Here is a 52,045-nt window from a genome sequence, read left to right as displayed (position 1 = left end):
ACGCCGCCAGCGTTCGTCCTGAGCCAGGATCAAACTCTCCATCAATGCTTGAAAGAGATGGCCGGGCCGCCAAGCCCAACCAATCCTGGCAAGACAGATCCTCGTAAGATCGTCTATCATTGCCAAAGGAATTTCCCTACCATCACCAGAACAAACAAGCCCTGGCCATGGACGGGGGTTAAAAAATATGGCACTGACTATTCGGTACGCTGTTGAGTTCTCAAGGAGCAGATGCTTCCGGTTCCCGCCCTTCGGCGTTCCCCGGAGCTTCTTTAAGTTACCTGGTGTTTCCCGCCGGTGTCAAACCGCTGTTTCTGCGATTCTTCCTTCGGCTTTTGCCTCATCCGTTTCGGCCTTTCGGCCCCGGCTGTGGCGACTCGGTTAAGTTACCGAGCTTTTCGGCTGGTGTCAAATCGCTGTTTTCTGCGATTCATTCCTGTGCCGGGGTGCCTCATCCGTTTCGGCCTTTCGGCCCCGGCTGTGGCGACTCGGTCAAGTTACCGAGCTTTTCGGGTTTGTGTCAAATCACTCCGGCGTTTGCCGGTGACTGCCACTTTCCTAACCTTACCGCACTGTCTGGGAGCCACTTGCCTCGGGGGGTCTGTGCCCCCTCGGAGGATCCTGGGCCCGCGGACGTCGAGGCCGTTAAGCCCCGGTTGCTGCGGTGAGACGGAACTATACACGACCGATCCGGGGGGTGGACGCGCCCCCACCTGACATGCATTCGTGGCCTGGCGCAGGCCCGTTGTGCGACGCTCTCGCCCGGTCCGTCGGGGAGCCGGACGAGGACAATCCATCCCCGGCTCGCGGGCCCCGCTCGGGTCGGGGCGTTTCCGTCGGCGACCGTGCGGTCGTCCCGAGACCCCCGTACGGCGGCAGAGCGGCCCGGGCTGAACAAAGCGGACAGCAACGAGGAAGTTCGCAGCCGTGGAAGTACTCGGCCGCGAAGGGCCCGGCCGCGAAGAGCGTCCGAGGCGGGTGGAGCGCCGCGGAGTCGACGCGGATCACAGCGGCCGGCGTCGGTCGCCCGTCAGCTCCGTCCGGTCCGCGGCCCAGCGGGCCCAGGCCGCAAGTGCCTCGTAGAGCCGCGCGCCGCCTTCGATCGCGATGCGCTGCGATCTCTGCTGTGGGGTGTCGGTGCCCTCGGCCCGGTCCGCGGCATCCGCGTATGCCCGGTACCGGCCGGCAGCGGCGGCGAAGAAGTCGGCTTCGCGCATCAGATGGTCGTTGAGGTCCGCTGGCTCCATCAGCCAGAAGAAGAAGGAGCGGAGGAGGGACTGGAGCCGGGTGGTGTGGTCCACCTCGGACGAGTCCCGCAACCAGCGCCTGATCTCCGTCAGGCCCGACTCGGTGATGCGGTAGGCCTTTCGGCCGCGCGGACCCTCGCTGTCGATCTCGATCAGGCCGTCGCTGGCGAGGCGGCTCAGTTCGCCGTAGATCTGTGGGTGACCGGCGGGCCACACCGCCCCGAGTACCTGCTCGAACCGGCGGGTCAGGTCGTAGCCACTGGCCGGACCTTCGGCCAGCAGGCCCAGCAACCCGTGACGCAGTGACACGTAGACACCTTCCGCCGCAGTTTAACTACGCAGAGTAGCCGAAGGAGGCGGGGGCCTGGAACGCCGACGGCCGGGTGTGGGTCTCCTGGTTCCGAGACCCACACCCGGCCGTCATGCCGTGCGAGGTGGCCGCGGCCGGTTCCGGCGACCGGCGCCGGGACCGACGGCGGATCAGCCCGCCTTGTGCTTCTGGATCTGGTCGGTGAGCTGCGGGACGACGTTGAACAGGTCGCCGACGATGCCGTAGTCCGCGAACTCGAAGATCGGGGCCTCGGGGTCCTTGTTGACGGCCACGATGGTCTTCGAGGTCTGCATCCCGGCCCGGTGCTGGATCGCACCGGAGATGCCGACAGCGATGTAGAGCTGCGGCGACACGGTCTTGCCGGTCTGGCCGACCTGGTTCTGGTGCGGGTACCAGCCGGCGTCGGTCGCCGCACGCGACGCGCCGACAGCGGCGCCGAGCGTGTCGGCGAGCTTCTCGACCAGGGCGAAGTGCTCCGCTGCGCCGAGACCCCGCCCACCGGAGACGACGACCTGGGCCTCGGTGAGGTCCGGGCGCCCGGACTTGGCCTCCACCACCCTGTCCACGATCTTCGCGCCCTTCGCGGCGTCGGAGATCGTGATGTCGACCGGGGTCTCCGTCGGCGTCGACGGAGCGGCCTCGGGCGCGGTGGAGTTCGGGCGGACGACGACGACCGGGGTGCCCTTGGTCACCTTCGAGCTGACGATCGTCGAACCGCCGAAGATGCCCTGGGTGGCCGTGAGGTCCGCGGTGAGCGCGGTGGCGTCCCAGATCAGACCCGAGTCCGTCCGGGCCGCGGTGCGCGCCGCGATCTCGCGGGAGTCCGGCGTCGCCGCGGCGAGCACGGCGACCGGCGAGGTGTCGGCCACCAGCTTGGAGAGGACCTCGGCGGCGGGAGCGGCCACGTGGTCGGCGATGTCCTCGGACTCGACCAGGTAGACCTTGGCCGCGCCGTACTGGGCGAGGTAGTCCTTCGCCTTGGCGTAGGTGCCCGGGCCGCCCAGGAAGACCGCCGAGGGCTCGCCCAGAGTGCGGGCCAGGGTCAGCAGCTCGGCCGTGACCTTCTTCGGCTCACCGTCGGTGTGCTCGACGAGAACAAGTACTTCAGCCATCGAACAACCTTCCTAGATGAGCTTCTGGGCGGCGAGGTACGAAGCGACCTTGGCGCCGCCGTCACCCTCGTCCTTGACGATGGTGCCGCTCTGCCGCGGCGGGGCCGGCTGGGCCTCGAGGACGGTGGAGGCCGCGGCGGGCAGGCCGACCGACCCGGCGTCCAGGCCGGCATCCGCGGCCGAGAGCTTCGTCAGCGGCTTCTTCTTCGCCGCCATGATGCCCTTGAACGAGGGGTAGCGCGGCTGGTTGATCTTCTCGACCACGCCGACGACCGCGGGCAGGGACGCCTCGACAAGGGCGTACCCGTTATCCGCGAGACGCTCGACCGAGACCTTGCCGGCGCCCGGGTCGACCGTGACCTTGCGGGCCTGGGTGAGCTGCGGGAGACCGAGCCGCTCCGCGAGGAGCGCGCCCATGACGCCGCCCCGGGCGTCGGAGGCCTCCGAGGAGGTGATGACGATGTCGGGCGAGAGGGTGGAGATCACCTTCGCGAGGGCGGCGGACGTGGAGAGCGCGTCGGAACCGTGCAGCGACTCGTCGCTGAGGTGGACGGCCTTGTCCGCGCCCATCGAGAGCGCCTTGCGGATCGTCTCGACGGCCTTGTCCGGACCCATCGTGACGACCGTCACCTCGCCGCCGTGGGCTTCCTTGATCTTGAGGGCCTCTTCAACCCCGTACTCGTCCATCTCGTTCATGACGTTGTCGACGCTCTTGCGGTCGACCGTCTTGTCCGAGGCGTCGAGCTTCTTCTCCGCCCAGGTATCGGGAACCTGCTTGACGGTAACCACGATGTTCACGCCTTGGGGCCTCCGTAGCCAGCAATATCGATGTCGGTCCTCCCCGCATCGTCGCATCTGACGCGCCGACGTGCCCGATGATCGCGACCGTGACGCAAGCCGCAGTCGGGCTGCTCACCGGTGGCGAGGCCAACCTCAGGACGACATCCGCGGACATCTGCCGAACGGACGCTCAACCGTCCGTACCGTCCGTACCGCCCGAGCGGGCAGCACGCCGCCCGTCCCGGGTCTTCCACGAGGCCCGTGACACGACCCCTACCGCCTGACACCACTCGTGACCTGGGTTCGCCTGTCGGGCGCCTGGGCACGGAACACACAAGGGTCCCGGGTCCCACCATGGCCGTGCATTGTGGCCTACTACTGCACACCCCTCTTCTAAATGCGTGACCAATCGGCTACTTTCTGCCTCGCGGGGCAGTTGCGCACCTGGTAGGGCCGCTGCCGGCCACACGGACCGGACGGGGGACGCATGGTCAACGGGGGACGCATGGTCACAGACGAGTTCTCGGGCAGTGTCCGCGCCACGGGCCCACCGGGATCCCGATCGGCACCCGCACAGCTCCTGCCGCTCCCGTCGATCGCGGTGGCGCGGTCGACAGGAGCTCCAACGTCGCCGGCCCCGACGCCGTCCGCGCCACCGGCGAGAGCCCAGGCCCGCGGCGTCACCCCCGGGCTCTTCGCCCGCCTCCTCGCCGAGGCAGGCGTCTCCGACACCCGCTTCGCCCGCCAGGTCAACAACCGCGCCAAGGTGCAGCGTCGCATCGAGCTCGGCCTCGCGAGAACCACGGTCGGCCACTGGCGGCGCGGGATGAAGCCTCGCGACCCGATGGTCGCGGAACTCGCCGCCGCCGAACTCTCCGCCCTGGTCGGCTACCCGGTGCCGCCGGCCGACCTCGGCTGGCGGGGCGAGTCCTACGAACGTGATGATCTCGGCCTTGCCGTCGCCGACGTCCCGGACGACACCCTGAGGACCCTGGCCGGACTGTCGGGACGGGACATGCGGCGACGTGACGTGCTTCATGACGGTGCGGCCTTCGCCGCGGCCGCGTTCGCCGACCCCGTGCTCTCCAGTCTCACCGGCGTGATCCGCCGCATTGCCTCGGACGTCCCGGCGTCTCCGGCCGGCGGCACGATGATCCGGGATATGACAGCGACCTTCCGCCGGCTGGACGCCCGGTTCGGCAGCGGCGAGATCCGGCCTCAGGTCGTCGCCTTCCTGCACGACCGGACGCGGGCCGCGGTCGACGGTCCGGCGGACACCGACACCTTCAGCGCGCTCGCCGAGCTGGCCCAGTTCAGCGGCTGGCTCGCGCAGGACACCAGCCGGCAGGCGCTGGCCCAGCGCTACTACATCCAGGCCCTGACGCTCGCCGAGCACGCCGACGACGTGATGATGGCCGGCCGGGTCCTGTCGGCCATGAGCGACCAGGCAGCGGCGCTGGGGCACCCCCGGCACAGCCTCGCGCTCGCCCGGGCGGCCATCGACCGCGCGGCCCGGCAGTCCGCACCCCCCGTTCAGGCGATGCTGCAGGACAGGCTGGCCTGGGCACTGGCCCGCAACGGTGACGAGTCGGGATGCCTGCGCGCGCTGGCGGAGCTGGAGCGGGTGATTGCCCGCGAGCCGGGTGACGCGCCGTCCTGGGCCGGGCACTACAACCCCGGTGACGTGGCCGAGTGCCAGGGCCACTGCTTCATGCTGCTGGGCCGGGCGGTCATCGCCGAGCAGCGGCTGCTGGAGGCCCGCGACCTGCAGGGCCCGGCCCGGGCCCGCACCCGGGCCTATGCGGAGGCGGACCTCGCGCTCTCCTACCTGCGGCGGTCGCGGCCCGATCTGGACGCGGCGCTCGAGGCCGGGTACCGGGCGGTCGAGCTCGCCGGTTCGGTGTCGTCCACCCGGATCACGAACAAGCTGGCCGAACTGGACGGGGCCATGGCCGGCTTCTCGACGGTTGTCGCCGCGCGGGAGTGGCGCACACGGGCCACCGGCGTCGTGGCCCGCTCACGGGACCAGAAGGACCCCTCGGCCGTCTGACCCTGACCACCGTGCACGCTTGTCCGGTGAGCCTCGCAAAGGACGCCGGCCGGCGGTTCGCCCGCCGCGCACCGAGATCTGGCAATGGCGTGCCCGGCAGCAGCGACCCGACCAGCCGCGGCGGGGACCCGACAGGCACGGACGGCCCGCGCGGCGGAGGTGACTCGGTCGGAGGTGACTCGGTCGGAGGTGACTCGGCCGGCGGTGGCGGCGGGGGCCCACACGGCGGGGATGACCGGTCGGGTGGGAGAGGCCCGCGCGGCGGAGGTGACGGGCCAGGCGACCCAGGGGCCGTTGGAGGGGCCGGGCCCGTTCCGGCGCTGCCGCCCGTCGGGTCGTCCGGTCCGTTCGGGCGAGAGACGGACGGCGCGTGGCCGACCCACCCGGGCCGGACCCTGCTCGTGCTTGCCGCCTGGATCACGACAGCCGGTCTCGCGCTCATCGCCGCCGGGCGGCTGGTCCACCTGGACGATGCGGTCGCCTGGCCGGCATCGGCGGCGAACGCCCTCACTCCGCTGCTCTACCTGCCGGTGTACGCGGCGCTGGCGATCGGGTTCGCGCTGCGACGCGGCCGGCTCATGATCCTGTGCGTCCTGGTCGCGGCGGCGCACCTGGTCTGGACGGCACCCGAGGTGATCCCCGGCGACCCGGACGAGGCCGGGCAGGGCTCCGCCCGGCTCCGGGTGATGACCGCGAACCTGCTGTACCGCAACGCGGAGGCGGGACAGCTGGGCCAGCAGATCCGCCAGGCCAGCCCGGATGTGATCGTCCTGGTCGAGGTCTCGCCGCTGACGCTGGCGAAGGTCCGGGAGTCGGGTGCGCTGGAGGGGTACCGCTACTCCGAGGCCCGGCCGGAGGAGGGCGCGTTCGGTGCGGCGGTGTTCTCCCGCTTCCCCCTCTCGGACGCCGCGGCGCCCGAGGTCGCCGGGTCCATGTCGCTGCGGGCGACGGTGCGGGTGGACGAGCGCAGGTCGTTCGTCGTCTACGCGGTGCACACGATCTCGCCCACCTCCGGTGACTACGCCCGCCGGTGGCGCGACCAGCTCGACCAGCTGCAGGAGGAGGTCCGGGCGGCTCGGCTGCCGGTGGTGCTCGCCGGGGACTTCAACGCCACCCGGGACCACCGGCCGATGCGCCGGCTGATCTCGGCGGGCGTCCGGGACGCCCATGACGTCGTCGGCGCCGGGTGGACGCCGACCTGGAACGCCGACATGGTCATGTTCCCACCGGTACTGCGGATCGACCACGTGCTGGCCTCACCGGCGTTCGCGATCACCAGCTACCGGGTGGGCACCGAGTTCGGCAGTGACCACAGGCCCGTGACCGTCGATCTCGCCCTGCGCTGACCAAGGGGAGCTGTGGCCGAGGAGCCCCGGCCCCGGCCCCGGCCGCGCCGGGCCGGGCCGAGGACAGGGCCGAGGACAGGGCCGAGGCCGGGGACGGCTAACGCCCGACGAACTCGGCCTTGCCCGGTCCGCGCTCCAGGAACGACTCCATGCCGCGGCGCCGGTCCTCGGTGCCGAACAGGCCGGTGAACAGGGCGCTCTCCAGCCGGAGCGCTTCGGAGATGGCGAGCTCTGAGCCGTCGTCGATCGCCTGCTTCGCCGCGGCGAGTGCCACCGCCGGACCGTTGACGAACGTCCCGGCCAGGCTGAGCGCCGCCGCGTACACCTCCCCCGCGGGCACCACCCTGTCGGCGAGGCCGATCGCCTCCGCCTCGGGCGCGCGCACCTGGCGGCCGGAGAAGACGAGCTCCTTCGCCCGGCTCGGGCCGACGAGACGGGGCAGGCGCTGGGTGCCGCCGGCGCCGGGGATGACACCGAGGGTGATCTCGGGCAGGCCGACCCTGGCGTTCTCGGCGAGCACCCGGAAATCCGCGCACAGCGCGAGCTCCAGGCCGCCGCCGAGAGCGAAGCCGGTGACGGCCGCGACCACCGGCTTGGGGATCCGGGCGATGAGCTCGAAGGTCGAGGTCAGGTCGCGGACCCAGGCGGCGATGCCGGCGGTGTCCAGGCCGGCCATCTCCTTGATGTCGGCGCCGGCGGCGAAGACCTTCTCCCCGCCGTAGATGACGAGGGCGCGGATGTCGGTCCGGCTGGTGGCCTCCAGCACCGCGGCCCGCAGTTCGACGGTGAGTTCTGCGTTGAGGGCGTTCATGGGCGGGCGATCAAGCCTGACCGTCCCGACTCCGTCCGAGACCTCAAGCCGCACGACCGCCATCACAGACCTCCGCATCACCGCGAACGGGTGGGACACCCTCACCCACCAGGCAGTCCCTGGCGGGCCCTCGCCAACCCTAGACGAGCGCACGTGCACGTTCAGGAGTCCGATCCCGGGGCCCGGGGCCTCCGGCGCCGACCACCCGGCCGACCGGAAGTGATGCAGATCACCTGACGGGGCGCAAGAGTCGTTTCCGGGACCGCCGCGCGGCTGAGGGCTAGCGTCGAAGCCATGATCCGCCCCGGTTCGGCCCAGCCACTCGGCGTCCACTGGGACGGCGCCGGGGTCAACATCGCCGTCGCGGCCCCGCACGCCCAGGCCGTGGACTTCTGCCTCTTCGACGACGCGGGCGGCGGGGGTGCGGCGCCAGGGGAGACGCGCTTCCGGCTCCCCGAACGGGACGGTGACGTCTGGCACGGCTACCTGCCCGGGGTCCGACCGGGCCAGGTGTACGGGCTACGGGCCCATGGCCTGTACGCCCCGGAGCGGGGCTACCGGTACAACCCGGCCAAGCTCCTGCTGGACCCCTACGCCCGTCAGGTCACCGGCGGGTTCGTGCCCCATCCGGCCGTGCACGGATACACCTACGGCGACCCCTACGGGCTGGGCCCCGACGACCGCGACTCGGCGCCGTACGTGCCCCGGGGAGTCGTCACCGGACCGCCCGCGGGGCCCGATCCGACCCTGAACCGGCCGGCGACACCGTGGACCGACACCGTCGTGTACGAGGCGCACGTCCGCGGTCTCACCCGGCTGCATCCCGCGGTGCCCGAACCGCTGCGGGGGACCTACGCGGGCCTGGCCCACCCGGCGGTCGTCGAGCACCTGTGCCGCCTCGGAGTCACCGCCGTCGAGCTGCTGCCGGTCCACGCGCACATCTCGGAGACGACCCTGCTGGAGCAGGGGCTCACCAACTACTGGGGTTACAACACCCTGAGCTTCTTCGCCCCCCACCCGGGCTACGCGGCCACCGACGACCCGATCGCGGAGTTCCGCGCGATGGTCAGCGCGCTGCACGACGCCGGGCTGGAGGTGCTGCTCGACGTCGTCTACAACCACACGGCCGAGGGCAGCGAACGCGGGCCGACGCTGAGCCTGCGCGGCCTGGACAACCTGGCGTACTACCGCGTCGAGCCGAACGACCCGCGGCGCTACCGGGACGTGACCGGCTGCGGGAACACGGTCGACGCGACGTCCCCGCACGCGGTGCGGCTCATCTGCGACTCGCTGCGCTACTGGGTGTCCGAGATGGGGGTGGACGGGTTCCGCTTCGACCTCGCCACCGCGCTGGCCCGCGCGCCGGAGGGGTACGACCCGGCGGCGCCGCTGCTCACCGCGATCCACGCCGACCCGCACCTGAGCTCCGTGAAGCTGATCGCCGAGCCGTGGGACCTGGGCTGGGGCGGCTACCAGGTCGGCGGCTTCCCGGCGCCGTGGGCGGAGTGGAACGGCCGGTTCCGCGACACGCTGCGGGACATCTTCAGCGGCCGAACCGGCAGCGTCGCCGACCTCGGATACCGGATCACCGGCTCCTCCGACCTCTACCAGCACAGTGGCCGCCGGCCCTGGGCCTCGGTCAACTTCGTCACGGCGCACGACGGATTCCCGCTGGCCGACCTGGTCTCCTACCAGGAGAAGCACAACGAGGCGAACCTGGAGGGCAACCGGGACGGGGAGTCGGAGAACCGGTCGTCGAACCACGGTGTCGAGGGCCCCACCGAGGATCCGGAGATCCTCACCGCGCGCCGGCGGTCCCGCCGGGCGCTGGTCGCCACGCTCCTGCTCTCGGCCGGGGTCCCGATGCTGGTCGCCGGCGACGAGCTGGGACGTTCGCAGGGCGGCAACAACAACGCCTACTGCCAGGACAACGCCGTCTCGTGGCTGGCCTGGCCCGCCATCCCGGCGGCGGACGCACCGGCGGCGGACGCACCGGCGGCGGATCCGGCCGGGCCGGATCCGGCGCTGATCCCGCTGATCAGCGGGCTGAACCGGATGCGGCGGACGTTCCCGGTGCTGCGGCGGGAGCGGTTCCTCCGCGGCGGCGCGGCGACCGTGGACGCGCTGCCCGACATCACCTGGTTCCGCGCCAACGGCACGGTGATGTCGCCGGCGGACTGGAACGCGCCGCAGGTGGCGACCCTCGTCGCCCACCTCGCCGGCACCGCGATCGAGTGGACGGACCCGGCGGGCGAGCCGATCCGCGGCGAAAGCCTGCTGATCGTCATCCATCCGGACAGCGCCGACCGGCCGGTCACTCTGCCCGGGCAGCCGTGGGCCGCAGGCTACGACCTGCTGCTCGACACCGCCGAGGACGACCTTGCCGGCTTCCCGGAGACGGTCACCGCTCCCCGGCGGAGGCTGTCCGCCGGGGAGACGCTGCCGGTCCGGGGCCGCGGGGTCGTCGTTCTGCGGGCGGTTCCCTGACGGATCCTGACGGATCGGGTCAGGGGTTCGTGACCAGGCCGAGCTCGGCCGAGCTGGCCGTCAGTGGATGGCGCGGCAGGACGCGCACGGTGTACCCGAACGGGCCGGTGCGCCCCAGGGGAATGGTGCCCTCGAAGCGGTGGCCGTGGCCGCCCTCGCCCTCCCCCACCTCGCTCAGCGAAAGCGTGGCGGACGTGAGGATGCGGTCGGTCTCGTCCACCCGGCCGTAGGAGGCGATCACGTCGACGTCGGCGAGGTCGAGCCCGCCGAGGTCGACAGTCGCCCGGACGACCAGCGACTGGCCCACCTGGGGGGTGTCCCCGAGCCCCGCCGAGTCGACGTTGAGCACCCGCACACCGGACCAGGCGGCCCGCACCCGCTGCTTCCAGGCGGCGAGGTCACGGGCTCCCGCGAGGTCGTCCTCGGTCGCCCGACGCGCCGACACCCCGGCCGGGACGTAGTAGCGCTCGACGTACTCGCGAACCATCCGGGTGGCCAGCACCTGCGGGCCCAGCGTCGACAGGGTGTGCCGGACCATCGCCGTCCACCGGGGCGGGTGCGCCGACGGCTGCGCCCGGTCGTAGAAGTGCGCCGTCACCGTGTTCTCGAGCAGGTCGTACAGCGCGGCGGACTCGATGTCGTCACGGCGGTCGGGGTCCTCCACACCGTCGGCGGTCGGGATCGCCCAGCCGTTCTGGCCGTCGAACATCTCGTCCCACCAGCCGTCCCGGATGGACAGGTTGAGGCAGCCGTTGAGCGCGGCCTTCATCCCGGACGTGCCGCAGGCCTCCAGGGGGCGCAGCGGGTTGTTCAGCCAGACGTCACAGCCTGCGTAGAGGAAACGGGCCATGCCGATGTCGTAGTCGGGCAGGAAGACGATCCGGTGCCGCACCGCCGGGTTGTCGGCGAACTGCACGATCTGCTGGACGAGCAGCTTGCCGCCGTCGTCGGCCGGGTGTGCCTTGCCCGCGATGACCATCTGCACCGGACGGTCGGCGTGCAGCAGCAGGCGCTTGAGCCGCTCGGAGTCACGCAGCATCAGCGTCAGCCGCTTGTAGGACGGCACCCGGCGGGCGAAACCGATGGTGAGCACGTCCGGGTCGAAGACCGACTCCACCCAGTCGAGCTCGCCGGGGGCGGCCCCGCGCTGCAGCCAGGAGGCGCGCACCCGGCGCCGGATCTCGGCGACGAGCTGCTCCCGCAGCTCGCGGCGGGTGGCCCAGATGGCCTCCTCGGGCACCCGGTCGAACTGGGCGAAACCGGCGTCGCCGCTGAGCAGCCCCGGCCCGGTCTGGCGGTCCGCGAGCTCGACTATGGACCGGGCGACCCAGGTCGGCGCGTGCACGCCGTTGGTCACCGAGCCGATCGGCACCTCGCTGTGGTCGAACCCGGGCCACAGCGCGGCGAACATCTCCCTGCTGACGATGCCGTGCAGGCCGCTCACGCCGTTGGAGCGCTGCGCGAGACGCAGGCCCATGTGGGCCATGTTGAAGACGTTCGGGTCGGGCTCGTCGCCGAGTTCGAGCACCCGCTCGACCGGGACACCCGGCCAGCTGTTGTCGCCGCCGAAGTGCCGGGCCACCAGGTCCTTGGGGAACCGGTCGATGCCGGCGGGCACCGGGGTGTGCGTGGTGAAGAGCGTTCCGGCGCGGGCGGCCTCCAGCGCCTCGTCGAAGCTCAGCCCGGTCTCGGTGAGCTCACGGATGCGCTCCAGGCCGAGGAAGCCGGCGTGCCCCTCGTTGGTGTGGTACACCTCCGGCGCCGGGTTGCCGGTGACCGCCGCATAGGCCCGCAGCGCCCGCACCCCGCCGATGCCGAGCAGCATCTCCTGGAGCAGGCGATGGTCCGTCCCGCCGCCGTAGAGGCGGTCGGTGACGCTGCGCTCGGACGACTGGTTGTCCTCGACGTCGGAGTCGAGCAGCAGCAGCGGAACCCGCCCGACCTGGGCCTTCCAGATCTGCGCGTGCAGGGTGCGGCCCTCGGGGAGGCCGACGGCGACCTTCACCGGGGAGCCGTCGGCGTCGGTGAGCTGGGTGAGCGGCAGGCCGTGCGGGTCGATCCCGGGGTAGCGCTCCTGCTGCCACCCGTCCCGGGACAGTGACTGGACGAAGTAGCCCGCCCGGTAGAGCAGACCGACGCCGACGATCGGGACACCCAGGTCGCTCGCGGTCTTCAGGTGGTCGCCGGCCAGGATGCCCAGACCGCCCGAGTACTGCGGAAGCACCTCGGTGATGCCGAACTCGGGCGAGAAGTAGGCGATGGCGCGCGGAGCGTCCGCGATCGCCTGCTTCTGGTACCAGCGGTCGGTGGTCAGGTACTCCTGAAGGTCGTCGGCCGCGTCGGAAAGACGGCGCAGGAACTTCCGGTCCGTCGAGAGCGCCACGAGGCGATCGTGGTCGACCTCGCCGAGCAGGCGGACCGGATCTCCCTTGCAGGCCCGCCACAGCTCCGGATCGACGGACTCGAACAGGTCGAGCGTCTCCGGGTGCCACGACCAGCGGAGGTTCAGAACCAGTTCGCCCAGAGCCGCGAGCTGCTCCGGGAGCTGGGCACGGACAGTGAATCTGCGCAGCGCTCTCACGAGACGGGAAGCCTAAACAGGGCGCATGAACTCGCGACACCCGGGTTCGGCGCGTCGGTAAAGGAGGAGGAACAACTTCGCCGTAATCCGGCCGGAACGACTACTCGTCCGGAGCCGAGGCCACCTTCGCCGCCAGTGCGGACATCACACCGGGATCACGCAGGGTCGTGACGTCACCGAGCTCGCGGCCCTCCGCGACGTCCCGCAGCAACCGTCGCATGATCTTGCCGGAACGGGTCTTGGGCAGGTCGTCGGCCCAGATCACCCGGCGGGGCCGGGCCAGCTTGCCGATCCGGTGGGCCACGTGCTCGCGCAGCTGCTCGACCATGGCGTCGTCGCCGGCCTGCTTCCCGCGAAGCGTCACGAAGGCCACGATCGCCTGGCCGGTGTCCTCGTCCGCCTGCGCCACCACGGCCGCCTCGGCGACCGCCTCGTGCGAGACGATCGCCGACTCGACCTCCGCGGTCGACAACCGGTGCCCCGACACGTTGATGACGTCGTCGATCCGGCCGATGATCCAGAAGTAGCCGTCCGCGTCGAGCCGGGCCGCGTCACCGACCACGTAGGTCCGCGGGCCGAAGCGGGAGAAGTAGGTCTCGACGAAGCGCTCGTCGTCGCGGTACAGCGTGCGCAGCATCGACGGCCACGGGCTGGTGATCACCAGGATGCCGGTGCCCTCGGTCAGCGGCTCGCCGGCCTCCGACACCAGGGCCGGGGTGATCCCGGGCAGCGGCCTGGTCGCCGACCCGGGCTTGGTCGCGGTCACCCCGGGGATCGGCGAGATCATGATCGAGCCGGTCTCCGTCTGCCACCAGGTGTCGACGATCGGGCAGCGCCCGCCGCCGATCACCTGGTGGTACCACAGCCAGGCCTTCGGGTTGATCGGCTCGCCGACGGAGCCGAGCAGCCGCAACGACGAGAGGTCGTGCCGGCCCGGGTACTCGGCTCCCCACTTGATGCAGGCCCGGATCGCGGTCGGCGCGGTGTAGAAGATCGTGACCCGGTACTCGGCGATCAGCCGCCACCACACGTCGTGGTCCGGGTAGTCCGGAGCGCCCTCGTACATCACGCTGGTCACGCCGTTCGAGAGCGGCCCGTAGACGATGTAGGAGTGCCCGGTGATCCAGCCGACGTCGGCGGAGCACCAGTAGACGTCGGTCGCGGGGTCGATGTCGAAGACCGCGCGGTGGGTGTAGGTCGCGCCGAGCAGGTAGCCGCCGGTGGTGTGCAGGATGCCCTTCGGCTTCGCCGTCGACCCCGAGCTGTACAGGATGAACAGCGGGTGCTCGGCGCCGACCGGCAGCGGCGGGCAGACCGGATCCGCCGCGGCGAGCAGGTCGTGGTACCAGACGTCGCGCCCCGCGGTCATCGCCGTCTCCGCCCCGCCCACCGGGCCGGTGGAGCGGACGACCACGATGTGCTCCAGCTTCGGCAGGTCGCCGAGCTCGGCGTCCACAGCGGCCTTCACCGCCGCCGTGCGCCCCTTGCGGCGGGCTCCGTCGACGGTGATGAGCACCTTGGCGTCGGAGACCTCCATCCGCTCCCGCACCGCCGACGGGGCGAACCCGCCGAAGACCACGTTGTGCACCGCGCCGATCCGGGCGCAGGCCAGCATGGCGACCGCGACCTCGGGGATCATCGGCAGGAAGATCCCCACCACGTCGCCGGGGACCACGCCGAGCGCGCGCAGGCCGTTCGCCAGCCGCTGGGTGTCGGCGAGCAGCTCGGCGTAGGTGACAGCGCGGCGCTCGCCCTCCTCGCCGTGCCAGTGGTAGGCGACCCGCTCCCCCAGCCCGGCCGCGACATGGCGGTCGAGGCAGTTGGCGGAGACGTTGAGCTCCCCGTCGTCGAACCAGCGGTAGAACGGCGGGTTCGTGTCGTCGAGGACGCGGGTGAAGGGCTTGTCCCAGACCAGCAGCTCGCGGGCCCGCGCGGCCCAGAAGGCCAGTGGGTCGGCCGCGGCGTCGGCGGTGGCGGTCGCGTCCGCCGCGGCCGGCTGGCGCGGGACGAAACCGGCCGGCGGCTCGAAGCGCTCGACGCCCAGCAGTCGCGTCAGCTCAGCCTCCAGCTCGCCGCCCTCGGCGCCGGCGTCGGCGGCACCCTCGGCGCCGGCGTCGGCGGCACCACCTGTGTTCATGCCGGTCACGGTCACGCGTTCCTCCTGCGGCGGCGAAGGTTCCGAACGGCGGACGGTCCTGCGGCGCGGTGACCGAAGCGCATGGTCACCTACGGTTTCACCGGTGTATCACGAAGCACCGACGTCCTCCCAGAACCCGCTGGTCCGCCGACGGGACCAGCCCGGACGGGACGGGAGCGCGCGAGGACTAGGCGCCGGTCGTGGTCGCCCAGGTGTGCAGGAGGTCCAGGAGCTCCTCGGCGGCGAGCAGGCCGGTGGCGGTGGTGACCGTCAGGTGGGGTGCGTGCCAGTCCTGGTCGTGCAGCTCCCCGTGGGCCGGGCGGACGGCGAGGTCCGCGGCGGCGAGCATCGGCACGTCCAGGACGGAGTCACCCGCGGCGAGCACCCGGCCGGCCCCGGCACGGCGGGCCACCTCGGCCACCGCCGCCTGTTTGGTGAGCGCCGCCGGGACGAGGTACACCTTGCGGCCCTGCGCGGACAGCGACCAGCCCACCCCGGCCACCTCGGCGGCGACGGCGGACAGGTCGGGGATCGCCTCCCGGCTGTGGGCGACCAGGTAGACGAACAGGTCGTCGGCGGTGCGCACCAGCCGGGCCCAGCCCTCGGCGGCGAGCCGGGCGGCGAGGTCCTGCATCTGCGCCAGCGGTGCGCAGGCGCCGGCCAGCCGGGCGGCGACCTGTTCCGCCCACGCCGGGTCGGGCTCGCCGTCGACCAGCAGGTGCCCGCCGTTGGCGGCGACCGCGAACGCCGGACGCACGCCCAGGTCGATCCGCCGGTACTGGGCGAGGGTGCGGGTGGTGACGGGGACGAAGACCGCCGCCTCGTGCAGCCGGGCCAGCACGCCGAGGCCGCGGGTGGTCAGGTAGGCGGACGGGGCGCCGTCGATCAGCTCGACCACGGTGACCGCCGGCTCCGCGGCTCCCTCGGCGAGGCGGAACGACGTCCGGGAGAAGATCAGGGTCTGGTCCAGGTCGCAGGCCAGCATGACCCGCCCGCGCACCGGCGGGACGGAGCCGCCGGGCGCCGGGGACTCCGCCGGGGAGGACACCGCCGGGGAGGACACCGCCGAGGTCACGGTGCGACCGGGCGCCAGCGCGCCGCGGGGGTGTGGAACACCGGCGCGCCCTCCGCCTCCGACCGCACCGGCCGGACGAGGCCGACGCAGGAGAACGGCAGGCCCTCCATCTCCTCCACCGGCACCCCCCGCGCCTCGGCGAGCGCGAGCACGTGCGCGAGCTCGTCGACCCGGTCGGGCGCGACCAGGATCCGCCAGGGCACCCGGCGCAGCAGCACCCGGGTCGCCTCCCCCACCCCGGGCTTGACCATGATCACATCGGGGATGTCGAACCGGGCGGCGATGCGCTCGACGGCGGCCCAGCCCTCCCAGGTCGGGGTGCGGTCGGCGGCCCACAGCCGGGGCCACTCACGGTCGACCTCGTCGGCCACCTCGTCGAAGCGGCTGACGATCGTGTCGACGAAGTGCCGGGAGAGATCGTGCTCGGTGAGTTCGCCGTAGAACTTGGCGCCGTGGAAGTCGTCCGGGCCGATGTGCTCGGCGTTCAGCACCGTGCGGCTCACCAGGCCGCTGACCGTGGAGTTCAGGCAGGCGCTGGGGATCAGGAAGTCGTCCCGGGTGCCGAAGAGCGACACGCAGCGCGCCGGGTCGGCGAGTACGGCGAGGGTGTCGTCGAGCCCGAGCCCGCGCACCGCCTCGGTGAGGACCCGGGTCATCACGCCCTTGCCCGTCCAGCCGTCGACGAACTGGACCGCCGCGGCCGGGTGCCGGTCGGTGATGTGCCGCAGCGCGTTCAGGTCCACGCCCCGATCCTTGATCACCGAGATGGCGTAGTGCGGGACGTCCAGGCCGTGCCGGAACAGGTACCAGCGCCGCATCAGGATGCCGATGGGCGTGCCCGCGCGGGCGATCGAGGCGAGCACCGGCGCCGGCTTGGTGTGCCGGACGAGCTCGGCGACGATCCCGGTCGCCAGGGCCACCCGGCGCGCCGAGCGGTCCAGCGCCTGGCGGTAGATCTCCAGGTAGGCGGCATCCGGCTGGTACTCGATCGGCAGGTCCTCGGAGTAGTGCCGGCCGGACTGGAAGCCCTCCTCCCGATCTTCCGTCGGCCGTTCCAGGTTCGCCGCGCTCAGGTCGGTGAGCAGGAACGTGACGTCCTCGGGCGGGTACGACCCGGAGCCGATCAGCGGGCGTCCGCCGACACCCGCGGGCGGGGAGATGGTCATGCCACACGCTCCGGGACGTAGCAGGGCAGCGTCACGACGGTCACCGGCGCGCAGGCCGCCAGCTCGGCGAGCAGCCCGTCCAGGGCAGGCCCACCGGGGACGGGGCCGCGGCCGTCCATACCCGAGTCGACGACGACCACGATGTCGTCGTAGCGGCCCGGCCCGACGTTGTAGACATGGCTGACCCGCCCCGGATCGTCCGGCGCGGGGAAGGTGAGCGACGACCGGATGGCGTAGCCGTCGACGTCCAGCGGGTGCACCGGCGACCGGGTCGTCGACTGGTAGACGACATGCCGTTCCGTCAGTTCGGCGAGACCGTGCGCCAGCCGCATCGGCACGTACATCAGCTCCTCGGTGCCCAGGACCAGGATGTCGCCACCGCGGGCCGCCCCGTCTCCGTGCGCTGACCGCAGGGCGGTCAGGATGTCCCGGGCGGCGGCGGGAAGTGCCTCGGTCAGGCGCTCGCGGACGGCCGGCGACCAGCCGTGCCGCGCCCCGTCCGGCAGCCCGGCCGGCCAGGACACCGCCACCCGGGTCACCGTTGCGGCTGGCGGGACCGCCGCCACCGCGCCCTCCGGAGACGGGCCGCCGGCGGCGGCCACCGGGCCGGGCGCGGGGGCGAGCGCGGCGTACGAGCCGCGGATGGCGCTGGCGCGCTCGGTGACGTCCTCGGGCACGGAGACCGTGGCCGCGACCAGTGAGACGACGTCCAGGCGCACGCCCAGCTCGGCGGCGAGGGCCGCGAACGCGGCCCGCGCGGCGGGGGGCCGGGCATCGACGAGCGCGGCGACGGCATAGTCCGTCCGGGGGGCGAACGCGTGCAGGATGCGGATGGTCCCCAGGGCCGTGCGCCCGGTCGACAGCTCGTCGTCGACGAGTACCAGCCGACCCGGCGCGGCGAGCACGCCGGGGTCCTCCGGCATGAGCCAGTGGTGGGTGGCGTGCGAGTGCGACTCGACGAACTCCAGCAGCGGGGTCGTGCCCGGGACGGCCCGGCGGGTCGTGTGCAGGTAGTGGCTGTTCGGCAGGCCGTCGGCGACCGCGTGGCCCAGCGCCGTCGCGGTCTCGCAGTAGCCGATGACCACCGGCGCCGGCGCCGCTGTCGACGCCGCTGTCGACGCCGGACCGGGCCCGCGGCCCGGCTCGGGCAGGGCCCGGACCAGGTCGGCCAGCCGGGCGCCCGCGTCGAGCGCGACGGCCGGCGGCACCGGCAGGTGCTTGCCGAGGACCCGGCTGACCAACAGGTGGGCCCGCCGCGGGTTGCGCCGCAGGGCGAGCCCCACCAGCTCCCGCAGTTCCTCCCCGTGGTGCTCCTGCGGTGGCTCCTGCTCCCCGTCCTGACGGACCTCGATCCGCAGCCCGAGCGCCTCCCACAGCCAGTCCGGACCGGACGGCCGGCTCGCCGGCGGGCCAGGCGGAGCCAGCTCGCCGGGTGCCAGCCCACCAGGGACCAGCCCGCCGGGGACCAGCCCGCCGGGGACCAGCGCGGTCATCGGAGCGCGTCCTGGGTCGCGGCCAGCACGTCGACGAACGTGAGGCCCTCGCGCAGCACGCCGAACGCCTGTGCCCGCCGCTGCACCGCCTCGGCCCACAGCCGGTGCGGACGAAGCTCGTTCATCTTGTTCTCGTAGCTGCTCGCCCGTACCCCGCCCGTGTCACCGGCAAGGATCACCTCCGCATCCTCGTACTCCTCCTGGGTGACGACGTGCAGCGCGTGCACGGCCGGCACATGGGTGGGATGGATCACCGTCTTGCCGATGAGGCCGTTGGCCTTGTCGAGCACGACCTCCCGGATGAGCCGGTCGAAGTCGGCGGATACCAGCTCGGACCGGATCCGGGCTCCCTGCTCGCTGCCGTGGACCAGGTCGGCCTCCTCGAACGGCGTGACCCTCAGCGCGCTGACGAACAATCGCTCCGGTTGCGCGAAGTACTCCCACACCGGACCTGTGACCACATGGTCACCACCGCGGGCGCAGATGTTCACGATGTCGGCGATGCAGTCCCGGACCACCGCGATGTCGTAAATGGTGAGATCCCGGTCCCGGCGCAGCCCGAAGAGACCGGAGAGGTCCGTCGCCCCCAGCCGCACGGCAAGGACGTTGTCGGTGTACTCGTCCATCAGCCGACGCACACCGCCCAGTTCGTCGACCCGCGTTTCACGAAAGATGACCGCCGGGCTTTCCAGCACCGGCATGGCCCACAGCGGACGGCCCAGCACCTCCGATCCGCGCAGCACCGCGGCGAGACCCGGGCCGCCGTTCTCGATGCCGAACTTCGGCAGCACGAATCCGGCGATGAGGGCGCGCGCCGGGCGGCTCAGGCGGCCCAGCAGCGTCATTATCTGTTCCACGGCACGTACTCGGACGAACAACATCGGCGGGCCGGCTCCGCAGCGCGGGGGATCCGCACCGAGATCGTCCAGGGCGGCCACGACGTTCGACTCCGCGCCGAGCACCTCGTGGTCGGCGATGGCGTCCTCCAGGCAGAGGACCATCGACGTCACACCTGCCGCCACCTGCCGCCGGACGTCCCTGGCCAGGCGTGGCCTGGTGCCGGGGGCGTACAGGGTGGCACCCAGCGCCGTGGCCACCAGCCGCCGGTCGTCGGTCGGGACGATCTCCCGGGGAGCACGGTGGAACAGCGCACCCGCGCTGGCGTCGTCCAGGAAACTGAAATGACGCAAGCGGCTCGCTCCTGTCAGGACGTTCCGGCAGCGGGGGCGGTGCACGACGATCCACGGAATCGGGAACGGCCAGGCCGTATCCCTCACCCAACCCGCAGAGCCGCGCGGGTCGCAGGGCGGTCAGCGCGGGACAGAGGGCCCGTCGCAGACGGTACCCCGCCCCTTCGGGGATCCGGGACGAAACACCGCACGACACCTGGATGCACAACAGTTGTCGACACGCAAACGGGCCGGCGTCCCTGTCGCTGGGGACGCCGACCCGTGCCAGGAACTGGTCGATTACTCTGCGAAGCGGTGTCAGGCCCTTCCGAACAGCCGCTTGTAGGTGGCGGAGGCCTTCGGGTTCTGGCCGCCGTTCTGAATGGTCGAGCAGACGTTCCCGGGCGCGGCGTCGTGGAAGTACGCCTCGTACGCCATCACGTCCTTGTACTCCATGAACGTGTCGTACATCTTCTGGATGTAGAAGGGGTTGTCACCCCCGCCGCCTCGGCTGCAGGAAGCCACACCCCACTCACCCACGCCGACCTTCTTGCCGTGCTGGCGGGCGAAGTCCAGGAGGTAGCACAGACCGTTCGGGTTGTCGCACTGGCGGTTCCACTCGGCCTCGTTCCGGGACGCCGGGTACCAGTCGTAGGAGTCAATACCCACGTAGTCCACGTACTCGTCCCCGGGGTAGGCCGCCCACGGCGATCCACCGTTCGGCACCGGCGAGGCGTGCGCGTTGAACGTCCAGTCGATCTTCACTTCCGGATCAGTCGACCGGATGGCCGTGGAGATCCTGCGGAAACAGTCCCGGAACTGCGTCCCGGCCGCGTCCGAATGCCAGTACATGAACGTCCCGTTGAACTCCCAGCCGATACGCACGATCGAGTCGGCACGGCCGTTGTTCTTCAGGAAGGTGCCGAACTTCTTCCAGTGCTCGTCGTACTCACCGCGGGCGCAGGCCGCGTTGTTGCCCTGGCCCTTCGGGTAGGTCGGCTGGCTGATCACCAGCTTGCCCTGGAAGCCCTTGTACAGGTCCAGCGGCCAGCGCGGCTCGACCATCGCAGACCAGCCCTTGGTCCGCACGGTGAACACGTGCGCGACGTCGTTCGGCCGGCCGCGCCAGTTGCCGAACGACAGGACCTGCGACAGGACGTGCGAGGGGTAGACGCCCGACATCCACGGCAGGCCCGAGTGCGCCCCGCCGGTACCGCCGCCGGAACCGGCGGGGGCCGGCTGCGTGGCCGGGCTGGGCGCAGGCGCCGGGGCCGGAGCGCCGGTGGCCGCCGGCGCGGAAGTGGACGGCGCCGAGGAGGTCGGAGCGGAGACAACCCGGTCCCGGTCCTCCGGGGCCGGGTTCTCCGGGGCATCCTCGGTGAGGGTGGCTTCCGGGGCCGCGGCCTCGGTGGCGACGACGTCGAGCGATCCGCTGGCTTCCAGCGAGCCCTGCCGCGCGGTGACCGTCACCCGGCCGGCGAACCCGGCGGGCACCTGGAAACCGAGGATGAACCGACCGTCCGCGCCGGCACGGGCCGTTGCCGAACCACCGAGATCGGTGGTGGCCGCGGTCACGGTCACATCGCCGTCGGCACTGAAACCACGGCCGCCCACAAGCACGATGTCGCCGTCGAACAGCACGACCGTCAGAGTCGCCCGCCCGGTCGCGGCCGGGCCGGATGTCAGGCCGGCGACGGGAACCTGCTGACCGGCTCCTGGATCGGCAGGGCTCTGCGGGTCACCCGGGCCAGCGCCGCCGGCCGGGGAACGGGACGGGGTCGGCGTCACGCCGGCAGCCACGGCGCCCGCGGGAGACACCAGCTCCAGCGACAGCAGGATGGCGAACGCGGCGGCGAGGCCCAGCCGGGGCCCGCGGCCGACCCGGCGGCCACGCCTGCGCCCGAACTGACCGGACGTGCGCTGGCCGGACATGCGCTGGCCGGACGTGCGGGAGGAAGGACAGACAGCGAAGCGCCGGCGGAGACCAGCGCGGGATAGGCGGTCGACCCGAGGGGTCGGTCGGCCGCCGAGTGTCGAGGCCATGCTCGCGGGCCGCCTTTCGGTTGTGGCGCGGATCATCGGCGGACACACGACCGGCACACGCGGGAGGACTCGTGGTGCCTCCCCGCGGCTCGTCCCCTCCGGGTCGCCACCACCGTGGTGTGACCCAGCGCGCCGCTGCGGTGCCAGAGCCGACGGCGTCCGACGGATTCTCCGGTTCGCCGGCCGGACCTCAGAAGAATCCGACCAAACTGCACACGACTGAACGGACTCATCGTAAGGGACCAACCCGAACGGGGGCAGTACTACCGGGAAATATGCGGAGTGGTAGCGGGAAAATCGGCGATCAACTAGCACCCAGAAGCGGCGCGCTTAAGTAACGGATACACAACGAACCGTGTTGTCCAGGCGATCCAGACCACATCGGCTTCGCTACGGCGAATTTCTTCGCGGTTCTCCGCGAAGCGTCATCGGTCAGGCGGCGGAGGTCTCCGCGCGATTCGGACGGGCCTCAGCGAATGACGAGCTGACTGTCCTCGGGATGATCCACCCACAGGGCGGGCCCGTCCGGCGTCACCACCGGAAGAAGGCGCACCCCCCACGGCAGCTGCGCGCCCTCGAGGGTGACCTCCATGGTCCAGGACCCGGCGTACCCGGCAGGCTGCAGCTCGGTGAGCGGCTGGCCCTCGGCCGGCGTCGAGGGTGGTTCCTCGCCGGGCCGGGCCACCAGCACGAGCCGTGGGGTCGGCCCGGTGGACCGTACCTGGACCCGCAGCGTCCGGCGCCGCCAGCCCGCCTTCGACACCGTGTACGACACCGAGCTCAGCTCGGCCGGGTTCGGCGCCGCGGCCGGCAGGGGCGTCTGATCCGCGCCGGAACCGGCGGCCATCATCAGCGCCGGCTCCGGCCCGTCGGCGTGGCCGACGCCGCCCCTGCCGTTCGGAGCGGCGCCCGGCACTGCCGGCCCGCCGTCCGGGCTCCCCGGTACCGTCGGATTCATCGGAGTCACAGGTGCCATTGCGTGCATGGGTGGAACGCCGTGCCAGAGCGCACCGTACGGCCCGGTGTGCTCGGTGTACTCGGTGTACTCGGTGTGCTCGGTGGCGCCGTTCGGCGTCGCAGCCCCGGGAACCGGCAGCCCCGCGGCGAGCGGTTCCGGAATCGGGACTCCGGCCGTCAGTGGGCCGGGCACCGGCATCCCGGCGGTGGGCGGACCCGCGTTCGCCATCATCCGCCCGGCCGCCAGCTGCCCGGCAGGCGGTGGCCCGGTAACCGGCTGCGAGGCGGGCGGCGGGCCGGCGGGTGCATGCCCGCCAGCCGCCCGGCCGGCCACCGGCAGGCCGGAGATCGGTGGGCCGGTGGGCAGCCAGAAGGCGCCGGTCGTGGGTGCGGCCACGGCGAGATCATCGGACACCCCCGACATCGGCGCGTGCGCCGCAGGCACGGCAGGCACAGCGGGTGCGGCGGGTGCGGCGGGTGCGGCGGGTGCGACAGGCACCGCGGGCACGGCGGGTGCGACAGGCACCGCGGACGTCAGAGGCACCGCGGACGTCAGGGGCACCGCGGACGTCAGGGGCACCGACGTCTCCACCAGCTGGACGGCGGGAGGCATCGGCATCACGTCGATCACCACCGGCTGCGTGCCCGGCGAGAGGGATGGCAGCGGAGAACGGCCGAGGGGGGCCGGAGCGTCTCGCCCGGCGTGATCGGCGGCCCGCGGCGCCGGGGGCGTGACGGGGGCAGGCATCCGGTGACGCACCGATCGCCCGACCACACCGAGATCACCGGTGACCGTCACCGGGGTGTAGATCAGTTCCCGCAGGCCCGAGCTGCCTGGGACCGCCGCGTCCCGCAGCTGGCCGTAGCGGCTGGCGCCGACCAGCCGCAGCGGCGGTACCAGCGCGGCGAGCGGCACCTCCGTCCCCTCCTGTCCCAGCAGGGCGAGCGGCCCGGACGTCGGCTCTCCGGGAAGGCCGGGGCCGACCGCGCCCGGCAGACCCGCCCCCGCCGCGGCGGACCGGCCGGATGTGCCGGATGTGCCGGACACACCGATGCCGGCGCCGGCGAACGTGACCGGGCCGGCCACCGGAACGGGGACCGCGTAGACCCGCACCTCCGCCCCGGCCCGGGCGTTCCAGCGCAACGCGACCTGATCGCCCTCCGAGCCGGTCATCAGATCGGTGACCGGCCGGCGCCGGGAGGGCACGCCGAACTCGGCCTGCGCTCCCACCGTCCGGGCGGCGTTGCCGTCGATGTCGGTGTACTCGACGAACGCCCGGTACTGGTAGCCCACCCCGGGCAGCACGTCCGGGTCGAGGAAGCTGCCGCCGGTGACGCGGGCACGCCGCGACGGGGCGGTCACCTCGGAGTCCGGGTCGACGATCCGCTCGATGGTGACCGTGTCGGCGGGCCCGCCGGGCCGCCAGGTGAGCCGCACCCCGGTCGGCGTCGCCTCGGCGCGCAGGTCCGCGATGTCGCGGACGGCGATGACCGGCCGGGTGGTCACCGGTCGGGACCGCCGGTCGCCGGACAGCGCCGTCACCTCGTGCCGGACCGTCGCCCAGGCCGGCGCACCGGCGTCCGCGAGCTCGGTGGCGCCGGTCGTGCCGAGCGCCCGCCGGTCGGCCCGGGCCGAGCCCGGCTGCTCGGTGATCCGTTCCACCCGGTAGGTGACCGGCCCGGCGGACGGGGACGGCCGCCACCGCAGGACGACCGCGTTGTCGACCACCGCTGCGGTGAGGTCGTCCGGGGGTGCGAGTGGCACCGCGGCGAGCGCGCGCAGCGCGTCCTGGCTGTCGACGGCGGTGGCGAGCACCGCGACGAGGGCGGCTTCCCGCTGGTGCGGGGGCAGCCCGCGAGCGGCCTCGACCCGGCGCCGGATCACCGCCTGCTCCGCGGTCAGCTCGCCGAGGACGTCCGCGGGCGTGCGGCCGTCCGGGCCGGGCACGTCCGCGGCCCGGGCGACCAGCCAGCGGGCGCGTTCGATGGCGGCGTCCGGCCGCAGGGTGGCGCGGTCCTCGAGAAGGGCGCGCCAGCCCGCCTCGGCGGCGCCGAGGGCGGCGCGGACCAGTGATTCCAGTTCCTCCGCGGACTCCCGGGCGCTGTTGCCCCCGGCCGGCCCGGCCGCCGCGAGCGCCGCGCGGGCACGGGCCAGGCCCTCGCGGGCCTCCCGGGGCCGCCCGCCCTCGAGGGCCTGGCGGACCGCGGTCAGCGCGTCGCCGGCGGCCCGGACCTGGCGCAGGCTGTGGCCGCACCGCCGGCAGGTCACGGCGGCCGCCTCGGTGAGCGCCGAGCACGCGGGGCAGGTGGTGTAGAGCCCGGTGTCGCAGTAGCGGCAGGTGGCCGACCCGCCGACCGGCTCGGGACGTCCGCAGCCCGAGCACAGCACGTAGTCGACGGCGCCCCCGGTGCTCACCGCGGCGCCGAGATCGCGCGCGATGCCGAGGATGACCGTCTTCACCTGCTCGGCGCCGAGCCCGCGGCCAGCGGCCAGGGCAGCCCGGACCGCGCCCTCGTAGGCCACCGCGGTCAGCTCGCCGTCGAGCACCACGTGCTCCTCGACGACCGGGCGCAGCTCGTCCGCGACGTCCGCCAGCAGGCCGGCGGTGTACGCCGCGGGGTCGCCCTCGACGAGCCGGGAGCGCACCATCGCCAGCAGGTCCGCCGTCAGAGTCTTCTCCCGGTCGTGCGGTCGCCGGGCGTTGCCCGCGGCCACCGCCTCCCAGGCGGCCCGGATCCGGTCCGGCCCGGTGTCGGGCGGCAGGCCCAGGAAGTCCCACAGCGAGGCGGTGCCGACCTGGTCTCCGCCGCGCAGGACGCGCAGGTCCTCGAGGCGCTGCCGGATCTGGCTGCGAACCTCCGGCGCCAGCGCGGCGACACCGGATCCCTCGCCGTCGGCGATGATGTGCTCGCGGGCGAGACGGGCGTCGAACTCGGCGCCGGTGACACCCGCCGCGGCGGCGAGCCGGCGCAGGCCCGCCACACGGGACTCCGGAATGCCACCAAAACGATCACGCAGCGTGACAAGATAGCCGTCGACCTTGGCGAGCCGCTCCGCATCCCCGCTGCGGCGGGCGTCGAGCACCAGCTGGCGCAGGTGCGCCCGGGTGTCGCCGTCGAGCAGCGGCGCCTCCCACTCGGCCCGGCGGCGGACGAGCTCCGTCGCCAGCGCCGCGTACTTCGCCGAGTTGCGCTCGCGCTGCAGGAAGGCCATCACCCGGGCCAGCCGCGCGGCGACGTCCGAGTCGGTGTCCTCCCGGGCCGGGTCGAGGTCCGCGATCAGGAACGGGTCGGTGGTGTCCACCGGCGTCCGGGCGCGCAGCGGAGCCAGGACCCGTCGCCGGTAGCCGCTGCCGTCGAATGCCGCGCTCACCGCTCCACCCTCGTTCCACCCCCGCCCGCCTGCCGGGCACTCCGCTCCTCCGACGAGGGTACGGATCCCGTCCGGGCCCGCGGCCACCGTGGTGGTCGCCCCGACCCGCCCGGGCTCCCGGCGGCGGTCAGTCCCGCTGTTTGAGCAGGTTGACCTTGGCCGATTCCTCGGTCTTCATGCTCTCGCTGCCGACCCCCGCCTTGACCCGCAGCACCAGCGGCTCGGACGCGCCCACATGGGTCGCCGTCACCTGGATGGTCTGGTCCCGGCCCATCTCGAAGCTGACCTCGACCGGAGTGCCGCGGGGGTGCCCGGCCGGGATGCCGCTGATCGCTCCGGCCACGATCACCTTGTTGTCGTCGATGCGGGTCGACTCGACGCCGGTGCCCTGCTCGAAGACGCGGATGTCGACCTCGGCCTGGTCGTCGGAGATCGTGTAGAACGTTCGCTTCACCTGGATCGGCAGGGCGTCGTTCTGGTGGGCGAGGAAGGCCGCGACGGCCGACCCGCGGTCCTCCGCGAAGATCCCGAACCCGCGGGAAGTGACGTCCGTCACCCGGGTGCGCACCAGGTCGACCACGGAGGAGGTCGTCAGCCCGGCGGCGGACGCGCTCGCGGCCGCGGCCGCCTCCAGGTCGCCGGCGGCGGCGGCGTCGAGCGGCTGGTCCGGGCGCAGCCGCCCGCTCGAGACGAGCTCCGCACGGACCTCGCGCTCCAGCGCCTTCTTCTGACCGTAGACAGCCGCACCCTTGGCGACGGCGAGGTCCGGGTCGGCGAGCCGGCAGTTCAGGCCGAACGTCTCACCGAGCCGGCGGGCGACCGCCGGCAGCTTGCTCATCCCGCCGACGAGGAGGCAGAGGTCGATGGTGTCGACGCCCTTCTCCTTCGCCCGCTGCAGGACCGAGGCGGTGAGGTCCACCGTGCGCTGCAGCAGCGGCGCGGTGATCTCCTCCAGGGTCGCCCGGGTCAGCGTGACGCTGCACCGCTTCCCCCCGTGCACCACCAGGACGTCGACGCTCTCCCGTCCCGACAGCGCGAGCTTGGCGTCCTCGGCGCCGGTGAGCAGTTCCTGCTCGTCGTAGACGTCGTCCAGCGGGTCACCGGCGTCCGGCTGCTCCTGGACGAACTTCTGCGCCAGGTAGCGGACGATCTCGTTGTCCCAGTCGGCGCCGCCGAGCTCGTGGTCGCCGTCGGTGGCCACCACGGTGATGTCGTTCCCGTCGAGCCTGATCACCGTCGTGTCGAACGTGCCACCGCCGAGGTCGTACACCAGCACGGTGGCGGTGGACTGGCCGTCCTGCGCGAACCCGTAGGCGAACGCGGCGGCCGTCGGCTCGTTGATGATGTCGACGACGTTGAGGCCGGCGAGCTCGCCGGCGAGCTTGGTCGCCTTGCGCTCCTCGTCACCGAAGTACGCCGGGACGGTGATCACCACGTCGGTCACCGGCGTGCCGGTCGCCCGCTGGGCGTCCGCGGCGAGGGCCTTGAGGACCAGGCTGGAGACCGAGGCGGCGCTGTACTCGACGTCGTGGGCCACGAACCGCCAGTCCGAGGCACCCATGTGCCGCTTCACCAGCCGCGCGACGTCGTCCGGGCGGATCCGGGCCTGGCGCTTGGCCTGCGTCCCGACCACGAAGGAGCCCGACCCGCCGCTGTCGGCCCCCGCGGCGCTCCCGCTCCCGCCCGCGGCGCCGACTTCGCCCGCGGACGCGCCCGCGGACGCGGCGCTCTCACCGGCGCTGTCGAACAGGACCACAGAGGGTGTCGTGGGCTGAGACTCGATGTTGCGGATCACGTCCGGGCGGCCGTACTCGTCGACCTGGGCGATACACGAGTAGGTGGTGCCCAGGTCAATGCCGAACACCTTGGTGCCTGCCACCGTCTGATCTTCCCTTCCGCTGACGACTGCTGCCACCGACGGCCCGCAGCCGGCGACGCCCCCACACCGCCGGCGGGAACTCATCGCCGGCCTCGCCGCCGGCGTCACTCCCGCCGGCATCTGCCTCATGATGATGACGGGGTCGCCGCAGGCCGTTGTAGCCGGCCGTCCCCCGGACGGCCATCCGGTGGTCATCGGGCGGGTCAGCGCGCCCGGTACACCTCGGTCTCCGCCGGGCGGATGACAGTTGACTCGCCCCGGACGAAGCCGGGCCGGACCGTCCGGGCGACCGTCCCCGCGAGCTCCGGATCGTCCGTGGCGACGCGCCGGACCCCGAGGAACCGGCCCGGGTCGAAGGACTCCCCGACCTCCGGGGTGAACGGACGGACGTCCGCCGCCAGGTCGAGGATCTGGAGCAGCTGCTTGCGCAGGATGCCGGCGACGCTCTGCGAGTCCTCGCCCCCGAGACTGCTCATCTGGTCGTAGAGCCGGACAAGCCCGCGCAGCAGCGGTGCCATCGCCTCGGTCAGCTCGCCCCCGCGCAGGCGGCTGTTCTCCGCGTGCAGGCGGTCGACGAGCTCGGCGTCATGCCGCCGCAGGCGGACGAGTTCGTCCACACTTTCGGCGAGCCTCTCCAGCACGAGCCGGTCGGCCACCGCGGCGGCACCGTCCTCCGCAGCCCGGTCGCCCCGGTCGGCGTCGGTGGCCGGGGCGGGCGTCGCGGCCGCGGAGCCGTCCGGGCCGCGCACCCCCGGCAGCGCCGGGACGATGTCCGCCGCGTCCGGCATCTCGAGCCCGCCGATCGCGGCCCGGGGATCGGACGTCCCCGCGGCAAAGGCGCCGGAGTCGAGGGTGCCGCCCGGGAGGTCGACCGCGCCCGGCAGGCCCGGCAGGCCCGGCCCGGTCAGGTCGTCCACCAGCCCCGGTGCCGGCGGACCGACCGCGGCGCGCTCCTCGGCCCTCCCGGGGACGTCCCCGCCGTCACCCGCAGAGCCCTCGGCGCTGCCGCGTGGGTCACCGATCGGGTCGGCGCGGTGCCGGCCCGAAGGGCCGCCTCCGAGAATCTCGTAGTCGAGCAGATCGAACTCGTCCGTACGGGCGGCGTGGCCGCTGGCATGCTCCTCCTCGAGAGGCGCCTGCACCGTGGGCGGCGGACCGGCGTCGAAGGTCGGCGGGCTGTCACGCCGGAAGAAGTCGATCTTCTGGACGGGCAGCGGGGGGAGGCTCGGAGCGTTGGCCACACCGTCCGTGACAGCTGGCCCGGCCGGGGTGGCCGACGGCCCCGACACCTCGGCGTCGGGGCGGGGCGGGTCCAGGTAGGGGGCCGGATCAGCGTCCGGATCCGGATAGTCGGCGCCGCCGTACTCCGCCCGGCCGTACGCCGGGCGACCGGCGAACCCCGGGTCGGCCGGGTAGCCGCTGTCCGGGTACTCGGCGTCGGCGCTGACCGCGGTGGCGTCGTACTGGTCCGCCGAGCGGAAGCCCTCGGGCAGGTCGGCCCGGCGCCGGCTCTCCGAGCGGTCGAAGCGGGCAGCAGCGTCGTCATAGCCGCGGCTCTCGTAGCCGTCGGCGCGGTCGGGCCCGTCGGAACGGTCGTACCCGGGTGCGCGGTCGCCGCCGTTGGCGGTCTGGTAGCCGCTGCCGTCCTGGTAGCTGTCGGCCGGGTCGTAGTCGGCCGGGTCGTAGTCGGCCGGCGCGCGGTAGTCACCCCGCCCGGCGCGGTCGCCGGCGTAGCCACCTGCGTTCTCGTACCCTCCGGCGTCGCCCTGACTGCCGCCGTCGCCGGAGCCGGTGTACTCCCTGGGGGAGGCGTACTCATCCGGGCGGTAGTCGCCCGCGCCCGCGCGATCGCCCTTGCCGGCGTACCCGTCGGCACCCGCATAGCCGTCGGCACCCGCATAGCCGTCGGTGCCCGCATAGCCGTCGGTGCCCGCATAGCCGTCGGTGGCGACGTAGCCACCGGCCTCGCCGTAGCCGGCGGTCTCCGTCCCGTAGTCACGGTCGCCGGATCCGCCGTCGGTGCCGCCGTAGGCGCGGGTGCCCTCGTAACCGCCGGCGCCCTCGTAACCGCTGCCCCCGGCATAACCGTCTGTCTCACCGTAGCGATCGGCCTCGACGTACCCGCCGGGCGCGGAGCGGTCCTCGGCGAGGCGATCGGCCCGCGGGTCACCACGGCGGTCGCGGGTGCCGGGCAAATCGGGCCGGTCGAACTGGCCGGCCGTCCCGTACCCGCCGGCAGGCCCGGCCGGCAGCCGATAGCCGGAATCCTGGTAGCCGCCACCGCGCGCCTCGGCCGCCGGGTACCCGGCGGCGGGGTACTCCTCGGCCGGCACCCCGTAGGGCGCGTCCGGGTACGCGGCGCGGAAGTCGGCCTCCGGGTCGCCAGCGCCGCGGTCCGGCGGGCCGTACCCCGCACGTTCGTAGCTCTCGGGCGCGAACAGCGACTCCCGGCCGCCGTCACCGCCGCGGCCGTCACCGCCGCCGCGCGATCCGTGGTCACGCGGGCGGCGCGTGACCGGCACCGCGACGACGTAGCCCCGGGGACGTGGATGGCCGCCGGAGCCCGGATCCGTCCCGTCCTCCGTGTCGTACCAGGCGGGACCGCGGCCAGACTGCTCCGCGTCACCGCGGTCAGGTCCGTCCGGCCCGGTGCCCGGCGGCTCGTCCACCTCGGGCACCGGGTCCGGCGCGAACCAACGGTAGTTGGCCTCGTCCTGCTCCGCGCCCTGCGCGGCCGGGTCGGGAACCGCGCCCGAACGGCCCGCGCGGGAGGAACGGCGTGGCTGGAACATGGAGTAACGCCCTTCCCCTGCAGGCGACGGCACTGGATGGATCATCCCGGTGGGTCGGCCCGGCCCGGGTCACGGGAGCGGCCCGAGCCGACACAGATCCGTTCTGTCGTTGCCTGTGCGCCCGGTCCAGAGCACAGCCTGCCCTCTTCGGGCGGTCCGCTCAACTCCGGCCCGGTCCTGACCTTCCGGTCACTTCCGGCCAGCGGACCAGTTCAGCCCCCACCCGTAGGCGGTGTCCAGCTCCCGGTGGCCGCCCACATACCGAACCTCGCGGCTGACGGTGAAGTCGTTGCCGGTGTTCGTGAGCAGGGCGATCGCGCACATCCGCGAACCGCCGGCGCGCTCGTCGAGGCGCACCTCGATCGGCGCGCCCTGGGCCGGGGTCAGGGTCACCACGGCGTTCGCCTGGTCGAACGAGGCGGCGCCCTCGTAGATGAAGGCGAAAACCAGCAGCCGACGGATCTCCGTGATGCGGGACAGGTTGACGTGCAGGTTCTCGCCGCCCGCTGTCGCACCGGTGCGGTCGTCGGCGTCGAGCTGGACGTAGGGCGGGTTGTCGAACGAGCCGAACGCGTTCCCCAGCGCCTGGACAACACCGGAGCGGCCGTCCGCCAGCTCGAACAGGCACGCGAGGTCGAGGTCGGCGCCGCCGCCCGCCGCGCTCAGCACGCGCTTGAGGAAGCCGCTCTTGCCCCCGCCGGAACCCGCGTTGTTCTGGTCCCAGTTGAGATTGACGTGCAGGCGACCGCCGCCGCCCTGCTTGCTCAGCGACACGCTCGGCGCGGTCTTGGTCAGGGTCACCTTGCTCAGCGAAACCGGAGGCCCGGCCGCCGGCGCCGCAGGTCGTTTGTTGTAGTCGATTCCCATGATCCGCTCCTTCGCGGTTTGGCGGGTGTGGCGACAGCTGATAACAGTCAGCGACGGCAGGCGTTGATTATCCCGAACGGTGGCCCCACGGAATCAGGACCCGGGGGAACGGGCCGGCGGGGCATGCGCGGAAGCACCGAACAGTCCGGATTCGTCCGTCAGGTCCGGGTTCCGATGACGGGCGCGTTCTCCTCGCCGTCGCCGGCCGCGGCGGATACGTCCTCCCCGTCCCCGTCCCCGCTGTCGACGGCACTCGTGCCACCGCCTGCCGCCTTGCGCTGCGTCGCGCGGTACCGGATCGACGACAGCAACGCCAGCCCGATGAATCCGACACCGATCAGACCGGTGACGATCTCGTGCACCTCGGTCTCGATGGAGACAGCCAGGATGACGGCCAACGCACCGATCGCGTAGTGCGCCCCGTGCTCGAGATAGATGTACTCGCCCAGCGTTCCACGCCGGACCAGGAACACCGTGACCGACCGGATGTACATCGCGCCGATACCGAGACCGACCGCGATGATAAAGATGTTCTGCGAGATCGCGAAGGCGCCGACGACACCGTCGAACGAGAACGAGGCGTCGATCACCTCCAGGTAGAGGAACAGGAAGAAGGCGGCCCGGCCGGTGGCGAGCACCAGGTCGGGAGTACCACTCCGGCGCTGCGGCGGGTCACCCGCGCCGCTCTCTCCGGCCTCGCCGTTCGCGTCCTCGTCCACTTCGGCGCCGACCCCGCGGGATTCGAAGAACTCGCCCAGCCCGCGTACGCCCAGGTACGTGGCCAGACCGGCGACACCGGCCGTCAGCACCTGCTGGGTGTGATCGCCCGAGAAGCCCTCGGCGACGACCAGCAACGCGACCAGCCCGGTCACGACAGGCAGCACGGCGAGCTGCCCGGCCCGGCGGAAGGGCTCCTCCAGCTGCTTCAGCCACTGGATGTCACGCTCGGGGTCGAACATGAAGTCCAGAAAAATCATGAAGAGGAAGATTCCGCCGAACGCCGCGATCGAGGGATGCGCCTCGTGCAGCCGGGCTGCGTACTCGGCCTCGTCGTTCAACGCGAGATCGAAGACCTCCACCGGGCTCAGGTGCGCGGTCAGCGCCACGATCGCGATGGGGAACACCAGCCGCATGCCGAAGACCGCGATGATGATGCCAACGCTCAGGAAGATCCGCTGCCAGAACTCGCTCATCCGGCGGAGAATCGTCGCGTTGATCACAGCGTTGTCGAACGAGAGGCTGATCTCCAGAACGGCCAGAATCGCGACGATCGCCGCGGCGTCGGCGCCGCCGATCACGCCCGCGGCGGCGATGCCGATCACTGTGATCGCGATCGACCAGCCAAAGATCCGAAGTGTGTGCACTGCTGGGAAACACCTCCCGGACCGGCTCGCGATGCTCCGACAGGCGTTCGCAGCGGGGACCGCGGTCCGTACCGGCCCCACCACTCACACATCACCGCGCTGTCGCCGGACATCGGGTCCGGTTCACCGGACTGTGCCGGCCGTGTGGTCGAGCGCATCGTATTAAGCCGCGGTCCCGGGGGATACGACCGAAATCTGACGGAAGCCGGCTCTGGTCTGCTCCGACCGCCGCGGAGACGGCGAGATCACATCCTGGCACGCACCTGTGTGCCGCGACGGACGCCGACGTGCGGCCCGTGCCGCTGCCGGTGCCACCCCGAGCCGGGCACGCCCCGGGATAGCACCGCACGACAGCACGGCCCGCACGGGCCCCGCGACCGGCGGACAGCTCAGACGTTGACCCCGTAGTCGCGGGCGATGCCGGAGAGACCCGAGGCATAGCCTTGGCCTACCGCGCGGAACTTCCACTCCGCCCCGTGCCGGTAGACCTCGCCGAAGACCATGGCGGTCTCGGTCGAGGCGTCCTCGGTCAGGTCGTAGCGCGCGATCTCGGACTGGTTCGCCGCGTTCACCACCCGGATGAAGGCGTTACGCACCTGGCCGAAGCTCTGCGAGCGGTTGTCCGCGTCGTAGATCGAGACCGGGAAAACGATCTTGTCGACGTCGGCCGGCAGACCCACGAGGCTGACGTTGATCTTCTCGTCGTCGCCCTCGCCCTCGCCGGTCAGGTTGTCGCCCTGGTGCTCGATGGCACCCTCCGGGCTCTTCAGGTTGTTGAAGAAGATGAAGTGCCCGTCCGAGACGACCTTGCCGTCGGCCCGGCACGCGATGGCGCTGGCGTCCAGGTCGAAGTCGTCGCCGGTGGTCGTCCGCACGTCCCAGCCGAGACCGACGACGATGGCGGTGAGACCGGGCGCCTCCTTGGTCAGCGAAACGTTGCCGCCCTTGCTAAGGCTGACTCCCACTGCTCCTCCAGTTTCGATGTTCAGGGTCGATGTTCAGGGTGATGTCCGGTTCGGGGGTTCAGATCATCGGCGGGCCGGGCTGGTGCCGGCCCGCCGCCTGTCAGGCGAGCCGCACACAGGGCTCACCGGACAGGTGCGTCAGGCTCCCCACCTCTCCCGGCCGCCGCCCGGCCGCCCCCGCGGCCAGACCGGACCGGACCGGTCGTACACAGGCCCCGCCACCCGGGCGTACGGGCGGCGGCAGCCTACTGCGTCACACTTCACGCCGAAGGCCCCACGCGGGCCCGGAGTGCCCGCCGCCCACCCACGCCGGCACGCGGAGTGCCCACGGATGTCACACGGGCGGCCCGCCGCGCACCGGTCGGGGCACGGCGAGGCCGAGCGGGCGGCCCCGGGCGACGCGAACACGGCGAACACGGCGAACACGCCCGAGGGCGGCGGCCCCGGCGGCCGTACTGTCCCCTTGCCACAGCCCCGGCCACGCCTCCCGTGCGGTGCATCGCCCGGCCCGGTGCGGTTGCGCTCCGGTGCGCCAGCCGATGAGTGTGGGTGTTCAGCAGTTCCTGTGCGACAGTTCCGTGCCCAGCGAGACGAACGACAGCTCGACGAAGTTCCCTGATCGAGGAGCGTGCCACCACCGAAGGTCCGTCGATGCCCAGAAGGTCTGTCACGCCGCCGACACATCGCCCGACTGCGGAGTGACACCGCCGGCCCGATGGGCACACCGTCAGAAATGGACGCCGGGGCGGATCGCGACGGCCTCGACGCGGCCCGCGCCAGCCGCCCACCAGTCACCCAACAAGATCAACGCAAGCAATATCGACGGCGGAGGGTTAACGACCCCGGCAAGCCGGGAACATCGGTCAGGACCGTAACCATCCGGACAGCACAGCCAGACACACCGTGGAAACAACGCAGACCCATCCGGTGGTTGCATGCAGTTCACGTGGCGGTGTCATCGAACGCCATGTGCAGGGTCGACCATTGAGTCGTGGTTCGTCTGGATAAGGTCCCCATGATGATCGGACGTTCAGTAGGCCGGGTTGTCATCTCCGACGTGCGCCCGGTCGTCTCCTGTGGCCAGTGGCCGTCGCGGGCGGTAGAGGGCGAAACCCTCACCGTCAGCGCGACGGTCTTCCGTGAAGGTCACGACCTGATCGGAGCAAATGTCGTCTTTTCCGGGCCCGACGGTCAGGGTGCTCCGTTCACGCGGATGATCATGACTGGTGCGGGCACGGACCGTTACGAGACCGATCTCGTCATGGGCCGCGAGGGCCTGTGGGGCTTTCGGGTCGAGGCCTGGGCCGACCCCGTCGCCACCTGGCGCCACGGCATCGAGCTCAAGGTCGGTGCCGGCCAGTCCGTCGACGAGCTCGCAGTGGACTTCGAGGACGGTGCCCGGCTGCTCCTCCGTGCGCTGCCCGGTGTCCCGGAGTCGCGGCGGGCCGAGGTCGCCCGGGCGGTGGCGGCCCTGCGCGACGACAGCCGCACCGACCCGCACGAGCGCATCGCCCTGGCCTGCGCGCGGGAACTGGCCGTCCTGCTGGACGCCCACCCGCTGCGTGAGCTGGTCACCCGCTCACCGCTGTACCGCGTCTGGGTCGATCGGAAGCGGGCGCTGTACGGCAGCTGGTACGAGCTCTTCCCCCGCTCGGAGGGGGCCAGCCTGGACCCGCCGCGCTCGGGGACGTTCCTGACTGCCACCGAGCGGCTGCCCGCCGTCGCGGCGATGGGCTTCGACGTGGTCTACCTGCCGCCGATCCACCCGATCGGCGAGGTGAACCGCAAGGGCCCCAACAACACGCTCGTCACCGGCCCCGACGACCCCGGTTCGCCGTGGGCCATCGGGAGTGTGCACGGCGGCCATGACGCCGTGCACCCCGACCTGGGAACACTGGACGATTTCGACCTCTTCGTCGCGCGGGCCCGGTCCCTCGGCATGGAGGTGGCGCTCGACCTGGCGCTGCAGTGCGCTCCGGACCATCCCTGGGCCAAGCACCATCCGGAATGGTTTGTCGTCCGCAGCGACGGCTCCATCGCCTACGCGGAGAATCCGCCAAAGAAGTATCAGGATATTTACCCCCTGAACTTCGACGCGGATCCGATCGGGATTTACCACGAGATCCTGCGCGTGGTCCGCTTCTGGACCGCCCGCGGCGTGCGCATCTTCCGCGTCGACAATCCTCACACCAAGCCGGTCGAGTTCTGGGAGTGGCTCATCGGCCAGGTCAAGTCGACCGAGCCGGACGTCCTGTTCCTCGCGGAGGCGTTCACCCGGCCCGCGATGATGCACAGCCTCGCCAAGGTCGGCTTCACCCAGTCGTACACCTACTTCACCTGGCGCAACGAACGCCCGGAGCTGGAGGAGTACGCGCGGGAGCTGGTCGACTCGGCCCACTACATGCGGCCGAACTTCTTCGTCAACACGCCGGACATCCTGCCGGAGTACCTCCAGCGCGGCGGGCCCGCCGCGTTCCGGATCCGCGCCGTGCTCGCGGCCATGCTCTCCCCCACCTGGGGGGTGTACGCGGGGTACGAGCTGTACGAGAACGACCCGGTGCGGGCCGGCAGCGAGGAGTACCTCGACTCGGAGAAGTACCAGTACCGGCCGCGGGACTGGGCCGGCGCCGAGCGGGCCGGCCGCTCGCTCGCGCCGTACCTCACCCGGCTGAACCAGATCCGGCGCGCTCACCCGGCCCTGCACTGGCTCCACAACCTGCGGATCCACCAGTCGGACGCGCCCGAGATCATGGTGTTCTCGAAGCGGCTCACCGCCGCGGCGTCGGCCGCGGCCAACGCCGCGGATCCGACGCTCGCCCCGGCCGTGACGGCCGCGGCGGGCCTGGCCACCACCACCACCACGCCCGCCTCCGACCGCCTCGGCCCCGGCGACGACCTGGTGATCGTCGTCGTCAGTCTTGACCCGCATACGGCCCGGGAGACCACGGTGCGACTGGACATGCCCTCCCTCGGCCTCGACTGGGGCGACGCCTTCGAGGCGCACGACGAGATCACGGGCGCCACCTACCGGTGGGGCCGGGACAACTACGTCCGCCTGGAGCCGAGCGAGCCCGCCCACGTGCTGACCGTGCGACGCTTGCCGTGAGCGCCGCGGAGCCCTTCACCGAGGAGGCCCTGCGCCTGCCGTCGGTTCCCGCCGCGGCGAGAACCGACGGGGCCGACCCGGGCCCGCCGGTCACCCCGCACGACCCGCAGTGGTTCAAGCGGGCGGTGTTCTACGAGGTCCTGGTACGAGGCTTCGCCGACTCCAACGGCGACGGCACAGGCGACCTGCGCGGGCTGGTCAGCAAACTGGACTACCTGGAGTGGCTCGGCGTCGACTGCATGTGGCTGCTGCCGATCTACTCCTCGCCGCTGCGCGACGGCGGCTACGACATCGCCGACTACTTCCAGATCCTGCCGGAGTTCGGCGACCTGGGTGACTTCGTGAACCTCGTCGACGAGGCGCACAAGCGCGGCATCCGGATCATCGCCGATCTGGTGATGAACCACACCTCGGACGAACACCCCTGGTTCCAGGCCTCCCGCTCGGACCCGGACGGACCCTACGGGGACTTCTACGTCTGGTCCGACACCGACGAGAAGTACCCGGACGCCCGGATCATCTTCGTCGACACGGAGAAGTCGAACTGGACCTGGGACCCGGTGCGCGGCCAGTACTACTGGCACCGCTTCTTCTCCCACCAGCCCGACCTCAACTATGACAACCCGGACGTCCAGGAGGCGATGCTGGAGGTCCTGCGCTTCTGGCTCGACCTCGGCCTCGACGGCTTCCGGCTGGACGCCGTGCCCTACCTGTACGTGCGCGAGGGCACGAACGGGGAGAACCTGCCGGAGACCCACGAGTACCTGCGCCGGGTCCGCAAGGAGATCGACGCCAAGTACGCCGACCGGGTCATGCTGGCCGAGGCGAACCAGTGGCCGTCGGACGTCGTGCAGTACTTCGGCAACGACGACGAGTGCCACATGGCGTTCCACTTCCCGCTGATGCCGCGCATCTTCATGGCGGTGCGCCGGGAGTCGCGCTACCCGATCTCGGAGATCCTGGCGCAGACCCCGGAGATCCCCCCGAACTGCCAGTGGGGAATCTTCCTGCGCAACCACGACGAGCTGACCCTGGAGATGGTCACCGACGAGGAGCGGGACTACATGTACGCCGAGTACGCGAAGGACCCGCGTATGAAGGCGAACATCGGGATCCGCCGCCGGCTCGCCCCGCTGCTGGACAACAGCCGCGACCAGATGGAGCTGTTCACCGCCCTGCTGCTCTCGCTCCCCGGCAGCCCGGTGCTGTACTACGGCGACGAGATCGGCATGGGCGACAACATCTACCTCGGCGACCGGGATGGTGTGCGCACCCCGATGCAGTGGTCCCCGGACCGCAACGCCGGGTTCTCGACCACCGACCCGGCCCGGCTGTACCTGCCGGTGATCATGGATCCGGTGTACGGCTACCAGGCGCTGAACGTCGAGGCCGAGCAGCGCATGTCGACCTCGTTCCTGTCCTGGACGAAGCGGATGATCGAGGTCCGCAAGCGGCACCCCGTGTTCGGGCTGGGCACCTACGAGGAGCTCGGAGCATCGAACCCGTCGGTGTTCGCCTTCGTCCGCGAGTTCGGTGACGACCGGGTGCTGTGCGTCGCGAACCTCTCCCGGTTCGCGCAGCCCGTCGAACTCGATCTGCGGCGGTTCACCGGGCTGGTGCCCGTCGAGCTGCTCGGCCGGGTCCATTTTCCGCCGGTCGGCGAGCTGCCGTATCTGCTGACTTTGCCCGGGCACGGCCATTACTGGTTCGCACTGACCAGTTCGGGGGAGTTCACGACTTAGGCGGTCGGCGGCCACACCTTGATCTTCGTGTGGGCCGCCGTCACGATGAGGTCTGCCGGCCCACACGCTCACGCACGGATCGCGCGGCACATCGGTCCCGCCCGAGCGGTGGCCGGAAGGCCGCGCCGACGACGACGCGGCAGCGGCAGCGACGCGCAGGGAGGTCGAGCATGACGGACCACTCCGAGCTCACGGCCCTGCTCTCGGACTGGCTGCCCCGGCAGCGATGGTTCGCGGGCAAGGGCCGGGCCGGCGGGCGGCTGCGCGTCGAACAGGACATCCGGCTCACACTGGACTCGCAGGCGAAGGCCGTGCTGCGCCTGCTCGTGATCCAGGTCAGCTACGACGACGGCGGGCCCGGCGACTACTACCAGGTCCCGGTGGTGATCCGGGGCGACTCCCCGTTCGGCCACGAAGGCTTCCTGATCGGCGAGTCGGCGGGCGGCATGGTCTACGACGGCCTGCGCGACGCCGACGGCAACGCCGCCCTGCTGACCTACCTGCGGCGCGGCGCGAGCCGCGAGGGCCTGACCGCGACCGCGGTGGAGACCCTGGAGGACCTCACCGCCCGCCCGGTCGGCGCGGAGCAGTCGAACACCTCGGTCGTGTACGGCGAGGCCTACATCCTGAAGGTGTTCCGCCGGCTGTGGCCCGGGATGAACCCGGACCTGGAGATCACCCAGGTGCTGGCTCGGGCTGGCAGCGGTCACGTGGCGCGCCCGGTCGCCTGGCTGAGCGGGCAGCTCTCCGGCATCCCGACCACCTTCGCCTTCATGCAGGACTACCTGCGCACCGGTGCCGAGGGCTGGCTGTTGGCCCTGGCCAGCGTGCGCGATCTGTACGCCGAGGGCGATCTGCACGCCGACGAGGTCGGCGGTGACTTCGCCGCCGAGGCCGAGCGCCTCGGCGCCGCCACCGCCCAGGTCCACCGCGACCTGGCGGGCGCACTGCCGACCCGACCGGCCGACGCCGCCACCCTCGGCGCGGTCGCCGACTACCTGCACCAGCGGCTCGACGGCGCACTGGCCGCGGTGACCGAGCTGGCGCCGTTCGAGACGGCGCTGCGGACCGCCTACGACGCCGTCCGCGGCATCGAGCATCCGGCGCCGTTCCAGCGCATCCACGGCGACCTGCACCTCGGGCAGGTGCTGCGGGTCGAGTCCGGGTGGGTGCTGTTCGACTTCGAGGGCGAGCCGGCCCGGCCGGTACCCGAGCGCACCGTGCTCGAGTCCCCGCTGCGGGACGTCGCCGGCATGCTCCGGTCGTTCGACTACGCCGCCCAGTCGATGTTGCTCGAGCGCCAGGACGAGCCGGCACTGGCCTACCGCGCGCTGGAGTGGGCCGACCGCAACCGGGACGCGTTCTGCCGCGGCTACGGCGCCCGCTCCGGCACCGACCCGCGCGACGAGGGTGCCCTGCTGAGCGCCTTCGAGCTGGACAAGGCCGTGTACGAGGTGCTGTACGAGGCACGCCACCGGCCCGGCTGGATCGGCATCCCGCTGCGTTCGGTGGCGCGGCTCACCGGCGACCCTGAACAGCAACGCGCCAAGCCGGCTCTGCGGGCGTCGGATGAGGGCGCGCTGTAGCCCGTCGGGCGGGGTGTCGCGGCGGCGGGCACGGTGGTGACCGCGGCGGCGCCCGCGGCGCCCGGGCGGGAGGGGTCATCGATGACGAGGCCCTGACGACGAGAGAGGGACAGGTGGCCGTAGTGGACGATCCCCGCGACATCGGGCGGGCCGGGTCCGTGAACGGGCTCCCGGACGCGGTGCGCCTGACGAGATTCGCCGACACCGCGGTCGCGGACCGGCCCGGCCCGGCCGACTCCGCCGACCCGGCCCACCGGGCCGACCCCGCCGGCACGCGCGCGCCGGCCGCCGCGGCGTCACCGGCCGGCGCGCCCTCGGCCGACCTGCCGCGGGAGGAGCTGGACCGCCTTGTCGGCGGCGCGCACCACAACCCGCACGGCATCCTCGGGCCGCACCCCGGCGGAGCGTGGACGGTGCTGCGCGCGCTGCGCCCCGACGCGACGTCCGTCGACGTGCTCGTGGACGGCGAGCGTCACCCCATGGCCCGGCTGCACAGTGGCGGGATCTTCGGCGTCGCGCTGCCCAGCCGCACCTCCGACGGCGGCGTCCCCGACTACCGGTTCGAGGTGACCTACCCGGACTCCACCCACCTCGTCGACGATCCGTACCGCCACGCGCCGACCCTCGGCGAGGTCGACCTGCACCTGATCGGCGAGGGCCGGCACGAGCAGCTCTGGACGGTCCTCGGCGCGCAGGTGCGCCGTCTGCGCGCGCCCGGGAGCGACGTCGAGGTGGCCGGGGTCAGCTTCGCCGTCTGGGCGCCGAACGCCCGGGGCGTGCGCGTGATCGGCGACTTCGACTTCTGGGACGGCCGCGCGCTGCCGATGCGGGTGCTGGGGATGTCCGGCGTCTGGGAGCTGTTCGTGCCCGGCGTCGGCGTGGGCACCCGTTACAAGTACGAGATCCTCGGCGCCGACAGCGTCTGGCGGCAGAAGGCCGACCCGATGGCCTTCGCCACCGAACGCCCACCGGCCACCGCCAGCGTGGTGCACGAGTCGGACCACACCTGGCAGGACGCGGCCTGGCTGCAGCGCCGGGCGAGCACCGCCTGGCACGCCTCGCCGGTCAGCGTCTACGAGGTCCACCTCGGCTCGTGGCGGCGCGGCCTGAGCTACCGGGAACTCGCCGAGCAGCTCGTCGAGTACCTCGTGGAGAACGGCTTCACCCACGTCGAGTTCCTCCCGGTCGCCGAGCATCCGTTCGGCGGCTCCTGGGGCTACCAGGTCACCTCCTACTACGCTCCGACGTCCCGCTTCGGGAGTCCGGACGATCTGCGCTTCCTCATCGACGCCCTGCATCTCGCGGGCATCGGCGTGATCGTCGACTGGGTGCCCGCCCACTTCCCGCGGGACGCCTTCGCACTCGCCCGCTTCGACGGCACCCCGCTCTACGAGCACCCCGACCCCCGCCGCGGCGAGCAGCCCGACTGGGGCACCTACGTGTTCGACTTCGGCCGGCGCGAGGTGCGCAACTTCCTGGTCGCCAACGCGCTGTACTGGCTGGAGGAGTTCCACGTCGACGCGCTGCGGGTCGACGCGGTCGCCTCGATGCTCTACCTGGACTACTCCCGCCCCTCCGGCGAGTGGACGCCGAACCGGCACGGCGGCCGGGAGAACCTGGAGGCCGTCGAGTTCCTGCAGGAGGTCAACGCCACCGTCTACCGGGTGGTGCCCGGCGCCATGATGATCGCCGAGGAGTCCACGGCCTGGCCGGGGGTGACCCGCCCGACCCATCTCGGCGGCCTCGGCTTCGGGTTCAAGTGGAACATGGGCTGGATGCACGACACCCTCGACTACACGTCCCGGGCGCCGGTCTTCCGCACCTACCACCACCACCAGATGACGTTCTCGATGATGTACGCCTACTCCGAGAACTTCATTCTGCCGTTCAGCCACGACGAGGTCGTGCACGGCAAGGGCTCGCTGCTGCGCCGGATGCCGGGCGACCGGCGGGCGCAGCTGGCGAACCTGCGGTGCCTGTACGGCTACATGTGGGCCCACCCGGGCAAGCAGCTGCTGTTCATGGGCTGCGAGTTCGGCCAGGACAACGAGTGGAACGAGGGCACCACCCTCGACTGGCACCTGCTGGACGACCCGGGGCACGCCGGGATCGCCCGTCTCGTCCAGGACCTCAACCACACCTACCAGGCGAATCCGACGCTGTGGGAACGTGACACCGACCCCAGCGGCTTCTCCTGGATCGACGCGAACGACGCGGAGAGCAACGTCTTCGCGTTCGCCCGCTGGTCGGGACACGGCAACCAGGTGCTGGCCTGCGTGACGAACTTCGCCGGCGTGGGCCACGTCGACTACCGGCTCGGCTTCCCGTTCGCGGGCCGCTGGCGGGAGGTGCTCAACACCGACGCCACCGAGTACGGCGGCGGCGGCATGGGCAACTTCGGTGCGGTGACCGCGGTGCCGGAACCGTCGCACGGCCTGCCGGCCTCGGCGACGCTGGCGCTGCCGCCGCTCGGCACGCTCTGGTTCCGTTACGAGCCGGAGGAGCCGTCGGCGCCTCCCACCACCGTCTCAGGCGACTGACAGACCACGCCGGTCAGATCGGCACCCCCGGCCCTGCCCCCTGCCCGCCAGTCGTGACGGCTGACGGGCGGGGGCAGGGCCGGGGGCGTTTCGCGTGACTGCCGGTCACGCGGGGAAAGACCGCCGGCCCGGCGGCTCGGAACGCGGTGGCTCAGAACAGAACCCGGTGGCTCAGAACAGGGCCGCGGCGAGCGCCCGCCGAGCCGGGGCGACCGCGGGCTCGTCGTCGCCCAGCGCCTGGAAGAGCCCGACCAGGTGGGCGCGCACCTTCTCCCGGTCGTCCCCGGAGGTGCGGCGGACCAGCTCCACCAGCCGGCCGAAGGCCGTGGCCGGGTCGCCCTGGGCAACCGTCAGGTCGGCCACCGCCAGCCCGGCCTCCACGTCGAACGGATCCGCGGCCAGCCGCTCCCGCAGCCAGGCCGTGTCGTAACCACCGACCCGGCGCAGCAGCTCGACCCGGGCCAGCCCGATGGTCGCCTCGGGATCGGCGGGTGACTCGGCCAGCTGAGCCCGGAAGGCCTCGGCCGCCGCGTCCAGGTCGCCCTGGGCCATCGCATCCTGGGCGGCGGCGAGGTGCGGCGGCGGCTCCGCTCCCGCCGCCGCGCCACCGAGCTCGCCGACCGCGCTGAGCAGCTGGTCGAGCCAGCCGCGGACCTCGCGCTCAGGCACCGCGCCGGTGAACTCGCCGACGATCCGGCCGCCGACGACGGCCTTGACCGCCGGGATGCCCTGCACCTGGGCGGCCTGCGCGAGACCGGGATTGGCGTCCACGTCGATCTTGGCGAGGATCCACCGGCCGCCGTCGGCCACCGCGAGACGCTCCAGCACCGGGCTGAGCTGCTTACACGGCCCGCACCACTCCGCCCAGAAGTCGAGGACGACCGGCACCTCCATGGACCGGTCCACCACCTCGGTGGTGAACGTCGCCTCCGTCACATCGATGACGACGGGACCGGTGGCGACGGGACCGGTGGCGACGCCCGGCTGGCCGCCGGAGCCGCCCGGCCCGCCCGCCGGGGGGGCGCCGGGACGCCCCGCCGGTGGCGGCGGTGCGGCGGGCTTGGGATCGAGGGGCACGGCGCCGGCCAGCCGCAGACCGCCGAGTGACTCGGGCATTCGGCCCGGCCCGCCCCTGCGCGGCGAGCCGGGGGGGACAGGTGACCTCCGCTGCATGGTTCCATCGTTACACCCGGCGGATGAACCTCGGGCGCCACCGGTCGACTTTTTCCCGCGTGGCCCTCACGCGGCCGAGTGCACGGGCGCTCCGCCGGGTGACCAGCCGCCCGGCAGGAACCCCCGCCGTACCCCCGGCTTACCCCGACAGGACGGGCCAGGCGCGGGCCGGGTGGGCCCCGGCCGACCGGTCAACCGCCCGTCCAGGCGCCCTTTCAGCCGCCCGAAAGGTGCCGTTCGATGCTGGCCACCTTGTCGTGCAGCGCGTCGGTGACGCCGGGCCGGATGTCGGCCTTCAGCACCAGGCTGACCCGCCCGCCGCCGGCCGCGGCGGCCTCGGCCGCCCGCCGCACGACGTCCATGACCTCGGCCCATTCGCCCTCGACCAGCGTGAACATCGCGTTGGTCTCGTTGGGGAGGCCCGAGTCGCGCACGATCCGGACGGCCTCGGCGACAGCGGCCGCGACACCCTCGCCGGCCCCGATGGGAGTGACGCTGAAGGCAACAAGCATGCGACAGGCGTACCACGCGGGACGGCTCCGCCGGTGCGGTCCCGCTGTGGCCCGACCGGGTGGCGCTCTCCCACCTGGGGCACCACCTGCGCGACGATGATGTCACCAGATGTAAACGGGACGCGTGAATCAACCCGTCCGAGCCAAACCCGGGACAACGTCCGCAGACGGTACGCCCTACCATGACCCGCCGTGGGGTGGATGCAGTTTTATGACGAGACAGACGAGGTCTAGGTGGGGCTGACTACCCTCCTCGAGACGCTGACGGACCTGGTGGTGATCGTCGGTTCGGACGGGCGTGTCCGGGAGCTGAGCGCCGGTGCGCGCGCCTTCCTGGGAGAGCGCGTCGGTGCGGCACCGCATCTGCACGAGCTCTCCGACGTGGTCGAGCCCACCTGCCGGACGGAGCTCGCCAGCCCGGTGTCCCAGGCGCTGACGCGCGGCGGGGTGTGGCGGGGCACCGTCTGGCTGGTGGACGGTGCCGGCATCGTGGCGCCGTACGCGGTGACGGCCAGGCTGGACCCGGCCGGCGGCATCGTCATCGTCGCCCGCGACACCGTCGACGCCCGCGCGCGCGGCGCCGCCGAGGCCGAGTCGCGGTCGAAGGACGAGTTCGTCGCCCGGCTCGGCCACGAGCTGCGCACGCCGCTCAACGCCATGCTCGGCTTCGCCCAGCTCATGGAGCTCGAGGAGCTGACGCCCGACCTGCACGAGGACGTCGAGCGCATCATCACCGGCGGCCGGCACATGCAGGCCCTCATCGACGACGTCCTGGACCTGGCCCGGCTGCGCGCCGGGCGGGGTGACATCAACAAGGGCCCGGTGAACGTCCTGGACATCGTCCAGGGCGTGGTGGAGCTGGTCGAGCCGCTGGCCCAGCGGCGCGGCATCCGGCGGATCATCCATCCCGCCCGGCCGCTGATCGCGGACGCGGACCGCCGCCGGCTGTGGCAGGTGCTGCTCAATCTGATCGGCAACGCGCTGAAGTACGGCCGGGAGGGCGGGAACGTCCGGGTCGGCATCGTCCCGGTGACGGGCTCACGCCTGCGCATCGAGGTGGAGGACGACGGGGTCGGGCTGTCGCCGGCCTCGCTGTCCCGGCTGTTCCGCCCGTTCGAGCGCCTCGGGGCGGAGGAGACCGGGGTCGAGGGCAGCGGCCTCGGCCTGGCCCTCTCGCACGCGCTGGTGACGGCGATGGGCGGCGTGCTGACCGTGGCCAGCCGGCCCGGGGTGGGCAGCGTGTTCGCGGTGGTCCTCGACGCGGTGGACATCCGTTACGACCACAGTGAGAGTGAGGACGACGCGGGCGAACCCGCCGGCGAGGGGCAGCTCGAGCCGGGTGGCCTGCGGGTGGTCCACGTCAGCGGTGATCCGGGGCTGCGCGAGCTGGTGACCGACACCCTGGCGAGCGCGCTGGGGGCGGACACGATCAGCGTGCCGCGCGGGGCGCTGGCGGTCGAGGCCATCCGGCGGGCCCGCCCGTCGCTGGTGCTGCTCGACCGGGACATGCCGGACGTCGCCGCGGTCGACCTGCTCCCCCGCCTCGCCGCGGACCCGGTGGCCGGCATGGTGCCGGCGTTCGTCCTGACCTCGGATGCCGACCCGGACGAGTGGACCCGCCTACGCCGCGCGGGCGCCGCCCACGTGCTCGGCATGCCCCTGGACGTCACGACGCTGGTCGCCGCCACCTCCCAGCTCACCGCCTCCTGAGCCGGACGGCCGCTCGAACGGGGGCGCGCCCCGCGGCTGGTCCTGCTTGCGCCCTGAAAGGGGCTGTGGGGCCCGCTGAGGGGCGGCGGTCAGCTGTCGACGGTCCTGGACCGGGGCAGCTCGCTCAGCAGCGTGTCGGCGGCTGTGTAGGGATCGAGCCGGCCCTCGGCCACCGCCTCGGCCAGGCGGGCCAGGTGTCCGCCGTCGTCGAGGGCCCCGAGGCGGGCGCGTAGCCCGGCCAGGGCGATCTGGGAGATCTCCTCGCCGGCCCGCCGCAGCCGGCGGCGGGCCAGCTCTCCGCTCTCCTCCAGCCAGGCGTGGTGGCGACCGATCGCCGCCACCAGCTCGGGCAGGCCCTGCCCGGTGACCGCCTCCAGCCGCAGCACCTCGGGCCGCCAGCCGTCCCGGGCGCCGGGCGCGGTGTCCGCGCGGGAGTCCGACCCGGACATCCGGACGGCAGCCGCGAGATCGCGGCAGGTGTGGTCGGCCCCCGGCCGGTCCGCCTTGTTGACGACCAGCAGGTCGGCGATCTCCATGATCCCGGCCTTGGCCGCCTGGATGCCGTCACCCATTCCCGGCGCGATCAGCACCAGCGTGGTGTCGGCGAGCGAGGCGATGTCCACCTCCGCCTGGCCGACCCCGACGGTCTCGACCAGCACGATGTCGAAGCCGGCGGCGTCGAGCACGCGCAGCGCCTGCGGCGTGGCCCAGGACAGCCCCCCGAGGCTGCCCCGGGTCGCCAGCGACCGGACGAAGACGCCGGGATCGGTGGCGTGCTCGACCATCCGCACCCGGTCGCCGAGCAGCGCCCCGCCGGTGAACGGCGAGCTGGGGTCGATCGCGAGCACCCCGACCCGCAGGCCCTGCGCCCGGTACGCGCCGACCAGGGCGGACGTCGACGTCGACTTGCCCACTCCGGGCGCGCCGGTCAGCCCGACGACCCGGGCACGGCCTGTGTGCGGGGCGAGCAGAGCGCCGACCTCCCGAAGAGCGGCGGACTCGTGCTCGACGAGCGAGATCAGCCGGGCCACCGCGCGGCGGTCACCCGCCAGCGCGGCGGCGGTGAGCTCCGCCGGGCCGGGGCGGGCGGGCCACCGGCGAGAATCGCCCTCCCGCACCGCTGGCCTCACCCCGGCGGAGCCGGTGCTCACGCCGGGACGCGCAGCACCAGGGCGTCGCCCTGGCCGCCACCGCCGCACAGCGCGGCCGCGCCGACACCGCCGCCGCGGCGCGCCAGCTCCAGCACCAGGGCCAGGGCGATGCGGGCCCCGGACATGCCGACCGGGTGCCCCACCGCGATCGCGCCGCCGTTGACGTTGGTGATGTCGGGGCTGATCCCCAGCTCGCGGATCGACTGGATGCCGACCGCGGCGAACGCCTCGTTGATCTCGACGAGGTCGAGGTCTGCCGGGGTGAGCTTCTCCTTGGCCAGGGCGGCCTTGATCGCCTCGGCCGGCTGCGACTGCAGGGAGTTGTCCGGGCCGGCGACGTAGCCGGCGTGACCGATCTCGGCCAGGATCGGCAGGCCCAGCTCCTCGGCCTTGGCCCGGCTCATGACGATCACCGCGGCGGCACCGTCGGAGATCTGGGAGGCGTTGCCGGCGGTGATCGTCCCGCCGTCCCGGAAGGCGGCGCGCAGCTTCGCCAGGCCCTCCGCGGTGGTGTCGCCGCGGACGCCCTCGTCGGCGCTGACGATGATCGGCTTACCGCGGCGCTGCGGCACCTCGACCGGCACGATCTCGTTCTCGAACAGCCCGTTCTTCGCCGCGGCGGCGGCCCGCTGGTGCGACAGGGCGCTGAACTCGTCCTGCTCGGCGCGCGTGATGCCGTAGCGGGCGTTGTACTCGTCGGTGACGGTGCCCATCGAGACCTGGTCGAACCCGCAGGTCAGCGCGTCGGCCGCGATGGAGTCGGTGACGGTGGTGTCGCCGTACTTCACGCCCGGGCGCAGTGCCGGGATGAGGTGCGGCGCGCGGGTCATCGACTCCATGCCGCCGGCGACGACGATGTCGAACTCACCCTGGTTGATGTAGGCGTCGGCGAGCGCGATGGCGTTCAGGCCGGACAGGCAGACCTTGTTGAGCGTCATGGCCGGCACGGTCAGCGGCACGCCGGCCTTCGCGGCGGCATGCCGGGCGGATGCCTGACCGGTACCGGCCTGGATCACCTGACCCATGATCACGTACTGGACCGCCTCGGGGGACAGCCCGGCCCGCTTCAGCGCGCCCGCGATGGCGATGCCGCCGAGCTCGACCGCGGTGAAGCCCTTGAGGGCGCCGGAGAGCTTGCCGACGGGGGTGCGGGCACCGGCCACGATGACAGAACCAGGCATGGACGCCTCCTCGGGATCACGGGTACCGGTTCACGCGGTACCGGCCCGCCACGGTTTCCCCGTGGTGCGCAGACCCTGTCGGGCTCGCACCGCGGCCTGCCGGGTGGGGGGTAAACAGAAATCTCTCCCAGCCACAATAACGTGATCTTGGTTCCCGCGCCGGGGTCGCAGACCGTCAGAAGGGGGCCTGGCGGCACCGATGTGACGAACATCCCCCCACGGAGCCCGGACCGGCTCCGCGGGATCAGGAGAAGGTGCCGCAGGCCGCGATGAACGGGGAGTTGGCACTCGTGACGGTCAGCTGGCCGGGAACCGGCGCTCCGGTGGGGACCACCCCGTCCGGCGTGATCTGGACGGCCGTCGTGACGATCTGGAACTCGGCGCCGTCCGACGACGTACCCGCGATGATCCGCAGCCCGTTCTCGTCGCAGCGGAAACCGGAGCCGGAGGTGCCCGTCGACCCGGCCGCGAGGCGCAGGCCGGGCGCGAGCGTGGCCTGCGCGAGGTCGCCCCGGGCGGCGTAGCGCAGCAGGGTGTAGTCGGCGACGCCGTCACGGCTCGCCGTGCGGACCAGGATGTCGGCGAACCCGTCGACGTTGGCGTCCACGACCGCGTAGGAGGCGGGGAGCTGCAGACCGGCCAGGTCGACGGAGTCGGAGCCCCCGCGGGAGAACACCACCTCCACCTTGGTGCCATTGATCCGGACCTGGTCCGGGGCGCCGTCGCCGTCCAGGTCGTTCACACCGGCGGGGCGGTTGACCGGGCTCGGCAGGTCCAGCGAGCCGGAGCCACCCGGCCCGGTCGTCGCGCTCGCGCTCGGAGTGGACGTCCCGGGGGTGGCCGGGGTGCTCGGCGTGGTCGTGGCCGGGGGGGCTGTCGTGGTCCGGGGCGTGGTGCCGCCCGAGCCCTGGCCGCCGCTGCCCGTGCCACCGCGGTCCGGTGACGAGGAGGCCACCGGCCGACTCGACTCCGGGATCACGGAGGCCACCAGCGGCGGCGCCGCCGGCTCGACCGTCTGCTCCGAGGAGGACGACTGCGGCCGGATCGCCATGAAGGCCAGGACGATCAGCGCCGCCATCGCGACCCCGCCGGTAGCCGCCAGCGGCACCCGCCACCAGGCACGATGCTCCACTCCGGCCCGGATGCGGTGCAGCGCGTCCGGGGACGCGCGCACAGGCTCCACCGCCGCCCGCAGAAGCCGGGTCAGCTCCTCCGGTTCGAGCCCGCCATTCACCGCAGGCCCTCCAGCTTGCCGCTCAGGGCCGTCAGCCCACGCGAGGTGTAGGCCTTGACCGACCCGACACTGCATCCCATGACCGCGGCGGCATCGGCCTCCGACATGTCCGCGTAGTAGCGGAGCACGACCGCCTCTCGTTGACGTCTGGGCAGCTCGCGCAGCGCCTGCACCACCGCGGCCCGCTCGACCAGAGAGTAGGCCCCCTCCTCCGCGCTCGCGGCGTCGGGCATCGGCTTGGGAGCGTGCTTCAGAGCAACCAGTCGACGACGGAGGGTCGATCGTGCGAGATTGACCACCGTCTGACGGAGGTAGGCGAGGGCCTTGTCCCGGTCCTGGAGCCGACCCCAGGCTCCGTGCACCCGGATGTAGGCGTCCTGCACGACCTCCTCACACAGACCGACGTCATCCAGCAGCAGCGCGGCGAGACGGACGAGGGATCGGTAGTGCTCGGAGTACAGGGCCGTCAGAGCGGCGTCGGCGTCGCGCGCGACTGCGCTACGGGCGGCGTCGCTCCGCGCAGGCACGGGTCGCCACCCTTCCACGACTGTCATGGGCGCGGTCACAACAGGTCTGACGCGCGCCGAGGCTCCAAGGTTGTCCCAGAAGTTCTATCGCGTCGCGCGGCACGCCGACACCCCTCAGTTCAGCCGGCCCGCCGACCTGCGGGTCCGCAGAGCCGGCCGGCGGCGGACCGTCGCTCGTCCCCCGATCACAGCCGGAGGTAGCTCGAAGATGAAGCAGCTGGTTGATGCGATCATGGCCGGTTCGCCGCGGTCGGCGCAGCGGCGGGCGGAGTTCGCCGCGTTGCCGGTTCCGGAGTCGTACCGGGGTGTGGTGGTGCGGCGTGACGAGGTGGGGATGTTCGAGGGGCGGGTGTCGCGGGACAAGGATCCGCGGGAGTCGTTGCATGTGGACGAGGTGGCGACGCCGGAGCTGGGGCCGGGTGAGGCGTTGGTGGCGGTGATGGCGTCGTCGGTGAACTACAACACGGTGTGGACGTCGATTTTCGAGCCGTTGTCGACGTTCGGGTTCCTGGAGCGGTATGGGCGGACGTCGCCGTTGGCTGCGCGGCATGATCTGCCGTATCACGTGGTGGGGTCGGATCTGGCGGGTGTGGTGTTGCGGACGGGGCCGGGGGTGCATGCGTGGTTCCCGGGGGATGAGGTGGTGGCGCACTGTCTGTCGGTGGAGTTGGAGCGGCCCGAGGGTCACAACGACACGATGCTGGATCCGGAGCAGCGGATCTGGGGGTTCGAGACGAATTTCGGTGGTCTCGCGGAGCTGGCGTTGGTGAAGGCGAACCAGTTGATGCCGAAGCCTGATCATCTGAGTTGGGAGGAGGCGGCGGCGCCGGGGCTGGTGAACTCGACGGCGTATCGGCAGCTGGTGTCGCGTAACGGTGCGGGGATGAAGCAGGGGGATGTGGTGTTGGTGTGGGGGGCGTCGGGGGGGTTGGGGTCGTATGCGACGCAGATGGCGTTGCGGGGTGGGGCGTTGCCGGTGTGTGTGGTGTCGTCGCCGGCGAAGGCGGAGATCTGTCGGTCGTTGGGTGCGGAGCTGGTGATCGATCGGGCGGCGGAGGGGTATCGGTTCTGGTCGGACGAGCGGACGCAGGATCCGCGGGAGTGGAAGCGGTTCGGGGCGCGGATCCGGGAGCTGACGGGGGGTGAGGATCCGGACATCGTGTTCGAGCATCCGGGGCGGGAGACGTTCGGGGCGTCGGTGTTCGTGGCGCGGCGTGGGGGGACGGTGGTGACGTGCGCGTCGACGAGTGGGTTTCTGCATGAGTACGACAACCGGTATCTGTGGATGAATCTGAAGAGGATTATCGGGACGCATTTCGCGAACTACCGGGAGGCGTGGGAGGCGAACCGGCTGGTGGCGCGGGGGTTGATCCATCCGACGTTGTCGCGGGTGTATCCGTTGGAGCAGACGGGGCAGGCGGCGTTCGATGTGCACCGCAACGCGCATCAGGGGAAGGTCGGTGTGCTGTGTCTGGCGCCGGAGGAGGGGCTGGGGGTGCGGGATGAGCAGATGCGGGCTCGTCACCTCACCGCCATCAACCGCTTCCGCGGCGTGTAG

33 protein-coding genes are annotated in these 52,045 nt (G+C 72.3%); 10 read left to right on the top strand and 23 right to left on the bottom strand.

Annotation, left to right across the window (positions count from 1 at the left end; all coding sequences use genetic code 11):
- Positions 1–216, top strand: a 216-nt coding sequence (locus B207_RS41750) for a hypothetical protein (RefSeq protein ID WP_230205159.1), incomplete at its 5' end; no start/stop codon positions are given.
- A 788-nt stretch (positions 217–1,004) separates the two neighbouring features.
- On the opposite strand, the gene B207_RS0121800 is transcribed toward B207_RS41750, so the two are convergent.
- The 3 genes from B207_RS0121800 to B207_RS0121790 form a co-directional block, all read right to left on the bottom strand.
- Positions 1,005–1,556: a PadR family transcriptional regulator gene (locus tag B207_RS0121800; protein WP_026311307.1), complete on the bottom strand. Its 552-nt coding sequence runs from the start codon at positions 1,554–1,556 to the stop codon at positions 1,005–1,007.
- 171 nt (positions 1,557–1,727) lie between these two features.
- Complete coding sequence (locus B207_RS0121795) at positions 1,728–2,690, bottom strand: electron transfer flavoprotein subunit alpha/FixB family protein (protein WP_018638718.1); 963 nt, start codon at positions 2,688–2,690, stop codon at positions 1,728–1,730.
- 12 nt (positions 2,691–2,702) lie between these two features.
- Positions 2,703–3,488, bottom strand: coding sequence for an electron transfer flavoprotein subunit beta/FixA family protein (locus B207_RS0121790; protein WP_018638717.1), 786 nt, complete (start codon positions 3,486–3,488; stop codon positions 2,703–2,705).
- Positions 3,489–3,975: 487 nt separating this feature from the next.
- Between B207_RS0121790 and B207_RS0121785 the strand changes: the two genes are divergently transcribed.
- Positions 3,976–5,520, top strand: coding sequence for a tetratricopeptide repeat protein (locus B207_RS0121785; protein ID WP_084692257.1), 1,545 nt, complete (start codon positions 3,976–3,978; stop codon positions 5,518–5,520).
- A 401-nt stretch (positions 5,521–5,921) separates the two neighbouring features.
- A complete protein-coding gene (locus B207_RS0121780) occupies positions 5,922–6,866 on the top strand; it encodes an endonuclease/exonuclease/phosphatase family protein (protein WP_026311306.1) in 945 nt (314 codons plus the stop codon).
- A gap of 97 nt (positions 6,867–6,963) precedes the next feature.
- On the opposite strand, the gene B207_RS0121775 is transcribed toward B207_RS0121780, so the two are convergent.
- Positions 6,964–7,740 carry an enoyl-CoA hydratase/isomerase family protein gene (locus tag B207_RS0121775; RefSeq protein ID WP_018638714.1) on the bottom strand — a complete coding sequence of 259 codons (777 nt, stop codon included), beginning with the start codon at positions 7,738–7,740 and terminating at the stop codon, positions 6,964–6,966.
- Between the two features lie 231 nt (positions 7,741–7,971).
- Here B207_RS0121775 and glgX point away from each other — a divergent pair, with 231 nt between their 5' ends.
- A complete protein-coding gene (gene glgX, locus B207_RS34850; protein ID WP_018638713.1) occupies positions 7,972–10,164 on the top strand; it encodes a glycogen debranching protein GlgX in 2,193 nt (730 codons plus the stop codon).
- 19 nt (positions 10,165–10,183) lie between these two features.
- Here glgX and glgP read toward each other — a convergent pair whose 3' ends face one another.
- From glgP to B207_RS0121700, 13 genes are all read right to left on the bottom strand, one after another.
- A complete protein-coding gene (gene glgP, locus B207_RS0121765) occupies positions 10,184–12,745 on the bottom strand; it encodes an alpha-glucan family phosphorylase (RefSeq protein ID WP_018638712.1) in 2,562 nt (853 codons plus the stop codon).
- A 100-nt stretch (positions 12,746–12,845) separates the two neighbouring features.
- A complete protein-coding gene (gene acs / locus B207_RS0121760; RefSeq protein WP_154675531.1) occupies positions 12,846–14,882 on the bottom strand; it encodes an acetate--CoA ligase in 2,037 nt (678 codons plus the stop codon).
- 187 nt (positions 14,883–15,069) lie between these two features.
- Entirely contained in the window at positions 15,070–15,867 is a 798-nt protein-coding gene (locus B207_RS0121755) for an HAD family hydrolase (RefSeq protein ID WP_035741675.1), read from the bottom strand.
- Between the two features lie 86 nt (positions 15,868–15,953).
- Positions 15,954–17,123: a cysteine protease StiP family protein gene (locus B207_RS0121750; protein WP_018638709.1), complete on the bottom strand. Its 1,170-nt coding sequence runs from the start codon at positions 17,121–17,123 to the stop codon at positions 15,954–15,956.
- On the bottom strand, positions 17,120–18,616 hold the full coding sequence (locus tag B207_RS0121745) for a phosphoribosyltransferase family protein (RefSeq protein ID WP_018638708.1): 1,497 nt from the start codon (positions 18,614–18,616) through the stop codon (positions 17,120–17,122). Before B207_RS0121745 ends, B207_RS0121750 begins: the two co-directional genes overlap by 4 nt.
- Positions 18,613–19,806 (bottom strand): HpcH/HpaI aldolase/citrate lyase family protein, encoded by a 1,194-nt coding sequence (locus B207_RS0121740; RefSeq protein ID WP_018638707.1) that lies wholly within the window; start codon positions 19,804–19,806, stop codon positions 18,613–18,615. Before B207_RS0121740 ends, B207_RS0121745 begins: the two co-directional genes overlap by 4 nt.
- 297 nt (positions 19,807–20,103) lie before the next feature.
- Positions 20,104–21,717 carry a glycoside hydrolase family 26 protein gene (locus B207_RS0121735; protein ID WP_018638706.1) on the bottom strand — a complete coding sequence of 538 codons (1,614 nt, stop codon included), beginning with the start codon at positions 21,715–21,717 and terminating at the stop codon, positions 20,104–20,106.
- A 580-nt stretch (positions 21,718–22,297) separates the two neighbouring features.
- Positions 22,298–26,158, bottom strand: a complete 3,861-nt coding sequence (locus B207_RS0121730; protein ID WP_018638705.1) for a zinc ribbon domain-containing protein — start codon at positions 26,156–26,158, stop codon at positions 22,298–22,300.
- 127 nt (positions 26,159–26,285) lie between these two features.
- Positions 26,286–28,037, bottom strand: coding sequence for an Hsp70 family protein (locus tag B207_RS0121720; RefSeq protein ID WP_018638704.1), 1,752 nt, complete (start codon positions 28,035–28,037; stop codon positions 26,286–26,288).
- Between the two features lie 203 nt (positions 28,038–28,240).
- Entirely contained in the window at positions 28,241–30,829 is a 2,589-nt protein-coding gene (locus B207_RS41745) for a hypothetical protein (protein WP_051102614.1), read from the bottom strand.
- Between the two features lie 189 nt (positions 30,830–31,018).
- Positions 31,019–31,696 carry a TerD family protein gene (locus B207_RS0121710; protein ID WP_018638703.1) on the bottom strand — a complete coding sequence of 226 codons (678 nt, stop codon included), beginning with the start codon at positions 31,694–31,696 and terminating at the stop codon, positions 31,019–31,021.
- A gap of 158 nt (positions 31,697–31,854) precedes the next feature.
- Positions 31,855–33,060: a DUF475 domain-containing protein gene (locus tag B207_RS0121705; RefSeq protein ID WP_018638702.1), complete on the bottom strand. Its 1,206-nt coding sequence runs from the start codon at positions 33,058–33,060 to the stop codon at positions 31,855–31,857.
- A 389-nt stretch (positions 33,061–33,449) separates the two neighbouring features.
- On the bottom strand, positions 33,450–34,025 hold the full coding sequence (locus tag B207_RS0121700; protein WP_018638701.1) for a TerD family protein: 576 nt from the start codon (positions 34,023–34,025) through the stop codon (positions 33,450–33,452).
- Between the two features lie 1,015 nt (positions 34,026–35,040).
- Between B207_RS0121700 and B207_RS0121695 the strand changes: the two genes are divergently transcribed.
- The 4 genes from B207_RS0121695 to glgB all read left to right on the top strand — a co-directional run bounded on the left by B207_RS0121695 (position 35,041) and on the right by glgB (position 42,999).
- On the top strand, positions 35,041–37,131 hold the full coding sequence (locus B207_RS0121695) for an alpha-1,4-glucan--maltose-1-phosphate maltosyltransferase (protein ID WP_018638700.1): 2,091 nt from the start codon (positions 35,041–35,043) through the stop codon (positions 37,129–37,131).
- Positions 37,128–38,873: a maltose alpha-D-glucosyltransferase gene (gene treS, locus B207_RS0121690; RefSeq protein ID WP_018638699.1), complete on the top strand. Its 1,746-nt coding sequence runs from the start codon at positions 37,128–37,130 to the stop codon at positions 38,871–38,873. The genes B207_RS0121695 and treS overlap by 4 nt, the downstream gene beginning before the upstream one ends.
- A 170-nt stretch (positions 38,874–39,043) precedes the next feature.
- A complete protein-coding gene (locus tag B207_RS0121685) occupies positions 39,044–40,459 on the top strand; it encodes a maltokinase N-terminal cap-like domain-containing protein (RefSeq protein ID WP_018638698.1) in 1,416 nt (471 codons plus the stop codon).
- A 122-nt stretch (positions 40,460–40,581) separates the two neighbouring features.
- Positions 40,582–42,999 (top strand): 1,4-alpha-glucan branching protein GlgB, encoded by a 2,418-nt coding sequence (gene glgB, locus B207_RS0121680; protein WP_018638697.1) that lies wholly within the window; start codon positions 40,582–40,584, stop codon positions 42,997–42,999.
- 171 nt (positions 43,000–43,170) lie between these two features.
- Here the strand turns inward: glgB and B207_RS0121675 are convergent, their stop codons facing one another.
- Positions 43,171–44,115, bottom strand: a complete 945-nt coding sequence (locus tag B207_RS0121675) for a tetratricopeptide repeat protein (RefSeq protein WP_018638696.1) — start codon at positions 44,113–44,115, stop codon at positions 43,171–43,173.
- Positions 44,116–44,387: 272 nt separating this feature from the next.
- The gene (locus tag B207_RS0121670) at positions 44,388–44,684 is read right to left on the bottom strand and encodes a thiamine-binding protein (RefSeq protein WP_018638695.1); all 297 of its coding nucleotides are present in this window, start codon (positions 44,682–44,684) and stop codon (positions 44,388–44,390) included.
- Positions 44,685–44,918: 234 nt separating this feature from the next.
- Between B207_RS0121670 and B207_RS0121665 the strand changes: the two genes are divergently transcribed.
- Positions 44,919–46,394, top strand: coding sequence for an ATP-binding response regulator (locus B207_RS0121665; protein WP_018638694.1), 1,476 nt, complete (start codon positions 44,919–44,921; stop codon positions 46,392–46,394).
- A gap of 89 nt (positions 46,395–46,483) precedes the next feature.
- On the opposite strand, the gene meaB is transcribed toward B207_RS0121665, so the two are convergent.
- The 4 genes from meaB to B207_RS0121645 all read right to left on the bottom strand — a co-directional run bounded on the left by meaB (position 46,484) and on the right by B207_RS0121645 (position 50,514).
- Positions 46,484–47,512: a methylmalonyl Co-A mutase-associated GTPase MeaB gene (gene meaB, locus B207_RS0121660; protein ID WP_051102615.1), complete on the bottom strand. Its 1,029-nt coding sequence runs from the start codon at positions 47,510–47,512 to the stop codon at positions 46,484–46,486.
- Between the two features lie 29 nt (positions 47,513–47,541).
- On the bottom strand, positions 47,542–48,726 hold the full coding sequence (locus B207_RS0121655) for an acetyl-CoA C-acetyltransferase (RefSeq protein ID WP_018638692.1): 1,185 nt from the start codon (positions 48,724–48,726) through the stop codon (positions 47,542–47,544).
- A gap of 244 nt (positions 48,727–48,970) precedes the next feature.
- The gene (locus tag B207_RS39990) at positions 48,971–49,960 is read right to left on the bottom strand and encodes an FG-GAP repeat domain-containing protein (protein ID WP_026311304.1); all 990 of its coding nucleotides are present in this window, start codon (positions 49,958–49,960) and stop codon (positions 48,971–48,973) included.
- Complete coding sequence (locus B207_RS0121645; RefSeq protein WP_051102613.1) at positions 49,957–50,514, bottom strand: SigE family RNA polymerase sigma factor; 558 nt, start codon at positions 50,512–50,514, stop codon at positions 49,957–49,959. The genes B207_RS39990 and B207_RS0121645 overlap by 4 nt, the downstream gene beginning before the upstream one ends.
- 181 nt (positions 50,515–50,695) lie before the next feature.
- On the opposite strand from B207_RS0121645, the gene ccrA reads away from it, so the two are divergent.
- The gene (ccrA, locus tag B207_RS0121640) at positions 50,696–52,045 is read left to right on the top strand and encodes a crotonyl-CoA carboxylase/reductase (protein WP_018638690.1); all 1,350 of its coding nucleotides are present in this window, start codon (positions 50,696–50,698) and stop codon (positions 52,043–52,045) included.

The sequence above is a fragment of the Parafrankia elaeagni genome, assembly GCF_000374165.1.
Taxonomy (GTDB): Bacteria; Actinomycetota; Actinomycetes; order Frankiales; family Frankiaceae; genus Parafrankia; species Parafrankia elaeagni.
The sequence above is the reverse complement of the archived record's forward strand: the minus strand, read 5'-3'. Positions and strand labels throughout refer to the sequence as shown.

Excerpts from the sequence above, each read along its gene's own strand:
- B207_RS0121795 (WP_018638718.1), bottom strand. The coding sequence starts at position 2,690 with ATGGCTGAAGTACTTGTTCTCGTCGAGCACACCGACGGTGAGCCGAAG.
- B207_RS0121785 (WP_084692257.1), top strand. The coding sequence starts at position 3,976 with ATGGTCACAGACGAGTTCTCGGGCAGTGTCCGCGCCACGGGCCCACCG.
- B207_RS0121775 (WP_018638714.1), bottom strand. The coding sequence starts at position 7,740 with ATGGCGGTCGTGCGGCTTGAGGTCTCGGACGGAGTCGGGACGGTCAGG.
- glgX (WP_018638713.1), top strand. The coding sequence starts at position 7,972 with ATGATCCGCCCCGGTTCGGCCCAGCCACTCGGCGTCCACTGGGACGGC.
- acs (WP_154675531.1), bottom strand. The coding sequence starts at position 14,882 with ATGAACACAGGTGGTGCCGCCGACGCCGGCGCCGAGGGTGCCGCCGAC.
- B207_RS0121755 (WP_035741675.1), bottom strand. The coding sequence starts at position 15,867 with ATGCTGGCCTGCGACCTGGACCAGACCCTGATCTTCTCCCGGACGTCG.
- B207_RS0121750 (WP_018638709.1), bottom strand. The coding sequence starts at position 17,123 with ATGACCATCTCCCCGCCCGCGGGTGTCGGCGGACGCCCGCTGATCGGC.
- B207_RS0121745 (WP_018638708.1), bottom strand. The coding sequence starts at position 18,616 with ATGACCGCGCTGGTCCCCGGCGGGCTGGTCCCCGGCGGGCTGGTCCCT.
- B207_RS0121735 (WP_018638706.1), bottom strand. The coding sequence starts at position 21,717 with ATGTCCGGCCAGCGCACGTCCGGTCAGTTCGGGCGCAGGCGTGGCCGC.
- B207_RS41745 (WP_051102614.1), bottom strand. The coding sequence starts at position 30,829 with ATGTTCCAGCCACGCCGTTCCTCCCGCGCGGGCCGTTCGGGCGCGGTT.
- B207_RS0121710 (WP_018638703.1), bottom strand. The coding sequence starts at position 31,696 with ATGGGAATCGACTACAACAAACGACCTGCGGCGCCGGCGGCCGGGCCT.
- B207_RS0121695 (WP_018638700.1), top strand. The coding sequence starts at position 35,041 with ATGATGATCGGACGTTCAGTAGGCCGGGTTGTCATCTCCGACGTGCGC.
- B207_RS0121685 (WP_018638698.1), top strand. The coding sequence starts at position 39,044 with ATGACGGACCACTCCGAGCTCACGGCCCTGCTCTCGGACTGGCTGCCC.
- B207_RS0121675 (WP_018638696.1), bottom strand. The coding sequence starts at position 44,115 with ATGCCCGAGTCACTCGGCGGTCTGCGGCTGGCCGGCGCCGTGCCCCTC.
- B207_RS0121670 (WP_018638695.1), bottom strand. The coding sequence starts at position 44,684 with ATGCTTGTTGCCTTCAGCGTCACTCCCATCGGGGCCGGCGAGGGTGTC.
- B207_RS0121655 (WP_018638692.1), bottom strand. The coding sequence starts at position 48,726 with ATGCCTGGTTCTGTCATCGTGGCCGGTGCCCGCACCCCCGTCGGCAAG.
- B207_RS0121645 (WP_051102613.1), bottom strand. The coding sequence starts at position 50,514 with ATGACAGTCGTGGAAGGGTGGCGACCCGTGCCTGCGCGGAGCGACGCC.
- ccrA (WP_018638690.1), top strand. The coding sequence starts at position 50,696 with ATGAAGCAGCTGGTTGATGCGATCATGGCCGGTTCGCCGCGGTCGGCG.